Consider the following 57,671-nt stretch of genomic DNA (forward strand, 5'->3'; position numbering starts at 1 on the left):
CTCACACTGGCGCAAGTTTGCAACTTGTGCCAAAACCATCGTCTGAATTAGCCTAGATTTGGATAAAGGAAAGTATCTATCACTCACATTCCAGATCTTCTATCGGCTTGTCCCCTTCTTTGATCAGATAAAGCTCCACCTCGGCAAGCCCATCTTCAATGATATCAATTTTGCGGGCTGCCTTGCGGGAGAGGTCAATGATGCGATCTCCTGTAAATGGTCCCCGATTGTTAATGCGTACCTCTATGGTTTTATCTTTTTCGATATTCACGACGCGGACTACGGTATTGAATGGGAGACTTTTATGGGCCGCCGTAAGCGTTTCTGTATCATACTTTTCTCCACTTGCAGTCAGTTTACCATGGAAACGCTCTCCATACCAACTTGCAGTGCCAGCACCTATAAAACAGTCCTCCGGCAGCCCGTCACTTCCCGGAATAAAACGGGATGCAGCGACAAGACTTAAAAACAGTATAAAATAGATTGGGAGGTATAATGACTTACTAATCATAGATATTACTGGTATTGCTATAGTAGTACCTTTGTTTCATAAAAAACGAATAACTTTTCACCTGCCGCCCTAGATTATAAGGCCAACTCCTACCAAAACAGTCAAACAGATTAGTCTGGTCCAAGTTACAACCTTGAACCAGTCAGTTGTTGTGTGCAAAATTTACCTCACACTGGCGCAAGTTTGCAACTTGTGCCAAAAACCCCTTCATACTTTTGTTACAGGGCTAACTCTAAATTCAACAATCCCTGTAACCCTGCATAATTCTTGGCACTGCTGAATAACCAATCCTGCGGTCGTTTTACAAAACCTGCTTTTACCGGATTCATATGCAGATAGTCTAAACGCTGATTCATCATATTATTCGTAGAAAGCTCTATTGGATGGTTATGTTGTTGCCAAAGCTGATAATAGCTATTGTTTTTATTTTCCTGTCCGGCTTGTTCAAATATACGCAATAACCTTTCCTTTCTACTCTCTTTTGGATGTTCCTGTATGGTCTTAATGAGCTCTTTTGAAGTAAACTTTTTCATATCACGCATTATGCCGGAGAGCGATTTATCCTCAGATCTTATTATTAAATGGACATGATTAGTCATAATACACCATGCGTTGAGAATAAGACCTTTATGCTTGATACAATATGAAAAACTATCAGTTATTACTTCGAAATATATCCGCCGAGTAAACAGGTCAACCCAGCCCACAGTAGCCAAACTTACAAAATGTACTTTCTTATTATCATAAAATTTATATTTGCGACTCATAAACTATAATATTGATGAATTAGAAATCTGCTAAATAGCAGTAGAAATTACAAGTTATGATCGGTAGATCAGAAGGGAACATCACTAGTCCAAGTTACAAACTTGAACTAGTTGTTGTGTGGAAATGCCCATATGAGCCCTCCTTTCGGTAATCACCAGAATAGGTATTTGTTGTCAATCTAGTTTTGGATTTGAGAATAGGCTTATCTAATATTTCTGACAAAGACTAATAATAACTCAACGAAAGATTATGCGACATCAGAATTGGCAGTGTCCAAAGTGTAAAAACAGGGAGTTTGAAACGGGAGAGGTTTCCGGTACGGGTGGATTCTTTTCCAAATTCTTCAATATCCAAACCCAAACATTTACCACTATTACCTGTACAAAGTGTACCTATACGGAGATGTACAAAGGTGAAACCAGCATGCTGAGCAATATCCTCGATTTCTTTGGTAACTAAAGGAGATCCCATCGGACGGCTGAGTTTGCCGTCCTGTGGGTACTGCAGGGCAATCCATTTCACTCGTCCCACGGCACGCCCAGCCGCGGGACGAGGGTATCAACCAAAAATAGATTAGTCCCTCGTTCTAAAAATCAAGATCCTTTTTCGATTTATTGGTCACGGAATCTGAATCAAGATCTAACAGTGAATAGGCACATTCTTTATTAACCAATGTTCCTCTTCTCTTGCCCATATAGTCGGGAACGGATGAATAAGGCCAATCTGCCATCTCTCCTACCAATTGCGCACGAATGGGATTTTGGTGAATATAGAAAAATGTTGTTATGGCTTGTTTTTTAGAATCTATATGAATCGATTTGGTTTTTTGTTGAAATAATGATCCAGTTCGATCATATCTTTTATTTATGGATTGTGTATAGGAGCTAAATAATGTACCTATCTTCTGGTTTAAGGGATGCCTGCTGTTAGAGTCTTCAGTATCATTAACAAATAGTAACCAGTGAAAGTGATTAGGCATCAAACAATAAGCTAAAACTTCAGAACAATTTGTCAGATGTCGCCTCATCTTTTTTATGAAGAAGAGGTAATTTTCTCTTTCGTAAAATATGGGTTGCTGATTATTGCCCCGATTATAAACATGGTAAAGTTCATGTGATGTAAACTCCATAGCTCAACTCAATTTTATAAGTAAGATCCCCGGGACAGTAAACCCTTACATATTTTTCCTATCGTACCCCCCCCCCATCGGGCGGCTGGGCTTGCCGTCCGATGGATAGTATAGCCCTCTCCCACTCGCCCCACGGCAAACCCAGCCGCGGGACGAGGGTATCAGTTTTTTTATTAAGCAGGCAAAGATGGAATGGAATCAATAATGGCCAAATTCTCAAGCGCCATCCAGATTAAGAAAAGCAGATAAAGTATAATTAATACTACCGATTCTTTTCGCCCCAAGATCATATTGGTACGCATGAAGCTAAACAGAACAAGTGTTGCCAACGTAAGTGCTCCCATCAGCGGAGCTGCCATACTAAAATTGATGACTGTAGCCCCGGCTATGAGCACGCCCATCGGAATACAAACCAATAGATCGAAAATATTGCTACCCAGCACATTGGCCAGTGAGGTCACAGCATCTCCTTTACGAGCTTTCCGTACACTTATAAAGGCATCGGGGATACTGGTCCCGGCAGCAACAACCGAAATCCCCCAAAGGAATGAAGGGGTCCCCAGCAAATCCCCAAACTTAATAGCCGATTGCACCAGCAGTTCTACTCCTATTAAAATAACAACCAAACTGCCAACTAATCGTCCCCATTCTTTCCATGGATTGATATGCTCAATAGTAATTTCAGGTACAAAATCCATAGTATCCTGATATTGAACAAAAATATAGAAACCATAAAGCAACAGGGGCATTAGGGCCAGCGTACGATCCATTTCTCCCAAAATAGCTTGTCCCTCTGATGGAACTGGATTAAAAATAGCTGCAAAAGAAAAGGTAATAATTAGCACCGCTACAGAAATCATGTAGAACTGGGCTTCTTTGTAAACCAAATCCCGGTTGGCTTGCAGTGGATTTTTAGATACCAAACCGGCCGCCGCCGGTATAATTAAAATATTAAAGATAGCTGATCCCACAATTGCTGCAACTCCAAGCTCAAACTCTCCATGTAACAACGTAGAAATAACAACAGTTGAAAGCTCCGGGAAACTGGATCCTATTGCCACTACCAGTGCTCCTTGTACGATATCAGGAAGCTCATAATAGGTAGATAACCTTTCGCTGGCCCTTTCCAGCCAATCGCTACCTTTCCACAGAATAGCAGTAGAAACTAAGGCTACCAGAGTCCAAAGCAACAAAGAAAGTATCATAAGAGGCAGATATAATTAAGGGGAATCATCTCCAATAAATGAAGTTTATATCTTTGAACAAAGTTTGTTTATGACCACTAATTATAGAGTTTCCCAATTATTCAAAACCACATATAATAGTATTCCTTACCTACCAAAAATTGGGAGTGAGTGCTCATCTGGTTATTTTATGTGAACAAGCATTCAATTCTATCCAGATAAATAAACCAGTATGAAAGTAGAAATATGGTCTGATGTAATGTGTCCTTTCTGTTATATCGGGAAACATCGATTCGACCAAGCTCTTGAACAATTTGAATACAGCGATCGCATTGATATTGAGTGGCGCAGCTTCCTGCTCAACCCTGATATGGAAACTGATACAGAGGCAACAATCACAGAGCACCTGGCTGAATCAAAAGGCATTTCTGTGGCCAAAGCCAAACAGATGGGAGAAGGTGTAACAAAGATGGCGGCCGAAGAGGGATTGGAATTTAATATGGATACGATTGTAGTTGCCAACTCTTTTAATGCTCATCGTCTTGTCCAGTGGGCTAAAACACATGACCTTGGGCACGATGCAGAAGAACTGCTATTTAAGAACTACTTTACAGAAGGTGCGAATATTGATGATCTTGGTACCCTGGTTGAAATCGCCGGACAACTGGACCTCGACACCAATGAAGCCCGAAACATATTGGATGGCGACAAGTTTTCGAATATTGTAAAACATGACTACCAAACAGCGCAGGGTATGAATATTCAAGGTGTTCCTCTGTTCTTATTTGATCGAAAGTTTGTGGTTTCCGGTGCTCAGGAAACCTCCACCTTTTTAAGTGCCCTAAAACAAGGCTGGAACAACTGGCTCGAAAAACAGCAAGAAATTCAAGATGCTGATATTGAGGGAGTCATTTGTGGCCCCAATGGAAGTTGTTGACAGATAACTAACATCAAGCGTAGCACAAAACCTCATCCCACTTTTTCGTTAAAGTTTTTAAAACTGAAACCCTCTGCTTTTAATAGAGCAGAGGGTTTCAGTTATTGTCATGTAGTAAGATTGTTCCCGTTGAGGACATCTAATAGTATGTGCCTTGGGATTTCTAGAATAGGTTTTTACAGTTAAACGGAAAATTTTACTGTAGCTGCAGGTTTAAAACAGACGCAAAGTACAAAATCATCGCAACTACTTAACTCTTTGGCTATTATCCCGATAACTAATATATAACCAATATTAGAAACCGTTATACGTTATACAGATAGCAGATATCTTATGCAGACACTTTTAGCTTAACCGAAACCCGTAGCATTGGATCAGTTGTACATCTACAGAGATCGGTAGTGGCTCATAATAAAAAAAGAACTTTTAAACCGGGGTGCCCTATGAGACTCTCATCCAAACAGTCTTCATTACTAACAATTATACTCCTCATCTTTTTGTGGATCATATTGTTTGTCTTTAGTGCTGCGGCAGGTAACAACTACTCCACGAATACCGAAAACAGTAAGTTTGTTTCCCCTTATCATTCCCTTGAAGATCCGACTGAGGAAAAAGAGAGCCTTCAACCACTGATCGCTTTCCTCAAAAAAGAAGGATATGAAATAGAAGAACTACTGGCTGATTCTCGCTTTGAACTCTATGACGGAATCGCCGACCGTTTTCGTAAATCTGCTGAACGAAAATCGCATACCCTGGAATCATATAAACGAATACTCGGATTCGATGCCAAAGCCCGGGAGATTCGTAATTTTATTAACAAACATTCTGACCAACTCGATAAAGCTTCTCAAGAATATGGTATCTCAAAATATGTGATTTCCGCTATTATTGGTATCGAATCAGACTTCGGACAAAATATCGGCAGCTATAATCCCTTCAATGCATATGTTTCGATGTATGCCGAAAATTACCGCCGTGATTTTGCTAAAGCGCAGCTCAAAGAGCTCATGGAATTTGTAGCCCGCAATAATATTGATGTTTTTGAATTAAAGTCCAGCTATGCCGGGGCAATGACTTTTGCACAATTCATCCCCTACTCTTTAAATAAGTGGTTTGTGGGAAAAGATCTCTTTGATATGGACAATAATATCATGTCGGTGGCTAACTACCTGGCCTACTTCAAAAAAAGAACTAATAGTATTAGAACAGCCGTTCTGCGATACAATCCCAGCAGCCTGTATACCAAAGCCGTACTGGACTTGGCAGATACCGCTGAAAAACGTTATGGAACGCGCTAATCGTTCATAGAGAGCTTTGCAAAACCTTAGTGTCATCGCAAATGAAATACGGTGATCTTCTTTTGCAACTTCTAATAGGAGATCGCTTCAGTCGAAATGACAAGCTGAAAATTAGAGGTTTTACGAAGCTCTACCATATTAATGGTACGCTGAAATCGGGTGTTGATCATTTCCTAATTATGCAACCAATACCTCGAGTGGGATTTTTAACACCAGTTTATTAGGTTACTTTTTTATAACCTTTATTCGTAAAACTGTGCAACTGCGATCTGTTGGTACATTTGTTTTCTTTTTTCTGATAGGGCTGATCTACTTCCTCTATTTCAGTATCGGTCAACCCATTACACAGAACAACAGCACAGAAACAACCCTTCTAAAAACGGCTCCCTGTGAAGGAGTTCTCACCTATCGAATTGGGACTATTGACGACCAGTATGATATTAGTAAAAGTGAATTAACACAGGTAATGAAAAAGGTTGAATCGCTTTGGGAGAAATCCATTGATAAAAATTTACTCCAGTATAAAAAGGACGGCAGTATCACTATCCATCTTATATATGGCGAAGAACAACAGCGTTCGGAAAATGAACGACAGCTTTCACAACGGATACAGACGCTAAAAGACCGTACTGAAATGACGAGAAAAGCATTCAAACGCCTTTCAAAATCGTACAAAGAACGAGTAGAACAGATGGAAAAAGCTTTGTCTAAGTACAATGAAGCCGCATCAGAATTCAATAAAAAAATTAAAGAGTGGGAAAAAAATGGAGGCATTCCACGCAGTAAAAAATCGCAAATTGAAAAGATGCAGAGAGAGCTCAAGCAATTACAGCATAAAGCGAAAAGGATTAAGAGTAATACAGAATCGCTACGAAAACAGGCAAATGCTAAATCGCGACAACTTAATCGTTTAGTAGAACGACAAAACGAAATGATTGCGGAGTATAATAGCCGATTTAGTAAAGTAGAACGATTCGACCAGGGGCAGTACCGTGTTGTAGATAATGAAAAACGTATTAATATTTATCAATTTGGCAACAAGGCCGAACTGACAACCGTTTTAGCCCACGAAACGGGCCATGCCCTGGGGCTTGATCATGTCGATAATCCAAAGTCCATAATGCATGCCGTAATGGATAAACAGAATATCTTTGACCTAAGGCTTACCAAAGAAGATATAGCTGCACTGCAAAAAAACTGCCATAACTAATACTCTCTTCTCCCAATTTACTTTTTAAAAAACTATTTTTAACTATAGTCTGTAATAAAACTATTGCATCGAACTAATCTATTATGTCATGAGATACCTTAATAGTACCATCCTGATAACCATATTCTTATTGTGCTCTTTTCAGCTTAAAGCCCAAAAAGCGACCGAGGTAGATTCTTCCTTTCAATCAAAGATAGACGAAGCATGGGCTGAAATACGTGATAACAATTCTGACAGCCTTCAAAATAAATATGCTAATCAGTTTTATAACTATTACAAAGAGCATCCCCAAACAAAAACAGGCAAAGAAGCGATTAAAAGTGCCTTTATGATGTGGGGCAATACCGGAGCAGCTGTAAAAGCTGATCAAGCCTTGCAACATATCAGTTACGATTCAAAACTGTGGTCAGCTATTATCAATAGTGTCAGTAATGCCTATCATAGAAGTGATGAACGAGAATGGGAAACAGATTTTGTTGACCTGGCTCATAAGTTAATCAACAATATCCCAGATCCTAAGAGTAAATCAGCGATTTTAATGAAACTGGCTGATTTTCATCTATATAAAAAGCATCATGAAAAAGCGGAAAAGCTATATAAAAAAATTATAAATCTGGAAGGCAGTGAATTTTATGTCAACAACGCCAAAGGAAACCTACATGAAATTAACAACCTTGGCGTGGAAAAAAAAGCTCCAGATTTCACTGCTAGCACACTCAATGGTGATAAATTTACCCTTTCCGAAGAAACTGAGAAAGTGGTACTACTCGAGTTTTGGGCCACATGGTGTGGACCATGCAAACCCCAAATACCTCATCTTAAGAAATTACACAAAAAATATCCGGAAGAAGAGCTTCAAATTGTTGGTATTGCACTAAATAAAAACACAGATACGCTGCAAGAATTTATTGACAATGAAAGTATGAACTGGCCCCAGATTCAGCAAGAGAAAAAATGGAAAGGCAAAGTAGCTAAACTATACAATGCCAATCGCATTCCACGCACATTTATTATAGACGAGAATGGAAATATTGTAGCTAAAGATTTGCGTAGTGAAAAGCTCGAAGAAAAAATATCAGCTGTCATCAAAGCCAAATAGTATTTGCTGTAGAGTTGTACTGCCTAACGAAACGGGTCGGTTATACCCAGAAGTTTGCCCCTGTTAACACCCCAAAAATAGATAAATATATAACTGCCACTCAATCTAAATGTAATAAATGAATAACATAATAACGGAAAGTGACAGACTTAAAATCAGCGAGTTAAATATCGCAGACGCTAATTTTATTCTTCAACTAGTAAATGAACCGGCATTCCTGGAATATATTGGAGATAAGGAAATTCAAAGCCGCGAAGAGGCAAAAAAATTCATAGAACTTGGTCCTATTTCAAGTTATCGGGAAAATGGATTTGGGTTTTATCGGGTATCTCTAAAAGAAAATGATATTTCTGTTGGTATTTGTGGTCTAAAGCAACGCAAATCTCTGACCGTACCTGACCTGGGATATGCCTTCCTTAAAAATTACCGGGGCAAAGGATATGCTACAGAAGCTGGGCTTGCCGTATTACAATATGCCAAGAAAGACCTCGATATAGATACTTTGGCAGCTATTACCGCCACACATAATGAAGCTTCAATACATCTGTTACAAAAATTAGGATTCGATTTTGAAAAAAGAGTTCACTTGCCCGAATTTGATTCGGTAAGCAATCTCTATATGACAAATCTGTAAAGGAAATTTGTAGTTCTGCCCCAGTATTTTAATTTGTAAATACAAACTAACAAATATGGAGAGAACTTATGGCTCAAAAAAAGCTACAGCCCGGTGAAGTCGTTAATCTGTATTCTTTAAAAACGGGAATGCCCGAAGATGCTACCCTTGCCCTGATGAAAACCTCAGATATGGAAGCCATTCGTATGGTTCTTCCGAAAGGGAAAGAAATTACGGAGCACAGCGTAGATGGAGAAGTATCGGTACAGTGCCTGGAAGGAAAAACAGAATTTAGTATCGAGGGAGAAACTAACGTTTTAACCAGCGGCGACTGGTTATACCTGGCACGTAATCAACCCCATTCCCTGCACGTTCTTAGAGATACTATATTGCTGGTAACCATCCTTTTTGTGGGGCCCTCTTCTGAAGAAGAGTGAAAGTACGCTTTTAACAAGTGTTGCCTTAAAATATAAGTAGCATAAGTCTCTTTCGCCGGGAGTATTACAATTGCTATATTATCGGGCCATCAAATTTTGAATTATTTTAGCAACTATGGATCCCGTTACACACGGTTTGATAGGAGCCTCAGCTACCCAGTCAATAAGCTCCAAAAAAGAACATCGCTATGCAGCAATCTCGGGCCTTCTTGCCGCAATGCTGGCAGACCTCGATATTTTAATCAGTGACAGCAGTGATCCCTTATTGAATATTGAGTTGCACCGACAATTTTCACACTCTATTATTTTTATTCCCTTTGGTGCACTCATAACAGCGGGGCTACTATGGTGGTTTATGCGGGATAAACTTCCTTTCAAAAGATTATATCTTTTTAGCCTGCTCGGATACGCAACCAGCGGTATCACCGACTCGCTTACCAGTTATGGTACAAAGCTGCTGTGGCCTTTTCTGGATGAGCGGTTCTCATGGAACATTATATCGGTCTTTGATCCCCTGTTTTCTATTGGCGTTTTAACAGCTGTTGGTCTGGCCTTCTATTATCGAAATCGGAAATCAGCGCAATTAGCCTGGGCCTGGATTTTTATCTACCTGCTTTTTGGGATGCTACAACATGAGCGCGGGCAGAGTATAGCCCAAGAACTCTCATCCAAAAGAAATCACAAAATTGAACGGTTGGTTGTAAAGCCTACAATCGCAAATACCCTGCTGTGGAGTATTCGATATGAAGCTAATGATACGCTTTATGCAGACGGCGTTCATCTTATGCCCTTTACTAAAGCCACCATTTATGAAGGAAATGCTGCACCCATGTTAGATTGGCAAGAAAAATATGACTCGTATCGGGGAACGACCCTTTATAAAGATATTAAACGCTTTAACACCCTTTCTGATGGATATCTTATTCAACATCCCCGGCACTCAAATATCATCGGTGATGGACGTTATGCATTACTCCCTACGGCTATAAACCCGCTATGGGGTATTGAGGTTGATACCACCAACACCGCTGAACATACCCCCTTTAAAACATTTCGCAATCCAACCCCCAAAGTCCGCACCACTTTTATTGATATGCTGCTCGGGCGGTCCCTTTAAGAATCAAAAATAAACCCTCCGGGAAATTATTGGGGAATCAAATAAAAGGCCCTTATTTTAAAGGTTCATTTTTCACCTATCTATTTATTCCACTTTTTACATGTTCAAACTCGGTACCTACCAAACGCTCAACGTAGCTCGCATTACAGAATACGGCTACTTTCTTCAGAACACATCCAGTAAAACAGATGGTGAGGTTTTACTTCCCAACAAATTAGCCCTTCGGGAACTGCAAGAAGGAGAAAATGTGCGGGTATTTCTCTATAAAGATGGCGAAGAGCGTGTAACTGCTACCATGCAAGACCCTGATGTCACGCTAAACGAAGTAGCTTTTCTAAAGGTGAAAGATGCGAATGATTTTGGAGCCTACCTGGACTGGGGCCTTGACAAAGATCTTTTCGTACCTCACAGTGAACAAATCGACACAATGCGAGAAGGTCAGCAGTACCTGGTGTATATGTACCTCGATGAACAGACCAACAGGTTAGCTGCTACAACACGACTCGATCGTTTTATGGAGAGTGAGAATATAACAGTAGAAGAGGGCGAGAAAGTTGATCTCTGGATCTGGAAAGAAACCGATCTTGGTTATAAAGTTGTTATCAATAATACCCATGAAGGATTGGTTTATCATAATGAGTTTTTTGAAGATATCTTCTATGGAGATAAAACGGTGGGCTGGATCAAACAAGTACGAGACGATAACAAAATTGATGTCACCTTGCGCCCCATTGGATATGATAAAGTAGAACCTAATGCCCAACACATTTTGGAACGCCTGAGACACAAAGATGGCTACCTGGACCTACATGATAAAAGTGATCCTGAAAAAATTCATAACCGGTTAGAGATGAGCAAAAAAACGTTTAAAAAAGCCATTGGTCGACTCTATAAAAAAGAGATTATTCGAATTGAAGATGATGGTATCTATCTCCGATAATTGAGGTGATCTCAGCCTCGTCATGAATTCTTTTTTTAGCTCTTTGCCCTCCCCCATATCAGGAGCTAAAAAAGAATTCGCATTCAGTTGTATCTCCCCTCTGATTAGCTCCATTTCAACAGCTATAAATGTACCCTAACTAACACTCATTCATTGAGTATTTAAGAGTAAAAGTATGGGCCCTTTTGTTGGCTCAACTTTTTTTATAGAGAATTAATAATTAGCTCATAATTATATAAAAATTCCCCACCTATCAGCTATCAAAAAAAATGACTCTAATTGGGAACTTTGAGTATCAAACAGACTATAAACGAGCACACAAAAAACTTATTTTCGGAGGTACTCAAAATGATTCAACATTATATAAATCTCGCACTGGCCTATTTAGAAAAAGGAATTGAAATCGCAGGTTCCCAGTTGCTTACATACGAAGGTATGATTGGCTTATTCTTTGGTCTTTTCCTGGTAGGATTAGTCTCAAAAATTCGATCACATTAAGCGGTATTTTTACGGCAAACTCATTCTCATATTCTATCATTTCCCTCGCGTCCAGCCTCCTCTGTACTAGGTATGTAAGACGTATATTGAGTTCATCTAGAACCGGCGGACCCTGAAAATCATATCGTCTATCGTTTCAACTCAACTAAAATAGGCATTATCTAGAACTACTATTAATACAACAACTATAAACCACTGCGCCTCTTATAATTACTTGCCTTTACCTAAAAAAATGGTCAGCGTGCTATTTCACTACTACCTTATTCTTATATCCAATAAAATCAATGACTTATGTAAATTTAACCGAATCGGCTCATTTCTCAATATTACTGGCGCTTCTTTAACAACTTATCTTCCCCTGCACTCCTGCCCTGTGAATGAAATTGCCCTTTGCTGCAAGGATGAATCCGATGGCAGTAAACTCTCCCAACAGAACAAAAATGAATACAAATATGCGCTCCAACAAACCGATAACTCTCCCCGTACTATATTCATCATCATCTACCTGTTTTGTATCATCACCCAGAAATTTGACGCCCAGCAATTTTAGCCAATAACGGAGTAGAATATTCATCTCATTGAGCACCAGAAGAAAGCCTAAAAGAACCCCCTGAACAACCACCCATTCCGTAGTTGCGAGACGCCCCTCTGCCAACAAAACCTGATCCATAAAAGCCCCAACATTTCCCGCCAAATTATTTGCTTCCAAAGAAGTAATCGGACTACAAATAAGGGCTGCAAAAATAATCTAAAATACCAACAACGGACCACGATTCTGTTGGAGTATCCAGACCTCTTTTTCTAGCCCTTTCAACAAAAACAACATTCCAATAAGATAAGCTGCCAGCAAAAACCATCCCGCATTAAACTGCAAAAATGGGAGCACTAAAAATGGTAGCGATCCAACCTTAAAGACCTCTTTCCATTCCAAGGGTTCATCTTGCAAAACAAAATATAATCGGCCCAGCACTGTGAGGTTAAGTACACACAGTAATATCTCAATAATAGCTCTTCAATTGATGGTTAATAATACCTGCCATATTCTCGCTTAATTCCCTGACCACATCCAGGGAAGCTGCTTTTTTATTTTTATAAAATGCTGTTTTTGATATATCCAGCTCTTCAGTAATTGCCTTATAGTCAGCACCTTCTTTCAGCATGTATAAAATTCGCAATCTATTTTTGTTCCATCCACGCACCTGTTTAGATAATAATTGTAAACTATTGTTTATAAGGTCAATCACCGGCAGATCCTGACCTGCAACACCGAGGTAAAACAAGAACCCACTCTCCTTAAGCACCTCAATCCCCTTTCGGGCAGCATGAAAAGCCGGTCCATCCATCCCAATAGCCTGTTCTTTATTTATGGGCGTATTTATCTCCCCTACCCCTACAGAAAAACGAACCCTGACCGGATACAATCCAGCTAGGATCTTGAGAATATCTGTGCATATTCCCTCTGCACTTTTAAACACTGCTTGGAATTCATCTCCAAGCGTGATGGTATAAGGAGATACTATCGTCCTACTTTCATTATTTAATGCTTCTAATAAAATGCTAAGATCATTCTGAAGTTTTTCTCGCTCCTTATTCGATAACTTCTTAGAATCCTCTATATCCGCTATAAGTACAATTAATTTATTCATAAAGATGTACTTCGCTAAGAATGGCTATAAAGAAGATAAATTGATAACAACCATGGGACTATGGATAAAAACAAACAACCCATTGACCTTTGTACCCATTTATATTTTTTATTCGCAATTTCAGCATTCCGATGACACTGAGCCAATAAATCGTCAAGATATTCCTCATCACTCAACGCCTTAAATTCTTCAGTATACTGATCAGCTTGCTTTTTTGCTATCGCTCCAAAATAGATAAAAGAACCTGGACCTTCAGTCTCAGGTAAGATTGCAATTGCTGAAATAGCTACTGTAGTTAACAATAAAGCAAGAGTAACAATACCCAACCCCAAACCCCAACAATCAACTGAATCAGCAGTTTTTAGTAGAACAATCACAACCCCTATCATAGCTGTAGATATACTGAATATAATTGAAATTCGAGATTCTGATGCTCTTACCCACTCCAACATTCTTGACAGACTTAGTTCCGCTTTTTCTATCTTTTCCATATCAATTTTTTTGGTGAATATTTGTATGTACGATACAAAAACTATCACAAAACTTGCGAATTACAGGGTTTATATTTTTGCGGTCTTATTTTGTTATACTTTTTTCTCTGTAATGCTTAATATTTTTTGTTTCTTCTGGTATTGATGCAGTCCATAATTCATCCATTTATAACTCTATTTACTGCTTATGAGTAATTCTACCCGCTCAAATAGACTTTTCAAGATTATTCTACCTCTATTGATAATCCTTGGTGTTTTAGGGTTGTTTTCTGACTGGATTATCGAATGGCTCTGGCTAGATAACCTGGGCTACGACCAAGTATTCTGGACGATAAAACTTACCCAGGGACTCTTACTCTTTGGCGCTCTCTTTGTTGCTCTCTTGTATGTAATCCCAAATATGAAAGTGCTGGGTAAACGATTTAGCACCATGAGTTTTGGTCAGTCTCCCCTGGCCCAACTCAATCTACATCAAATCAGCAGTAAAAAGATAAAGCGAACTTTTTACGGCCTGGGAGCTATCATCAGCGGCTTTTTCTCCCTGGCCTTTTTTATGCGATGGGATACCTACTTCCGGTTTCACTGGAACGAAACGTTTGGGCAGGTCGATCCGATATTCGGCCATGACATCGGCTTTTATCTGTTTAGACTTCCTTTTTTCGAGCTGATCCAGAACAGCCTGAGCTCTCTGGTATTTTTTGTAACAGCTATCACTATTGTACTCTACGTGTATTCCGGAGCACTTAGTTTTGGATCATCCAAAAACATTCTGGCTTCAGCCGGCATTAAAAAACATATCAGTATCAACCTAGGCATCTGGCTATTACTACTCTCCTGGGGATACTACCTGCAACGCTATGCCCTGCTAAATAACTCCGGCGGTGCAGTCTACGGAGCTGGATATATCGATCTTAACGTACGACTACCCATTATATGGATACTATGTGTACTCTCTTTAATTTTGGCAGGATTTGCCTTTTTCCAGATCTATAAAAGTAAATTTAAATGGTTAATTATTGGCGGTGTTGCCACCATTTTGATAGGTGGAATTGGCAATGGACTGCTACCCGGCCTGGTACAGCAATTCATCGTAGAACCAAGCGAACTGCAACTCGAAAAACCATATATCAAACATAGTATTCAACAGACACGCGAGGCCTATGCACTGGATGAGATGGAAACCCAGCCCTACAGTGCCCAACCAGCCGAGCAGATGGATTGGACTACCATTGAAGAGAATGAACAGACCATTGAGAATATACGCCTCTGGGATCCAAGATTACTGATACAAACCTATCGCCAGCTGCAAGAAATCCGCCTGTACTACCAGTTTTACAATGTTGACGTGGACCGCTACCAAACCGATGAAGGTTATATGCAGATGATGGTTTCTGCCCGCGAACTTTCAGAGGAACTTCCCGAACAAGCCGATACCTGGGTGAACCGCCGCTTACAATATACCCATGGTTACGGCTTGGTAATGAGTCCCGTAGCACAAGAAGGCTCTCAGGGAGATCCCCGACTGACCATCAAGGATATTCCACCTGTCTCTGAGATGGGACTCGAAGTCGATCAGCCGGCCATCTACTACGGCGAACACAACTCCGACTATAAAATTGTGAATACTAACGTTCGTGAGCTCGACTACCCCAGAGGAGATAAAAATGTTTATAACAATTACCAAGGCAGTAGTGGGGTTAACATTGGTAATTTCTTTTCAAAACTGTTGTTTGCCTGGAACTTCGGGGATATGAATATTCTGCTGACTGATTATATCAATGAGGACAGTAAAATTATCTTCTGGAAAAGGACTCAAGAACGGGTTAAGAAAATTGCTCCTTTCCTACGTCTGGAAGATAACCCCTACATGGTACTCAATGAAGGCAAACTTTACTGGATTCAGGATGCCTACACTACTTCTCCCGACTATCCTTACTCAGAACCATATAACGGGCAGTACAATTACATTCGAAATTCTGTTAAGGTAGTTGTAGATGCTTATAATGGTTCTGTAGATTTCTATGTCTCAGACGAAAAAGACCCGGTGCTCAATATATATCGGGATATCTTTCCAGATATGTTTAAGCCAATAGATGAAATGCCGGGAACGCTCCGTAATCACGTGCGTTACCCTATCCATTACTTCAAGGCACAAATTGAAAAGTTCAATGAGTACCACATGACGGATCCCCAGGTATTTTATAATAATGAAGACTTGTGGACGCGTCCCAACGAAAAGTATGGCGGCCAATCGATCAAGATGGAGCCATACTACGTACTCACTAAGCTTCCCGGGCAAGAAGAGCTACAATATCTGCTTATCAGTCCCCTTACCCCCAACAACAGGGATAATATGATCGGCTGGATGGCTGCCAATTCCGACTATCCCAATTATGGAGAAGTCTCCGTGTATCAACTGCCGAAAGAACGGCTGATACTGGGGCCTGCCCAAATCGAAGCACGTATAGATCAGGATACTGAAATATCGCGGCAGCTGGCACTTTGGGATCAGCGCGGCTCCCGGGTTATCCGAGGCAACCTTATGGTGATCCCCATAGAAGATTCTTTTATATACGTAGAACCGGTCTTCCTTATAGCTGAAGGCGTAGATATCCCGCAGCTGCAACGTGTTATTGCCACCTCTGGTGACAAAATTGCCATGCAGCCCACCCTTTGGGAGTCCATAGAAGCACTTTACGGCAAAAAGGGGCAGCGAATTGCATCTACAAAAATCGATACGGGAGCCGTACAACCACCGGCCCAACAGGTGAGTCGTGCCACATCGTCGGCAGAATTAAACAAGGCCCGGAGCCTTTGGAAAGAAGCAAGCCAAGCCTTAAAAAAGGGCGACTGGGAAACCTTTGGTAACAAGATGACGGAGATAGAAAGACTACTCAATAAAAACCAGTAGATCCCCGGTTATTTTTTCAGTTTAAATTGGAGGGTGAATTCAGTGCCCTCTCCAGTGCGGTTAAACTCTGATTCACCTTCAAGTTGGGTTGAAAGAGTGTGTATTAACTTAATGCCCAACGACTGGGGATTATCCAGGCTTACTTCCTCAGAAATACCGATACCATTATCTTTTACCGTCATATATATCTGCCCATCTTTATTAGATATATTGATATTAATTTTTCCTTTCTCTTGATTGACAAATGCGTGTTTATAGGCATTTGTTATCAGCTCATTCAGGATAAGCCCACAGGGGATAGCCTGGCTTATCGTAAAGTCAATAGGGTCCGCATCAATAGATATTGAAACATCAGTCTCTTCAGATTTCATTGAAGAAACAATAACATCGGTAAGCTCTTGTAGGTATGTATCGAAGGAAATTTCGGATAAATTCTTATTCTGATAAAGCTTCTCATGGATCAGTGCTATAGAATTAATTCGCATCTGGCTGGCGGTGAGCACCTCCGTAGCCTCTTCCGAAGTGGTATTAAAGGCCTGCAGCTCTAATAGGCCCGTAATTACTGCCAGATTATTTTTTACACGGTGATGAATTTCGGCCAGTAACACTTCTTTCTCCTTCAGTGACTTTTTCACCTTCTCTTCCGCCTTTTTGCGATCGGTGATATCTACAAAGATGCCAAATATAGCCACTGTCTTTTCTCCCACGTTAACAGGCACCCCATATATCAATACATCCACCAGGCTCCCGTCTTTGCATACTCTTTTACCGGTATGAAAAGCAGTTTCGCCACTAAATATTTTATTTGATACCTTTCTTGCCGCTTCCCTTTCGTCTTCGGGCACCAAGAAATTATCAATATTTAACCCTCGCACCTCATCCGTTTGGTAACCGAATGTATTATCAAACGAATCATTAACCTTTCTTACTTCTTGGCGTTTATCTAACAAAGCAATAGGTACCGGAGCGTTTTGGAAGAGCTGACGGAACATCTCTTCATTTTTTCGGAGTTCTTCTTCTGCCTTATAGCGTTCCGTGATATCTCGCGCGATCGTAATAACAGCATCTTCCCCGAAATAAGTACCGGGATTGACAACCACTTCCTTCGGAAAGACCTCTCCATTTTTCCGTTTTCCCCACCATTCAAAGCTCTGCGGGGTACCGTTTATGGCCTTTTGTACTTTTTTCTTTGTTTCTTCCAAATCCACCTTTCCCGGGGCTGCTAATACTTCCGGAGTTTGCCCGATAAAGAAAGACTCATCATAACCGTACATATCAACCGCGCCCTGGTTCACCTCAAGAAAACGCCCATCTTTATCCTGGATATATATCGCATCAGATATCGAATCGAACAGATCCTGAAAGGTATTCAGGCTGGCCTCGTACTTGCGTACGGTTTCCTTATTCTCAGTAATATCTAGCAGGGTACCTACTACCGCAGGCCGCCCCATATACGTTATCCTGGCTCCATAAACACTTACATCAATAACATCGTCAGTCTTTGTTGTGCAACGAAACTCATATTCAATAGAATCTTCCTCTCCCTCAATTCGTCTGCGCAGATTCTCCTTTACCAAATCTACATCCTCGGGATGTGTAAGGTCAAACGGCGACATCATCCCAATAATATCCTCCCTTTCATAGCCAAAAATATTCGAAAATCGAGGATTAACGTATTTAAAGACCCCATCTTGAATAAGGTAGACACCAACGAGAGACTCCTCGGAAAGGGCTCTAAACAGATTCTCGGACTGTCGTTGATCACTAACATCCACGATCAGCGAATGGATATATTTGAGGTCTCCCTGCTTATTATACCGTAATGAATTGTACCATTTACAGATCAGGGATTCACCTTTCCTTGTTTTAACCTTGGTTTCGAAACTAAAATGTGATTCTTTACTCTCAATCACTTCGTGAAGATTACTCTGGATGAGATGCGCCTCCTCAATAAGGAAATCATTTATATTCATCTCCATATTTTTGATCTCCTTCTCAGACCAACCAAAAAGCTCACTAGATTGTCTAGACCAACTATCAATCTCCAGATCACTTCCCCACCTAATCTCAGCAAAAGGGAAATTTGATTTAGCCCCTACAATGTCCGGGAAACTCAACCGTCGCTTTTCTTCCTCAATTTGATAGCTCACATCATGGGCAACCACCAGCTTCGCATCCATCTCATTACAATTGAATGAATGAGAAGTAAACTTTACAAATCGATCTTTGCCTTGCTTTGTCTTATGAACATGAAGTTTATCCTCGGTTGTCGACCCTTTGGAAGAGATACCCAATATTTCTGCCCGGTTTTTTTCGGTCCCCAAATCGTCTATATTCATTGAGGTGAACTCTCCATGTGAATACCCATAACATTCCTCAGCTGAATCATTCACATCAAGAATATCACCCGAACATTGATCTAGTATAAATACAGGTTGCTCATCAAAAAAAGTTATGCTATTACTATTCATCCCGATACAATCCCGTTAAAGCCATAATTAGTTATAACCGCATTTAAACTAAAATTCTAAATGTATTTGTAAAACAATAATTCATTTTTTTTAATAAAATCCCTAAATGAGTCTGTCCCTCTTTTTTTATTTTTATATCTTTAGAGGCTAAAATTACAGTCTTAATCATATATAACCGCAGAATAGGTACTGAATGGCTGAACAAATAACCATTACATTTCCCGATGGAACTGAAAAAAAATATCCAAAAGGAACAACAGGACGTGAAATTGCCGCATCAATAGCCAAAGGATTAGCGCGCGAAGCACTAAGCATAACACTGGATGATGAAATCCTGGGTTTAGATCGCCCCATCGAAGAAGACGGTACCATAACTATTAATACCTGGGATAGTGAAGATGGGAAATATACCTTTTGGCACTCCTCTGCGCACGTTCTGGCAGAAGCTATTCAGCAGCTATACCCCAATGCCAAGTTCGGGATTGGACCACCTATAGAAAACGGTTTTTATTACGATATTGACTTTGGTGATCAAACGGTCGGCCATGATGATCTGGAAAAGATCGAAGATAAAATGATTGAGATGGCCCGAAAGAAGTCTGAATTTGACCGTGTACCGGTCTCCAAAGATAAAGCTCTCGACCATTACAAAGAAGTGGGTAATGAATACAAGGTCGACCTTATCAAGGATCTTGAAGATGGAAACATCACTTTCTATAAGCAGGGTGACTTTACGGATTTATGCCGTGGTCCCCATATCCCCCACACAGGACGTATAAAGGCAGTAAAACTAACCAGCCTGGCTGGAGCTTATTGGCGCGGCAACGAGGAAAATGAGCAACTTACCCGTATTTACGGCATCTCGTTCCCCAAAAAGAAGTTGTTAGACCAATACATTGAACGCGTTGAAGAAGCAAAAAAACGCGATCACAAAAAGTTGGGGAAAGAGCTCGGCATTTACATGATTGACCAGATGGTGGGCCAGGGGCTTCCTGTTTGGCTACCCAATGGTACTGTTCTACGCAGAACACTTGAAGCATTTCTGCGAGAAGAACAGAAAAAGCGGGGCTATAAAGAGGTAATAACTCCCCATATCGGGAACCTCGAATTATACCGAACCTCGGGACACTACCCTTACTATCGCGAATCTCAGTATAACCCTATTGATATGGAGGGTGGAGAAGATGGATATCTTCTAAAACCGATGAACTGCCCGCACCATCATCGCATCTACTCGAACGAGTTGCGCAGTTATCGCGACCTTCCGTTGCGCCTGGCAGAATTCGGTAGCGTGTACCGCTATGAACAATCCGGCGAACTCAACGGACTTTCACGGGTACGGGGCTTCACCCAGGATGATGCTCACATCTACTGTACGCACGACCAGCTGAAAGATGAAATTAAAAACTGTATCGATCTTACCGAACTTGTATTCGGCACTTTCGATATGCCGGTAGATATCCGTCTGTCTTTCCGTGATGACAATGAAGACAAATATGGCGGTGAGGCCGAGTTCTGGGATCGAGCCGAACAAGAGATTAAAGAAGTGGCCGACGAAATGGAGTTGGACTATACCATTGGTCGTGGAGAAGCCAGCTTTTACGGCCCTAAGATTGACTTTATTATCCGTGATGCCATCGGCCGAAAGTGGCAGTTGGGTACAGTACAGGTCGATTATGTGATGCCTGAACGATTTGACCTAACCTATGTAGGGTCAGACAACAGCAAGCATCGTCCTGTCATTATCCACCGCGCACCCTTTGGATCTATGGAGCGGTTTACCAGTATCCTGATTGAGCATTTTGCAGGGGATTTCCCAGTCTGGCTATCTCCAAAGCAGGTGCAAATTATCCCGGTATCCGACGACTTTAACGATTACGCTTTTAAGTGTGCTACTGCACTGAAAGAAGAAGATGTGCGTGTAGAAGTTGACACTCGGAGCGAACCTATTGGTGGAAAAATACGAGATGCGGAAACGAGCAAGATTCCTTATATGTTAATAGTAGGTGGCGACGAAGAATCAGAGGGAACAGTCTCAGTTCGCCGCCATAAAGAAGGTGATATTGGAACTTTTGATTTTTCTGAATTTATTTCTAATCTCACTGATGAGATTGATAATAAAGAAGTTCCCGAACACTAGAATTTTATCAACAGTTTTAATTTCTAATAAAAAACAATAGAGGTTACTTATCGGAAGAACCAGAAGACGACGACCACGGGGCAATGATGATCGCCCTAATGCTAATGAAGAGATCAGAGCATCAAAAGTGAGAGTCATTCACCCTGAAGATGTAGAAAAAGAGCACGAAGTCGTACCTATCGACCGTGCACTAGAGATCGCAGAACGTTACGGACTTGATCTCGTCGAGGTAGCACCCAACGCCAAACCACCCGTTTGTAAGGTGCTGGACTTCGGCAAGTATATGTACAAAAAGAAGAAGAAAGAGAAAGAAGCGAAAAAGAAGCAGCATACCGTACAGGTTAAAGAACTTCGCTTCCGCCCTAACACTGATGATCATGACCTTGAATTTAAGACACGTCATGCTCGTGAGTTTCTCGAAGGCGGCGATAAAGTAAAAGCCACAGTCCAATTTCGCGGACGTGACATGCTTTATACCGACCGGGGCAAAGAACTACTTCACGACCTTGCCGAAGAGTTGGAGGATATCAGCGAGATTGAAACCAAACCGAATATGGAAGGCCGCCGCATGATTATGATGCTAGCTCCTTCCGGGAAAGGCGGTTCATAGCTTCTCTCTTACATTTTATGATCAGTGATACCATCTATACTTATGGGTGGTATCACTTCTAAAAATTATTATTCGTGTTTAAGTTTAATATTCGAACTTAAATGCTTATCTTCGTAGCCATAATTTCCAAGAAATTTTAAATAGGTGTTTCGTTATGCCAAAGATGAAGACACATAGTGGGGCCAGTAAACGCTTCAAAAAAACCGGTACCGGTAAATACAAGCGTAAAAAAGCTGGAAAAGGACATATCCTCACCAAGAAAACCAGTAGAAAGAAGCGCAAACTCGGTAAAGCTACGACGGTCGATAAGACCCAAGAGAAAGATGTCGAACAAATGCTTCCTTACAAATAACTAATTATTAACTCTTAAACATTAGACAAAATGCCACGTTCAAGAAATAAGGTGGCTTCCCGTCGCCGTCGCCGTAAAATTTTAAAACAGGCGAAAGGTTACTGGGGCAAGCGAAAGAATGTTTATAAGTTTGCGAAGAATACGGTCGAAAAAGGGATGCTGTATCAGTATCGCGACCGCAAGGTTCGTAAACGTGAATTCAGAAAGCTCTGGATCACACGCATTAATGCTGCTGCCCGTCAAAATGGTACAACCTACTCGCGACTGATGGGAGCCTTAGGAAAACAAGATATTGAGATCAATCGTAAGGTTTTAGCTGACCTTGCCGTCAATGATCCGGAAACGTTCACCGCTATAGTTAACGAAGCAACCAACTAATAGCGAAGTGAAGATATTACAAACCGATCTTCCCGCTTGTTGGGAGGATCGGTTTTTTATTTTCATTGAAGGATTAGTCCTAATTAGCTAGATTCCACTCATCATTACGCCATACCCAATTCTGGATATGGTACTTTTCATAAATAGCCGATAATTACGATCGATTAATTCTCATGCTCGACGATATAGAAGCGTTAAAAAAAGAAATAGAAAATTATACTATCTCCACTGAAGAGGAACTGGAAGCGTTTCGTCTTGAATTTCTCTCGCGAAAAGGCAAAATCCAATCTATGTTTTCTCGGATGAGCGAAGTGCCTAATGAACAAAAGGCACAGGTTGGCAAGGCCATGAATGAAGTTAAAAACTTTGCCCAAGAAACCTTTGATGCTGCTCAAAAGAAATTAGAGCGCGAAGAAACAGCAGATCTCAAAGCAACCGATGATATATCGCTTCCTGCCCCACCCTATGCTCCGGGTTCTTTTCACCCGTTGACACAAACCATGGAAGAGATGAAAAACATTTTCTATCGTCTCGGCTTTTCCATTGCTGACGGACCGGAAGTGGAAGATGACTTCCATAATTTTACGGCACTGAACTTTCCGCCTAACCACCCGGCCCGTGATGAACAAGATACGTTCTTTGTTCGCAAAGATGATGACCCTGACGTTGATGACCTGGTGATGCGTACGCACACATCCCCGGTACAAATTCGGTTAATGCAAAAGCAGGAGCCACCAATTCGCACAATTATGCCGGGTCGAGTCTATCGAAACGAAGCTGTTTCACCAAAATCGTACTTCCTGTTTCACCAGGTAGAAGCACTCTATATTGATACCGATGTCAGCATTGCCGAACTCAAAGAAACACTGATCAGCTTTGTAAAACTCATGTTTGGCAAAGATGTCAAATACCGTCTGCGCCCCGGATTTTTCCCCTTTACCGAACCCAGCCTTGAAATGGATATCTGGTGGGAGCCCGCGCACAAAAAAGAAGGCAAATGGCTCGAAATTCTGGGCTCCGGCATGGTAGATCCCAATGTATTAAAAGCCGTAGATATCGACCCTGAAAAATATACCGGCTTTGCATGGGGAATGGGCGTTGAACGTATTGCTATGCTGCGTCATCAAATTGATGATATCCGTGTATTTTATGAAAATGATGTCCGCTTTCTTAAACAATTTAATTAATCGCATTCATTAGTCTGTCAGCTCGATCCGGAAAATTGGTATTAATTAAATAAACACTGCCCGGCTCTCGAGTCCGACAACCGTAAAAAAATAGTTTTATTTAAATGAATATTTCATACAACTGGCTTAAGGAATTAATAGACCTGGAGTTATCACCGCAGGAGACCGCGGAAAAGCTTACCCTTATAGGATTGGAAGTCGAAGAAGTCACCTCGCATGGTAATAAGCTCGAAGGAGTGGTTGTGGGCGAAGTACTCGATGTAAATGAACACTCCAATGCCGACCGTCTGGTGGTCTGTCAGGTAGATATCGGCACTGAAGAGGTCCAAATCGTATGTGGGGCCGACAATGTCGCTGCCGGACAGAAAGTCCCTGTGGCAACAGTAGGCTCTGCCCTGCCTCCGAAGAATGAAGGCGACGATCCATTTACCATCCGTGAAGCCAAACTCCGCGGAGAAGAATCAAAAGGGATGATTTGTGCTGAAGATGAACTTCAGCTGGGTGATGACCACAGCGGTATTATGGTGCTTGATGAGGAACTTAAAGCCGGCACCCCTCTGTACGAAGCCATTGATCTCTACCAGGATTCTATTATTGAGATTGAAATCACACCTAACCGTCCTGATGCTACCTGCCATCTAGGTGTTGCCCGGGATTTAGCAGCAGCCTTGGACCTTGAGCTCAACAAACCATTTTCTACAGAATTTGACGATCAAGCTCCCCTAAATGAGATCGATATTGAAATTAAGGCTCCTGAAAAATGTCATCGCTATGTGGGTAAGATGGTTAAGGATGTAACTATTGAAGAATCCCCTGCCTGGCTCAAAAACAAGCTGGAAGCGATCGGTGTACGTCCCGTTAATAATGTAGTGGATATCACTAACTACGTAATGTTTGAGCTGGGTCAACCCCTTCACGCCTTTGATGCCGACACCATTAAAGGCAATAAAATTGCAGTCAAAGATTTTGAAGAAGAGATTACCTTTGAAACGCTCGACCATGTGGAGCGCAAATGCTCAGCGGGTACCCTATTCATTTGTGATGCGGAAGAGCCTGTTGCTATTGCGGGTGTAATGGGCGGTGTTGATTCTGAAGTAAGTGATAGTACTACCAATGTACTGATCGAAAGTGCCTACTTTAATCCCGGAGACATCCGTAAAACAGCCAAAGAGCAGGTCCTGCAAAGCGACTCCTCCTATCGTTTTGAGCGGGGTATAGATCCTCAACTACAGCGTATTGCAGCCGAACGTGCAGCTGAACTTATTGCTAACGTTGCCAATGGCCAGATCGTTGATGCATGCACGGATGTCCATCCCCAAAAAACAGAGGCTACAGAACTACCCCTCCGTAAATCGTACGTTAATAAGCTACTGGGCACCGATTTCACTACCGATGAAATCAACAGCATTTTAAATGGTCTGGAGTTTGAGTTACTTAACCAGGATGATGATGTATTGACGTATAAAATTCCCACTTTTCGTCCCGACCTGGAGCGCGAAGTGGATCTTATCGAAGAGGTGGGACGACTGTTTGATTACAACAACATCCCCACCCCGGAACATGGAAAGTTTATTTCACCGGAACCACTAACTGACTGGGAACAACTGGTATCGCAGGCTAAAGAGGTCGCAAAAGGAATGCGATTCCGTGAGATCTACTCCAACTCCCTAATGCCTGATAAAGATGCCAAACTGCTGGGTGAGTTGGATAATATGATCCACACCCTCAACCCCATCTCTACGGATATGACAACCTTACGGCCCTCCCTGCTGTATGGCTTCCTTACTTCGGTGGCCTACAATTTTAACAGGAAAGTCAACCAAGTTCGATTTTTTGAAATTGGTAATGTATTTGAACGATCTGAGAGTGGCACCTATCATAAAGGCATCAAGGAAGAAACCAACATCCTTTTTGGACTTGCCGGTTTCAAAACCATTGAACATTGGAAAACCGAGGCCGAACACTATGATGTTTTTGATCTAAAAGCACCGGTACGCAGTTTTTTACAACAACTGGGGGTATACCAGGCTATTACTGCCTCTGCAAACAGCAATAACAGATTGTGCTATACCTATGACGGCACAGAATTAGGCCATCTTTATGAAGTGGATGAAGAGATGCGGGAAAAATATGACTTTGAACTCCCCGCTTTTGTTGCAGAATTTTCACTCACGAAAATTCATAAAGCAAGACAGAAAATAACCCAAAAAGGTTATGAGGCCGTATCCAAATTTCCTTCTTTTGAATTTGATTTTGCTGTTATTGTAGATCGATCAGTCAAAGCAGGTACCTTGCTCAAGTCCATTGAAGAAACAGCGGGCGAATCACTTAAAGAGTTAGATGTATTTGATGTTTTTGAAGGAGAGTCACTTGGTGAAAACAAAAAGAGTATTGCCTTTCGCCTCTCCTTCTTGGATAAAAATAAAACTTTGACTATCAAGGATGTAGAACCTATAATTAATAAAGTTCTAAAGGTTCTCGAAAAAGAATATTCAGCTAAATTACGGTCGTAGAGATAACTAGTGCTTTCAAATCAAAGCCCATATCACGAGCAGTTTCATAACTTACTGGACCAGGTCCGGGAAGAGGTAGATTCTCTGAAAGGAGAAATAAAGAAGCTTAAAAAAGAAAACAGTAAGCTGCGTTCCAAGCTGAAAGAAATTCAGGATGGGCAAGAAGATATCTATTCTGCTATTTCTGAATCTGAACGTCTTTCTATGCGCCACCAGGTTTTAGGACTGATTTCTAAAATTGATGAGCATCTCGAGGATAACGAATGAAATCGATAAAAGTAACCATACTGGGTAAACAGTATCCGCTGAAAGTTGAGGATTCGGAAGAAGAAGCCATGAGGCGCATTGCGCAGTATGTGGATGACAAATTCCGACAGTATAAAAAGGAGCTCAACAAACAACCGGATACGACGGTAATGACTCTCGCCGCTTTAAGTATAGCCGAAGAGCTCTTTGAGGAGAGAAAACGCAACAGAGAGCTTGACAAGCAGGGCGATGAAGTATTACAGAACGTCAATAAATCTCTGGAAGAGTTTATTGAGGAGATTAAAAGCTAGCCCTAAATTCCTGTTCTGAGAAACCCCTTATTTTCTTTACCTTTAGAGCTTCAATCCAGAAGCTATTTTTGTTTAAATCCAACTGAAGCATGTCAAAGAATCTGCTCAATATTCTATTTATTGGTGATATTGTCGGGGAGCCGGGCCTAAGCTTACTTGATACTTTCCTCCCAAGCCTAATTGATAAACATGAGGCCGACTTCGTTATTGCTAACGGGGAAAATTCTCACAAAGGAAAAGGTATTAACCGTTCTATTATCAAGCGCCTGTACGACTTAGGCGTCCACGTTATTACCGGCGGCAACCACTCTTTTGCCAAGTGGAAAGTCTTTGATTATATGAAGGAAGACGGCAATGTGCTGCGGCCAATGAATTATCCCAAAGGAAATCCGGGCTATGGTTTTGGCATTTATGATATTCCTGATTTCGACCAGAAGATTGGCGTCCTCAACCTACAGGGACGTACTTTTATGCAGCCCATTGATGATCCCTTTACTACCGCCGACTGGGTTATTGAGCGGATGAAAGAAGAAACGGATATCATTTTTGTGGATTTCCACGCTGAGGCTACGGCCGAAAAACTGGCCATGGCCTGGCACTTGGATGGAGATATCTCTGTCTTTGTAGGGACCCATACCCACGTTCCTACTCATGATGCCCGGCTCTTCCCCAACGGGATGGGGTATATCAGTGATGTTGGAATGACCGGCTCTTTTGATTCGGTCTTGGGCATGGATAAAAATACTTCAATGAATCGATTTAAGCTGGGCACCCCTCACCGCTATCGGCTGGCCAACGGTAATAATCACCTCTGTGGATTGCTGACTAAAGTAAATCTGGAATCTGCAAAATGTGAACATATTGAACCGATTATTTATCCCTCCTTTAATTCAAGCAATCTTGGAGACTAGTCTTATATGTCTACTATTTTAGAAGGACAGCATATTACCAAACAGTTTGCCAGTGAAGGCAATAATGGTCCCCTTACGGTACTTGACAATACTTCCATTACCATTGAAAAAGGATCTGTTGTTACCGTATCAGGAGTCAGTGGCTGTGGCAAGAGCACGCTCCTGCATATTTTAGGAGGATTGGATGAACCGGACTCGGGTTCGGTATTATGGAATGGGAAATCCATCTACAAAATGGGCCAAGAAGAGTTGGCACAGTTTCGCAATACAAACCTTGGTTTTGTATTCCAGTTTCATCACCTGCTTCCTGAGTTTACGGCCCTGGAAAACATCATGATGCCCGCACTCATTAAAGGAGAAAGCCCGCAACAAGTTGAAGAACGGGCTATGTCACTTTTAGAAGAGTTTGGTATTCCCGGACGGGCCGAACATCGCCCTACCCAACTCTCGGGCGGCGAACAGCAACGTGTGGCCATGGCTCGAGCCTTAGTAAATGATCCTGACCTTATCTTAGCTGATGAACCAACAGGAAACCTTGATGAGAAGAACAGTGATATTCTGCTGTCACTCTTATTTGATCTGCGAGAAAAGGAAGATGTCAGTATTTTATTGATCACCCATGAAAAAGATATTGCTAAACAGTCTGATATGATCTATGAACTATCAAAAGGCAAACTACACGAAGTTTAAATTTTGCTATCAAGCAAAACAATGATATTTTCACCCACTTCAAGAAACCAAGATTAATACGTTTTCAACCATGAGTAAGAAACAAGTAAAAGAGGAATTAGAGCAAGACATTCTGCTAGAAACATTTTCTAAAGCGCAGAATTTATACGATAACAATAAATCGGCCCTTATAGGAGCAGCTATTGCGCTTATCGTTTTAATCGGCGGCTCGGTTGGATATTACTATTATTCAACTGCTCAAGAAAATGAGGCCCAACAGCTTATGGCCAAAGCAACACAGGCCTATTTGAACCAAGACTATCAAACTGCATTGACGGGCTCTGATACCCAATTTACGGTAGGCTTTGAACAGATTGTTAATAATTTCCCTTTGACAGATGCTGCAAACTTGGCCAGCTACTATGCTTCTGTTTGTGAGTTTAACCTTGGTAACACACAGGAAGCACTCAATTATATCACTGAATATGAAGTACCAGAAGGCATTTTAGGGGTTGCCCCGATCGCTTTTCATGGGGTTATACACACGGAACTGGGTAACCATGAAAAGGCAGCCGATATTTATATTAAAGCAGCCGAATGGGACAAAAATGAATCCACTACCCCTTACAATTATCTTGAGGCAGCACGAGCATACCAAGATGCAGGAAATACTGATAAAGCACGTGAATATGCTCAAAAGGTTGTAGATGAACACGACCAGAGTTCACATGTTACAACAGCAGAAAAGCTGTTAGGCACACTTGCTGTTGCACAATAAGTTTTTTGATTCTCTTTATAGGAAAAAGCGATCAGTTCTGCTGATCGCTTTTTTTATTTTGGACACCTTTCTAAGCTTAAACACTCTATGGAATAAAGAACATATCTCACAAACTATGAATCTTCACATGTGGATCGAGATGGCATCTCGATCTTCTCTTAATAGGCATCGATAGGAATCATCCTCATCGTGCAAGTGTCTCGTTTATCATATTCTAATTTAAGCCTTCTTTTAGCTAGATACGATGCTGTAGATCGATATAGGACCTCGATCTTTAAAAACCAATTCATTTAATTAAAGACAATAAAACCTAGTAGTTCAGTAGTCTTATGGATTGAGATAGCATCTCGATCTACAAGACCTTTTTCCCAATTCAGTATGCCATCAAATATGTAGGGACACAGTGCACTGTGTCCCTACTATCTGAAAAACCGTTATACTGCCCGGATATTTTCTGTACTAACTGAAATAAATCCAGAGGAAAGCGATGATACCAAGCAAGCCAATGGTTAACCAAATTGATCGCCTGGTAACCTCTGTATCCTCAATGGTTTTGTGATAAATCACGTCTTTGATCTGCTCTTCATCCGGCTTCTCAGTAAATAGACTCACTGTAATCAATATCACAGTACAGATCACAAACATCAGCAATGCGAAGTGTAAGAAATTGATCGTAGCTATATCGTGCCAGAAACCGGAAAGTGAACTTTTATACAACTCAAGAAAGAAGCGAGCAAAACCAAGTACAAATCCTGATATAAGCGATGCAAAGGCCCCGGTACTGTTGAGCCTTTTATAGAATAGTCCCACTAAAAATACTGCAGTGATGGGAGGTGCAATATAGGCCTGCACGCTTTGTAGATACAAGAACAACTGGTTTGAGAAGTACTCCATGAATGGAATCCACAACAGCCCAAGAATAACCAATATTACGGTAGACACCTGTCCTACAATCACCAGCTCATGCTCGGTTGTATCCTCTTTGAACTTCTTATAGAAATCAAGAGTAATAAGTGTTGAACAAGAGTTAAAAACGGATGACAACGAACTCATAAGAGCGGCAAATAATCCGGCTATAACCAATCCACGCAGCCCTACCGGCAATACTGCCTGTGCAAGTACCGGCAGGGTATCATTGGGTTCTGTAATATTAAGTGCTCCCTGCTGGACCAAAGCATAAGCTACAATACCGGGCAGTACAAAAATAAACAGCGGCAACATCTTTAAATAGCCGGCAAAAATTGTTCCCTTTCGGGCATTCTCTTCATCTCGGGCCGAAAGTACCCGCTGAACGATGAACTGATCGGTACACCAGTACCAAATACCCAATATGGGAGCTCCAAATAAGATACCTGTCCATGGATAGTTGGTGTGTTCGGCAGAACGCCACAGACTAAAAAATTCGGGGTCCACTACTTTGGTCATTTCTCCCCATCCGCCGAGCTCTTGCAGTCCGAAGAAGGTAACCGCTAGCGCTCCACCTAAAAGCACAAACATCTGCACAAGATCAGTATAGACCACAGCTTTGAGTCCACCGAAAATAGTATAAATACCGGTGACAACAACTAGAATAAAGGCCCCAACCCAAAAATCCACACCAATAGCTTCAAAAACGATACCTCCGGCATAGATCGTTACCGAAATTTTAGTAAGCACATAACCGATAATAGAAACCACCGAAAGATACATACGAGATTTAGTATCGTAGCGTCTCTCCAAAAACTCCGGCATGGTAGAGACGTTGCTTTTTAGGTAAAATGGCACAAAAATCCATCCCAACATTAACAGGGCAATTCCGGCCAGAATCTCATATTGTGCCACAGGAACTCCTTCGGCAAACCCGCTGCCGGCCAGGCCAATTAAATGCTCGGAACCAATATTTGAGGCAAATAATGAGGCTCCAACTACAAACCATCCGACATCGCGACCCGCCAGGAAGTAATCGGTAGATTCGTTTTGTGACCGCTCACGATGTGAGGCCCACCAAGCGATAGCAAAAACGATCAGGAAGTAAACTCCAATTGTGACTATATCCAGCAGGCTAAGATCTACTGCAATAATTTCAGATCCACTCATATAGTTTAAATATGGTTAATAGTATAATTCAGAGATATAATAAAAGAGTATCTTAAGAAGGAGGAGCATACTGCATGTCTACCCATTTACGCTCTTTACCACTTTCAATTGCTTTGTGAATAAAATGCACGCCAACAGCCCCATCCTGAACAGTCGGAAAGTCATAGCTCGAAATATCAATTTCTTCGCCCCGGAGACGATCCGCTACAGCTTCGGATACATTGGAGTAGATATTGGCAAATGCTTCAATAAATCCTTCGGGATGTCCCGGTGGAATGCGACTTGCCTTGTTTGCTGCTTCTGATAAATAAGGATTTCCTCGTTTGTATATCTCTTCAGGCTTATCCGGATATTTAATATTCAGGGTATTGGGTGTTTCCTGGTGCCACTCTAATGCAGCTTTATCTCCGTAAATTCGGATATTAAAATCGTTTTCTTCGCCAATAGATATCTGCGAAGCATAAAGGATACCACGCACACCATCCTGGTAATGCACTAACATATTGGCATCATCTTCAAGAGCCCGGTCATCCACAAAAGTATGAATATCAGCATAGAGCTCTTTGAGTCGAAGTCCGGTAATATACTCTACTAAATTCTCGGCGTGCGAGCCGATATCGGCAACCACGGAGGATACCCCGGCCCGGGCAGGATCGGTCCGCCAAACGGCCTGTTTGGCCCCTTCTTCTTCCAGAGGTTCCGACAGCCACCCCTGGGGATATTCTACAACAATCTTACGCAGCTTTCCCAGCTTTCCATCTTGTACCATCTGCCGGGCTTCTTTAACCATGGGATAGCCTGTATAGTTATGAGTAAGAGCAAAAATAACATCGTGTTCTTTCACAAGTCGGCAAAGCTCCTCTGCATTTTCCACCGTGTTGGTCATCGGCTTATCACACACCACATTAATACCGGCTTCAATAAAAGTCTTACATACATCAAAATGTAAGTGATTGGGTGTGACGACAGACACAAAATCTATACGCTGCTCTTCAGGTAATTCGGCTTCCATTTGCGCCATCTGCTGGTAAGAATCATAAACCCGATTGTTATCCAGATTCAACTGTTTTCCCATCTCGGCCGATTTCTGCGGATCAGAAGAAAATGCCCCGCCAATCAGTTCAATTTTACCATCAAGAGCTGCAGCCTTGCGATGAACCTCACCAATAAAAGCTCCCGGGCCACCGCCTACCATCCCATATCTAATTTTTCTATTCAATTTCACAAATTTTTGTTTTGATAAACTCACATTTCGATGCTCTTTAATAAGAAATATTCAAAACTAAATTGCAAGCAGTTTTCTGCTATATACCTTTCATTTTCCTGCAACTCAAAAGCATTTGCAAGTATCTTTCTTCTGATCTATAATGGTTATTTCATTCAAAGAAAAGGATTTAAAAGAATATGGTTGACAAACCCTTCAACATCCAATCAGAAACAAATGAATATGATGCGATTGTGGTGGGCACCGGCATCAGCGGCGGATGGGCGGCAAAAGAGCTCACAGAAAACGGACTACAAACGTTAGTGCTTGAACGCGGGCGCATGGTCGAGCATATTGAAGACTATCCCACCATGCATATGGATCCCTGGGATTTTGAAAACAATGGTCAACCTACCCGGGAAGAAAAAAAGCGACAGCACAAGCAAGCCCGTACCGGTTACACTACACATAGAGCTCATAACCACTTTTTTGTGGATGATCTCAAACATCCCTACAACGAAGACAAGCGATTCGATTGGATGCGTGGATACCAGGTTGGGGGACGTTCCATTGTGTGGGGACGTCAGAGTTATCGCCTGAGTGATTATGATTTTGAAGCAAATGCCAAAGATGGCATTGCCGTAGACTGGCCTATTCGGTATAAGGATCTTAAACCATGGTATGATTACGTAGAAGAATACATAGGCGTAAGCGGAGAAAACCTCGGACTTCCACAGTTGCCGGACGGAAAGTTTTTAAAACCGATGGAACTGAATTGTGTCGAAGAGCATCTACAACAACACCTTTCTGATAATTATTATGACCGACTGTTAACTATTGGTCGGGCAGCCCATATTACTGAAGGTACTAAAGAGGGGGCAGGACGCGTCAGCTGTAAATATCGCAACCGGTGTATGCGGGGTTGTCCCTATGGGGCTTATTTCAGCAGTAATTCCTCTACCCTGCCCGCTGCGGAACAAACCGGTAATATGACGTTGATGCCGAATTCTATCGTACATGAGATACTCTATGATCCGGAAACTCAGCGGGCCACCGGCGTTCGCGTTATCGACCGGGAATCGAAGAAGACCTATGTCTATAAGGCAAAGGTTATCTTTCTATGTGCTTCGGCCATTGGGTCAGCCAGTATTCTTATGCAATCCACATCTAAGCGTTTTCCCAATGGGCTGGGAAATGATTCCGGAGAACTCGGACATAATATCATGGATCACCACTTCCGAGTTGGCGCTTCAGGAAAATATGATGGATTTCACAATAAATACTACACCGGCCGACGCCCGAATGGTATTTATATTCCACGTTTCCGTAATTTAGGCGGAAATACAGATCATGAAGATTTTCTCAGAGGATATGGTTATCAGGGGGGTGCCAGCCGAAGCGACTGGTCAGAGAATGTACGTGAATTAAAATATGGAGCCGATCTAAAAGAAGAGATTCTCAAACCCGGGGGCTGGTCTATGGGCTTAACCGGCTTTGGAGAAACCCTGCCCTATCATGAGAACCATATGTACCTGGATTACGATAATAAAGATGAGTGGGGACTGCCAACTATCACTTTTGATGTTGAGTTTAAAGAAAATGAAATGGCCATGCGTAAAGATATGGCTAACCAGGCAGCCCAAATGCTGGAAGATGCCGGATTTAAAGATGTCAGTACCTATGACTCTATTGGTGCACCTGGCCTTGGCATCCATGAAATGGGGACGGCACGAATGGGTCGCAACCCGAAAACATCCGTATTAAATGAGCACAATCAGATCCACAGTGTACCCAACGTATACGTGACAGATGGTGCTGCCATGACTTCCTCGGCCTGCCAGAATCCCTCACTCACCTATATGGCCCTTACAGCAAGAGCAACCAACCATGCCGTTGAAGAGCTCAAAAAGATGAACTTATAACGTTGACACTATGGACAGACGAGAAGCGCTTAAAAAAATAGGACTTTCATTTGGGATTTTAATTGGAGCCCCGACCGCAGTAAGCGTGTTACAGGGATGCGGTAGAGGCAATACAGGTTTCTCTAACCCACATTTTTTTAACCAGCCTGAAGCCGAGGTTATCACAAAAATCGTGGATATTATCCTTCCTCCTACTAAGGATACGCCCGGAGCTTCCGATGTGGGCGTGCCACAATTTATTGATCAATATTTGGAAGAAGTTGTACCCCTGGATGAACGAGCCAGAACCAAAGAATATCTAAATAACTTCATTGAACAGATTCAGAGAGAAACAGGAAAACAGAAGGTCTCGGAGTTTACCAAATCAGATATTGAACCATTTGTGGCAAAGAGCCTCAATAAAAGCCAAGCGGAAGAGGATGCCATTTATGAACAGATCGATAACTATGTTCAGGCAAAGCAAAACGGTGATGATCCGGAGCTTATTGAAGAAGTTGCTGCCTTTGCGCTGCTCACAAATCTTCGAAGCATGGCTATCTGGAGCTACAAAACCAGTCAAAAAATTGGTGAAAAGGTTTTAGCATATGATCCCGTTCCGGGTCGCCAGCAGGGCTGTGTTAACTTACAAGATGAAACCGGCGGCAAAGCCTGGTCTCTATAATTAAATACTGATATTGTGGATAGAAGAGATTTTATAAAAAATACGCTACTCTCTACTACCTTTGCTACCTTGGGCAGCTTTTCAGTCTTTTCAGATCTTTCAGCCCCAAACTCGTCATCCCAAAGATTTACCCTCAATTATGCTCCTCACTTCGGGATGTTTGAAAAACATGCTGGCAAAGATCCTATTAAACAACTGCAATTTATGGCTGATACAGGTTTCAAGGCCCTCGAAGACAACTCCATGCGCGATCGTTCAATTAAGGAACAAAAGCATATTGCTAAAGAAATGAAAAGACTGAATATGGATATGGGCGTGTTTGTAGCCCACTCTATCGGGTGGGAGGAACCTAACCTCACAACTGATGATAAAGATGCTCACAAGAAGTTTCTGGAGGAAATACGGGCATCTGTGGATGTAGCAAAACGTGTTAATGCAACCTGGATGACTGTGGTACCTGGACGGTTACATCCACGGCTGGAGCTCCCCTACCAAACTGCCAATGTTATTGAGGTGTTGAAAAAGGCAGCTAAAATCCTGGAGCCTCATGGCCTTGTTATGGTCCTGGAGCCACTAAATCCCCTGCGCGACCACCCCGGGCAGTTCCTGACCAAGACTTCCCAGGCCTATGAGATCTGTAAAGCTGTTGGCAGCCCCTCTTGCAAAATTCTCTATGATGTCTATCACCAACAGATTACAGAAGGCAACTTAATACCAAATATCGAATATGCGTGGGATGAAATTGCTTATATACAAGTGGGTGATAATCCCGGCAGAAATGAACCTACTACAGGAGAGATTAACTATAGAAATCTTTTTAAGTTTTTAGCTAAAAAGGGATATGAGGGCATCATCGGGATGGAGCACGGCAATTCAATGGCCGGCAAGAAAGGAGAACAGGCCGTGATTGAAGCTTACCGAGCGTGTGATCCGGGTTAATTTCAGACATCGGAAGTTTTCAAAACTTCCGATGTCTATACGCTTTATAGATTCGTCGGAGGACAACCCCAGCACCCGACGAGAGATAAAAACCGAGATCCCGAAACAAGTTCGGGATGACAAGCAAGTTGTAATATGATTTTTAAACTCGGAGAGCTGAACGTCCCCTTGCCCAGCATTAGGATTGTGAGGGCTTGGGGGGATACTGTCTGAGGCTCTTGCGGAGGAGACTTTTTCCTGTCCCTTCAATGGCGGGCATGGCTTTTAACAAGAACGGGAATCATCCCGATCCGGCGGACAGGGTGACATGGTAGGTGAATAACATAGGGGACTATGTACTATTGTAAAAGATTTACGGTTTACTAACAGGGGGTTTGGGGGAATTGCGGGAACATCTATCGTAAAAGCAATAAGCGCCACAAAGCAGTATATTCCTTTACGGTTATAATAAGTTCAAGATCTACAATTCCCACCAATACTTTTTTGGTTCGTTTTTTGGTAACAAAAAATGAACAGCACACTCCGATCATATTGACCATCATTGCAGTGAGATAAAAACCGAGATCCCGAAACAAGTTCGGGATGACAAGCAAGTTGTAATATGATTTTTAAACTCGGAGAGCTGAACTTCCCATTACCCATCATTAGGATTGTGAGGGCTTGGGGGAATACTGTCTGAGGCTCCGCAGAGAAGACTTTTCCCTGTCCCTCCAATGTAGTGGGCATGGCTTTTANTGACAAGCAAGTTGTAATATGATTTTTAAACTCGGAGAGCTGAACTTCCCATTACCCATCATTAGGATTGTGAGGGCTTGGGGGAATACTGTCTGAGGCTCCGCAGAGAAGACTTTTCCCTGTCCCTCCAATGTAGTGGGCATGGCTTTTAACAAAAGACGTCTGTCATCTGGATCCATCGGCCGGCGAACAGGGTGACATGGCTTTTGCTGAGTAAAGAAGGTTCTCTTTATTGATAAGAGAGTTAAACAGCTTTAAGTGACTAATCGAAATGTGAGTATCGTATGGTCGCACTGAAGTACGGCCTACCTATTTTTCCAGCTTGAGCGTAAATAATCCGTCATCAGTCACCAATCTTACTTCTTTGCCGTTTTGTCACTTAGTTCTCTAACCTATAGCCTTATCCCCACCCATTTAGAAAAACAAAGTATATAAAAAAGAAAAGGTTGCCCTTCCCTATATCAGGGAGAACAACCTTCCAAAATATAATCCGACGAAGAAGAATTAACTCTTCTTATCGGTTAGACCAATATGCTCCAGAGCTTCATGCGAACATCCTTGCCAATCGTTCGGCTGGTTGCCCTGGTAACCGATATCTTCGATCCCCATTTTGCTGGACCAAAAGCCCGAGGCCACTAAGTCTCTGAACTGATTAAAGAAGTTAACCCCCTGCTGCATCTCCGGTTTAGCTTCGTCGGGATAGGCAATTTCATCCAGCATCTCTTTCTTTTGAGAATCTGAACAATCAATAAATTTGGCATTAAACCGCTTTTGGCACTGCACATCCAGCCATTTTAACCCGCCCCGGATTGGCGTCTGGTAATAAGGGCGATCCAGCATCGTAAAATCGATAAACTGGGGCACACCCGCATCTTCGGCATTGCCCGAGCGTTCATCGGCCGGGATAATCATATTACCCAGCTGACGAACCGTCTCGAACTCGTGATCTGTAAAGAATTGAGAATTCCACTTCTCCAGATCCTCTTCAGTTACATGCTTCCAGAATTCATGCTGCTCGGCAGCCTTTTGGGGAGCTGTCTGGCATCCTGTCATCGCAAATCCGGCAGCTAATGTACCAAGTGAAAGTGTTTTTAAAGCTTCTCTTCTATCCATATTATTTTTGCAGTCAATAGTTAAAAAGAACAGGCCCGGTTAAATATTTCTTTTTTTCATTTGATCGGTGATATACTCCGATGCTCTCATCGAGAGGGCCAAAATAGTCCATGTCGGGTTTTTGTGAGGCTGCGATACAAAAGAACCTCCATCTACCACAAACAGATTGTCGACGTCATGAGCCTGGCAATATTTATTGAGTACTGAGCTCTTCGGATCATCTCCCATGCGGGTAGTACCAACTTCATGGATAATCTGTCCCGGCTCGGTGATACCATAGCCATCCTCTTTTCCGGGCATATCACCCAGCGTTTCTCCACCCATTTCGTCAATAATCTCGCGAAATGTTTCCTGCATATGTTTTACCTGCTTATATTCCTGGTCGCTCCACTCATAATTGAATCGAAGTACCGGAATACCCCACTCATCAACCATATTGGGATCAATTTCACAGTAATTATCTTCGTAAGCAATACTTTCGCCACGTCCCGATAAACCAACCACCGAACCGTAATAACGGCGGTAATCTTCTTTAAGACTCTTTCCATAGCCTCCTCTTCCATTGGGCTTATCCTGGAAGATATCATTATAATTTTGGATACCGCCCATAAAACCATAACTGGGCATTCCGCGGCCGCCCCACAGTTCTACGTGATATCCACGTGCAAAGTCCAGTTTACTATTATCTTTCCACCACGGAATGTACAAGTGGCCTCCGCCGACCCCATCTTCATTATGAGTGGGCATATTCATCAATTCCGGGATCAAGCCGGCAACGGAAGTTCCCGTAGAATCCATCAGGTATTTGCCCACGACGCCACTTGAATTTGCAAGTCCGTTAGGAAAATCCTTTGATTTAGAATTAAGCAGCAAACGTGCCGACTCACAGGCACTGGCAGCGAGCACCACAACTCTCGACTTCACTTTATACTCCTTGCCATCCTTTTTATCTACATACGAAACTCCGGTAGCCTTACCATCACTATAGGTAACTTCCCGAACCATCGCATTATTGATGATTTTTAGATTCCCGGTCTTTCGTGCCGGTGGCAATAGCACCGAGGGAGAAGAAAAGTTAGAATGTGTAGCACAACTTCTATTGCACTGCCCACAATAGTGACAGGGAGCACGATCGTTAATAGATTCCGTGATTATTGATAGGCGTGAGGGTATCATGGGGATTCCCATATCATCACAAGCATTTTTTATAAGATGCTCATAACAACGCGGCTCCGGGGGATCCATAAAGATACCGCCCGGCTCATTAGGAATTCCTTCGTTAGTGCCAAAAACTCCAACAAGACGATCTACTTTATCATAATAGGGAGAAATCTCTTCGTAGCTAATAGGCCAGTCATCCCCGCGCCCATCAACACTTTTAGCCCTAAAATCATCCGGACCGAAGCGCAGAGAAATACGCCCCCAGTGGTTGGTACGTCCCCCAAGCATACGACCCCGAAACCAGCTGAAATTGGTACCGTCAGTAGTTGTGTAGGGTTCCCCCTCTATATCCCAACCACCAAAGCAAGCATCAAACTCACCAAAAGGTTGCTTATCTGTTGGGCCACCGCGCCTGGGAGTCTCATAGGGCCAGGTAAACATGGCGAATTCCTCAGAATCAAACCACCCACCTGCTTCAAGAATTAATACATTAAGACCGGCCTTAGTAAGTTCATGGGCGGCCATTCCCCCGCCAGCACCGGAGCCGACGATACAAACATCATACTTTTCTGAACTTTCAATAATCTGCATATGCGAAATACCTGTTTAATGATTTTAGACTATAGGATATTGAGGTTGAACAATCAGTTCGTCATATCTTTAACTTTAATATTTCGGAACCATACATCATTACCGTGATCCTGCAGGCCAATATGTCCTTCTTTGGCAACATCCACGAAACCTTCAAAATCATCGAACTTGCTATTAGCTACCATCTCCTTCCAGTCATCAGTCCACAGGTGATACTCAAGAACCTTTTCCCCATTCTGGAAATGAACAACGGTGCCTTGGTATACCAAAATGCGCACTTCATTCCATTCGCCATGCGGATTAGCATTTTGAGGCTCAGCAGGTATCATATCATATAGTGCTCCGGCTTGGCGATTCCCATTTTCACCTAAGCGGGCATCAGGATGATTTTCATTATCCAGGATCTGCATCTCCGGAGCTGATTTCCAGATTGGCTCGCCGTTTTCTCCACACTGTTCTTCAGCTAAGTAGAAAATGCCACTATTACCACCTTTGGTCACTTTCCATTCCAGCTTTAGCTCAAAATCACTGTATTTTTTCTTACTGATAATATCTCCACCGCCCCCAGCTTCACCGGCACCAGAGCCAATAACTTTAATAGCACCGTTTTCTACCGTCCATCCTTTTTCAGGAAATCCATCTTTACAATATCCACGCCAGTGTTCCCCTGGATTTTCGCCATCGAACAGTAACGTCCAGCCATCATCTTTTTCCGCATCACTTAACGTATTAGGCGGGATATCAGCTTCTACAGTTTCATTCTCTTTATCGTTATCCTTTTTTTCTGATGACTGACATCCTACGATGAGTAAGCCCATCCCAATAATGGCCAGTAATATTACTCTGCTTGTATTCATAATAATTAGTATTTAAAGTTATTAACTGTCTGTTTTTAAAATTCTATTCATTTGAACGGGTGAAGTTGTGTTATCCTGTCAAAACCGTTCTGCCACCAATAAAAAACAATACTCCGAAAGAAATGAAGTTTTAAATCACTTGCAACCTCTGCATTGAAATAACAACATTATCTTTGCAGTCGCAACATGTTAGCCGGCATCCAGTTGCGCCCGGATATCAAGTAGTAGTTTTTTAGTTGCTTTAATACCTTCAAATTCGCTGAGTGCATCCCCTTCGTATTCTATTCCAATGTAACCGTTATACCCTGCCTCGTGGATGATCTGGATCATCTTTTTAAAATCGATCGTTGTTTCCTGTCCCCGCTTATCAAAGGCATAGCTTTTTGCGCTAACTCCTTTTGCAAAAGGCATCATTTCTTTAACTCCCTGGTAGCGGTCATATTCCTCGACACATTCCCCCTCCCACCGGGCTCCGCCTTCTCTTTTGATGCAGAAATTACCAAAGTCTGGCAGGGTACCGCAATTGTCCATTGCCACTTGTCTCATCACTTCACCAAGCCATTGTGCGTCAGAAGAGTAACCTCCGTGGTTTTCGACAATTATATTTATTCCATAATCTTTAGCAAACTCTGCAAGCCGGCCTAACCCATCTACTGCCGCCTGTTTCTGCTCATGAGGGCTACCGTCACCATAAGTATTTACCCGGATAGAATGACATCCCAGGTATTCTGCGGCTTCCACCCATTTATAATGGTTTTCAACGGCCTCTATTCGTTTTTGCTGATCGGTTACTGCTAAGTCTCCTTCACCATCGACCATGATGAGCAGCTGCTCAACTCCCAGATCATCGCATCGGCTATTCATCTCATCCAGATAAGAGGGGTCATTTACTTTATCTGTAAAAAACTGATTCACATACTCTACTGCAGTAATCCCAAACTCATTTTTAGTCGTTTCAGCAAACTCAAGGTGATCAATCTTACCGTCAAAGATATGTCGGTGTAAACTCCATTCTGCCAATGAAATATCAAACAATGACTTAGCACGAGGTTCGGATTGTAAAAGCATTGCTTTTACCAACCCCGGTGTACTTACAGATACAGATGCAAGCCCGGCAATTTTAAGAAAGTTCTTCCTTTCCATTAGCAGTCAACCTTATTTATTAAAAGTAACCCAACAAAATTTTTAAATAACAACCTTTTTTTTCTTGAATTAGTCAAGATATATAAGGCATTTTTAGTTTTTTTCACATTTATGGAAGCGGTTCCAATTTTTAAAAAATGGGATTGTTATTTGTCCCTTGACATCATTTACGATAAAATCATAGTGGATATAAATTGCTCAATTTAGTCTGATAAATATTATAACTTATCGTAATTTCATGGTAGCATATAAACAGACTATCTGGGCATAAATAAAATAGTAGTGCTTAGTACTAATATGTATAATCCTTTTTTTCTCTTTTAAAAAGGACCAAAGGTCCTATTTTTGTAGAACCTTCATTTCCCCAGGCTAATAACCGATGACTAACACAACAAAATGTAAAGTGTTAGAGTAAACTTAATTATTAACGAAAACGACGTAGCAGTGAAAGTTACACTCAAAGATATTGCTGAAGATACCGGCTATTCTATTTCTACTATATCTCGTGCCTTAAATGGTCTTGATAAAACCAGTACCAAAGCTAAACGCGAAATCTTAAAAAGTGCCCGAAAACTCAACTATCCTCTGCACAACAAAATTGATAGTGCAACGGCCACGGGAGATTTAAATGTAATGCTTATTACCGGGGTTGAAATAGGAGAATTTTACGCTTCGTTTTTTAACGGTATCAATAATGCTGCTTCTCGTGAAAAGGTGCGCTTGAGCTTAACAAGCCTGGAAAATGAGATCCCGGACCTGCAGGAAATTGCTAATAATATTGAAGAGCAATCCTACAATGGCCTCATTATCAATACCCCTCGTTTTAGCACGGCCCAATATCGTAAGCTCAAAGAAGCTCTGCCCGATGACTTCCCTGTTATCTCTAACGAGGTGCTTGATAACCAGATTTTTGACACCGTTGGTTTCGATAATTACAGTGCCGGCAATTTAGTTGCCAAACATTTTGAAGATCGGGGCTATACAACATGCGGTATTATTCGGGGCCCTTCTGAAAAGACGGCTGCACGCCTTCGAGGACATGGATTTACGGATTATATTAACGGTGTAGAAGACATGGAAATTTTACTGGAAGCCGAAGGGAACTACTCTTTTGATTCAGGAGTTCAGGCATTCCAGGCTTTCGAGCAGCTAGAAGAAAAACCCAGTGCTATCTTTTCTGCTAATGACAATATGTGCAAAGCTTTTATGAAAGAAGCGATGTTAGAGGGGTACACTTTCCCGGATGATATTGCTATTGTTGGTTTTGATGACCTGCCGATGTGCCGAAATCACCGCCCTACCATTTCATCTGTTCATACAGACTATGAACTGCTGGGGAAAGTATCCATCCAGAAGATGAAAGAGATGCTTGCTAATCCTGAAGATCCTAAGACACTGCTAAGCTTGGTGCCGGTGGAACTTAATGTTCGGGAATCTTCATAATCAAAGATCTTTAATATCAGAAGATAGTAACCAACTTTACTCCTCAGGAGCCAACTCTTTACTAAACATCCACTCATATAAATGAGGATTACGATAAGCCTGTACCCAGGCTCCAACGTGTCCTTCATCAGGGTACTCAGTAAAGCCGGGCGAACCACCTGCAAGCTGAATAGCATCTACCATAGTACGAGAGTACTCCGGTTTTACTGTTTTATCTTTGCTTCCGTGAAAGACCCACAAAGGTATATCCGTTAGTATAAATGCACGGCTCACATCCCCTCCCCCGCATACCGGTGCAGCGGCAGCAAATTTTCGGGGATAGCGCTGGATAATATCAAACGTTCCAAATCCTCCCATTGAGATACCTGTCACATAGAGCCGGTTTTTGTCCACGGTGTACTTCTTCTGTAGCTTTTCAAGTAGCTCAATCGTAAGCCTCATCGGCTCACTAGGATGCTCCAGCATGGGTTGTGTAAAAGTAGTCGTATCACGCAATGCCTTGAGTGAAGACCAATACTCTCCTTTGGGAACCTGTGGAGCCAACACAAAAGCAGGGTACTTCTTACGCATCGTGGGATCTGCAAAATGGGAAACGCCCCATTTTAACTGGCTGTAGTTATCACTGCCTCGTTCCCCTGCTCCATGCAAAAAGAGCACAAGAGGGTAACTTTTGGAACTATCATAATCCGCTGGTTTGAGCAGGCGGTATTGCAGTTCATTACCCAAGCTATCGCTATAGCTATGGGCTTTAAAATCTGTAATCTGGGCTGTTGCAAGCTGGCACATTACCAGCACCAAAAGCGGGGTAATAATTTCTTTTTTTAGCATGATCACCTTTTCTAAAAAGTTCAGAGATAACAATTATTTCATAAAACATAAATATATCAACCTTCTCGATCTACCTTCATTGGAGGCAAATTCTTTTCCTGACACATTAAAAAAGAGTTCCATAATGAGATCTCATGCACTTACCTCCCCCTCTTGAATTCGTAACCACTGGTGGTAAGAGAGATTTAGGGAGATTGATTCTTCGGTCTTACAGTACAAACCAATGGGGATCTGAAATCCCGTCATATCATCCTGAATTCAGTTTAGGATGACAAGGTAAGCGAATAGCATAGAGAGCAAGTGCTGTTATAGAGGATTTACGGTTTCCTTATAGGGGGTTTGGGGGAATTGCGGGAACGTCTATCATAAAAGCAATAAGAGCCACAAAGCAATATATTTCTTTACGGTTATAAAAAGTTCAAAATCTACAATTCCCACAATACTTTTTTGGTTCGTTTTTTGGTAACAAAAAATGAACAGCACACCCCAGTCATATCGACTATCATCGCAGTGAGATAAAAAAAAGATCTCGATCCCCCGACCGATTGACACGATAACATGGCTGCTTTTAATGTGGTTTTTCAATCAGGAATCTGTATTTCAATAAATAGATGAGCAGTATCATCCCCTCCTTCAGATAGCATCCCGTGTTTTTTCAGCAGAAAACTGCCCAAAGGGGGACTTTTCCTTGCTCCTTCAACGGTTGCATATGGGTTGTTTCGGATAGGGGTATTGCTTTATATAATTCGCCAGACGGCAACCCCAGCCGCCCGACGAGGGGTGGGAAATTCTCCAAGATGACGAGGCAGGGTTTTGTTCTGAAACCTGCATAAGCGAAGCTGCCATTGACGACAAACCGTTATTACAGCACATTATTCAGATGTCACTCCGAACATAGTGAGGAGTCCCAAGTTGTATAGCAGCATAGTATCCTTTCAGTAGCTGACTGCTGGTAATCTGAGTTGATACTACTCATCGTCGGGCTCCTCGGAGTGAAGAGGCCGTGGCATACCGCTCTTCTCCGAGGAGGAACTTATAACCATATTTTGAGCAATATATAAGTCTCTTGGAGCTATAACAGACTACCCATAGTACTGCGCGATCGGCTACTATCGGTAGAGAACTTTAATGTAAGATTCCGCTATTTAATACCTATTACAGTCCACCTAGCCGCCTTTATTGCGGCAGTTGACAACTCATTTACATATTGCGTCGATATTGCCCGCCTACTTCGTAAAGCGCCTGAGAAATCTGTCCCAATGAAGCAACTTTCACCGTCTCCATCAGCTCCTCAAACGTATTACCGTTATTTCGGGCAACCTCTTTCAGGCGTTCGATAGCTTCCTCGGCCTCAGGTTCATTACGCTTCCAAAACGCTTCCAGGCTCTCAATCTGCTGCTCTTTCTCCTGTTTGGTAGAACGGATAAGATCAACTTCTTTCTCCTCTTCCTCGCTGTCAACATCCTCATTCTGGAAGGTATTAACCCCAATAATCGGTTTCTCTCCACTATGCTTCTTGGATTCATAATGCAGACTTTCATCCTGTATTTTTCCACGTTGATACATGTTTTCCATAGCACCAAGTACGCCACCTCGTTCTGTGAGACGGTCAAATTCAGACAAGATTGCCTCCTCAACAAGGTCCGTCATCTCTTCGATGAAATACGAACCCTGATTGATATTTTCATTTTTGGCAGTCCCCATCTCTTTGTTGATAATCAGCTGTATCGCCAACGCGCGCCGTACCGACTCTTCGGTAGGCGTAGTAATGGCCTCATCATAAGCATTGGTATGCAAAGAGTTGCAGTTATCATAGATCGCCAACAGTGCCTGCAGGGTGGTTCGGATATCATTAAACTGGATTTCCTGGGCGTGCAATGATCGTCCACTGGTCTGGATATGATACTTAAGCTTTTGGGAGCGCTTGTTTGCCCCATACTTTTCACGCATAGCCACGGCCCAAATACGTCGGGCTACTCGTCCGATAACAGCATACTCCGGATCAAGCCCATTACTGAAAAAGAATGAGAGGTTATGAGCAAACTTGTCGATATCCATCCCTCGCGAGAGATAGTACTCTACATAGGTAAAACCATTAGCCAGCGTAAAAGCAGCTTGCGTAATAGGATTGGCCCCGGCCTCAGCAATATGATAACCTGAAATAGAAACCGAGTAATAGTTTCTTACTTCATGATTCGTAAAATACTGCTGGATATCCCCCATCATCTTAAGCGCAAACTCTGTTGAAAAGATACAGGTGTTTTGGGCCTGATCTTCTTTCAGGATATCGGCCTGTACGGTACCGCGTACCACGGAAAGTGTCTTCTCTTTAATCTCTTCATAGACGTCATCGTCAACCAGTTTATCGCCTGTTATACCTAACAGTCCCAATCCAAACTCATCATTAGTATCGGGCAGCTCACCGTTATATTGTGGCTCTTCTACATCTCGCTCATCAAAATAAGCTTTAATCTTCTTTTGAGCTTCTTCCCACTTACCATTCTCTTTGAGGTATCGCTCAATCTCCTGGTCAATAGCCGTATTCATAAACATCGCCAATATCATAGGCGCAGGACCGTTGATCGTCATCGATACCGATGTTTTTCGGGAAGTAAGCTCAAACCCCGAATACAGCTTCTTCATATCATCCAGCGTACAAATGCTGACTCCCGAATTCCCGACTTTCCCATAAATATCGGGACGATGATCCGGGTCCTCGCCATAGAGCGTCACCGAATCAAAAGCAGTAGACAATCGGGCCGCCGGCATACCTTCGCTGAGATAGTGGAACCGTTTATTTGTACGCTCGGGCGTCCCCTCTCCGGCAAACATACGAGTGGGATCTTCGCCTTCGCGTTTAAACTCAAAGACTCCTGCCGTAAATGGATAGTAGCCCGGCAGATTTTCTTTGAGTGCAAACTTCAGTTGTTCTCCTTTGTGATCAGTCTTTGGCAGGGCTACCCGCGGTATTTCAAGTCCGCTGAGCGATTCTCTAAACATCTTATTTTTGAATGTACGGTCGCGAACCTGTACCTCTACATAATCTTGTCGGTACTCTTCATAGAGCTTGTCCCAGCCTTCCAGGATCTTCTTACAGCGCAAATCCAGCTTACTCAACCAGTGCTCACGCATTGTCTCGAGGCGATCCTCGAAATCATTGGTTCCATCGGGATCCCAACGTTCGAGTTGTCCGAGCGTACCCTCCACTTCATCCAGTTTGCTGGCAATTTCGGACTGATTTTCTGCCCAGCTGTGATAGTCACGGATACTTTCGGAAATCTCTGATAAATATCGCTGCCGTTTACCGGGGATAATCGCTTGCGCCTGAATGTCTTCAGCAGGTTCAGGATTATTGTAGAGCTCGGTTTCCCAGTTCAGACTATAATGTGCATTAACCTTGTTTACTAGTGCCTTAAAAAGTCGATTTACGCCCTCATCATTAAATTGAGCCGCAATTGTTGGATATACCGGCATATCATCGGCATCCATATTCCAAGCACCGCGATTACGCTTGATCTGCTTACGAACATCGCGAAGGGCATCCAGTGATCCTTTCTTTTCAAATTTATTAAGTACAACCAGTTCGGCCAGATCAAGCATATTAATCTTCTCGAGTTGGGTAGCCGCACCGTACTCACTGGTCATTACATACATGGGGATATCAGAAATATTCACTATCTCTGTATCGCTCTGTCCAATACCGCTTGTTTCTACAATAACCAGATCAAAACCGGCGGTTTTGCACACTTCTATCGCTCCTTTTACCGAGAGGCTTGTTGCACGGTTGCTGGCCCGGGTCGCCAAACTGCGCATAAATACCCGGTCGGGCTCAATACTGTTCATGCGGATACGATCACCCAGCAAGGCACCGCCCGTACGCACCTTAGACGGATCAATAGAGATAACAGCCAAATTAATATCTTCAAACTCTGTTAAGAATCGTCGCACCAGCTCATCCGTCAGAGAACTTTTCCCGGCCCCACCGGTCCCTGTGATTCCGATTAATGGAATGGGGTGACCATTTTTCTGATCAGGGATGGGATTACCTTTGCCATCAAATAGTTTGTCATCTTCGAATTTTATAATCTCTTCATGGTCATTTTCCAAGGCAGAAATGCATCGCGCCAACGTTTTGGTATCACGGTCAGCAATTTTCTGAACATTCACCGGCTCCACTTCAGCGGTATCGTAATCACATTTTTCGAGCATGAAGTTAATCATCCCCTGCAGTCCCATCTCACTACCGTCTTCGACCGAAAAGATGCGGCAAACTCCGGCATCGTGCAGCTCCTCAATCTCATCTCCCACAATAACACCGCCGCCACCGCCAAATACGTGGATATGCCCGGCACCTCGTTCTTCCAACAGATCAACCATATATTTAAAATACTCCATATGGCCGCCCTGGTACGAACTGATGGCAATACCCTGCACATCTTCTTGTATAGCACAGTCAACAATTTCTTGCACCGAGCGGTTATGTCCCAAGTGAATGACTTCGGCACCGCTGCTCTGTAAAATACGACGCATAATATTTATGCTGGCGTCGTGGCCGTCAAACAAACTGGCAGCTGTTACAAAGCGTATCTTATGATCTGCATCATACACTTTCGGGCGTTCATCTGCAGTAGCAGAGGATTCCGCGGGAACAGCTGATTTATTCGTCTGTGAGGATGTTGCTGTATCTTTGGACATAGCAAAAGTTTCTTTAGAAGTGTCGGTTCTTAACCCTAGAATGTAATAAATTTGTGGGATTTTTTGCAGCTTTCTACAATCTTTAACGATTTGCGGCCACTGATCATTTATTTTGAATCTGGAGGGGTATTGCGTATAAAATGTGCATAACCGCTGGAAACAACATTGGTCAGGTGAGAAATAATACGTGGCAGCGCCCATCCACCGGGACAAACCAGGAACCGAGCCTCCCACTCGGGATTAAATTTACTCTTGTAGGTTCGTGCCCTTTTAAAACCGTAAAAATTCTCTCCGTAGGTATATACAAATTTGGCCAGTTTACTCCATCCGGGAGAATAATCGTGTTCATCCATCCCCGATAATGGAGCCATCCCTAAATTAAAATACTGATACCCATTTTCTTTTCCCCAAAACATAGTGCGGACTAAAATAAAGTCAATAATGCTAATCGGTATCCCCGGCTGATAGCGAAGTAGATCTACGGCCAGTTCTTCATTATTTGCACCGGAAAGTATATTTGCAAACCCCACTAATTCATCATCTTTTTTAACGATAGCAATGGGAAATTGCTGTATATATTTCTTACTGAACTGTCCCACAGAAAAACCGCGCTCTTCTCGGTCTTTATCATTCAAATATGCCTTTGATATGGTGCAAAAGTCATCATAGTTATTTTCCAGGTATCTTTTTCCTACCACCTCAAATTTATAACCGGCATATTCCATGCTTTCAACATTCTTTTGTACCGGTGGCTCAAGACGTTTATCCAGATCGAAATCAGCCAGGGGTATAAGCGCTTCTTCCCCGATTTTGAATAATGTGAGTCCCAGGTCAACATAATATTCCAGATAGTTACTACTTACCTTATAAAAGACCGGCCACTTATCATCATTGGTACAATCTTCGTGGAATTCCCAGATCATCTCTTCAATCTCTTGCTGTGGCCCTATGGGGTCTCCCAGGGCGATAATACTTCGCGATTCTCGGGTAAACATAATAAATCCGTTTTCCGGCTCATTAATCACCAACTCTTTATCACCGGACAGGGCTAAGTTTGCTATTGCATTGCCATGATTTTGAAGAACCTGCTGTGCAATTTCTAACTCTTCGAGGTCGGGCTTGCCAAAAGCTTGTCGTCGGGGGCGCAACAATTTAACCAGCCCCACTATAATGGCAAAGCCCAAGGCTGCAACAGTTGCCCGTAAATATCGGGGGGCATCGCCCATCAATGTAAACTCCCACCAAAGCTCTTTTTGATACTCTACATGGCGGTAAGAAAATACGCCCAACCACACCGCACTTGCCAGCACCATCAAAATGAGGGTAAACCAACGTCCCGAAAATGACTGGCTAAACAGGGGAGCTTTACGATGAAATTCCGTCTTACATGGAACCAGGGCCACCAGCATAATGGCTAATATGATGGCCTCCTCATAATCTGCCCCTTTTAGTATAGAGAATATTATGCCAAATGTGAGCAACCCGATGGTTGCATGATAGGCACCGTCAATGCGACGCTGCAACGCGCCTGCCAGTACCAGCAAGGCTGCTCCTACCAAAGAAGCAAAGAAATGCGACATCTCAATAACAGGAAGTGGAATAAAGTGTTGCAGCCACTGCATGCGGGGGACCTCCGACGGTAATGCCCCTGAAAACAGCAGTATAGCCCCACCAATAAAAATTGAGAAACTCATTACCTGCGGAACTACACGCGGTACCCAATCCAGGGCCTTGTCTTTAAGTGCGTGAACTTTTTTACGATTCACAACATACTCTTGGTATCCCAGTACAATCAAAGCCCCCAGCAGAGGAAGAATGTAATAGATGATACGATAGACTACCAGGATCCCCAGCACTTGTGAACCTTCCATAAAATTAGACAGGTAAAGCAACATCACCGACTCAAAAACCCCAAGTCCCCCGGGTACCTGGCTAAAAAGCCCTATAATCTGGGCTAATAAAAAGACCCCTACAAAGCTGAAAAAACTGACACCTACCTCCGGTAACAATACATACAATACTGAAGCCGCTAACAGCCAATCTACCGAAGCAATAATAACCTGCTTGAGTGCTAACGTAAGACTCGGAAATTTGAAAGACCATTTTTTAAAAGAGAGCTCTTTTTTTACTACCGCACTGCCCCATACGTAGGCCACGACCATCACCAATAAAATAAGACCCAACACCCGAAGAGATACAAAAGGCACTACCACATCAGCAGGCAAGTTGGGAGTTGCAAGAAGCAGCGCAAGCCCTGCCACAGCACAAAACCCTATCCAAAGCGTAAATGCACTAAAAGCCACAATCTGGGTTACCTGCATACCCGAAAATCCCCATGCCGAATAAATACGATACCGTATAGATCCCCCGGTAATAAGGGCCAGCCCAATATTATGGCTAAAAGCATATCCCACATAACCGGCACGTACAATCTTACCCGGGGCTAACTCTTCCCCTATATAATCTACCCCCAACGCATCATAACCGGTAAGCAGTAAATAGCTTAAAAATGATAATACTAAGGAAAGCCCCACATACAGGTTGGGGATTTCACTAAGTTGAGCGGTTATCTCAGAAAGCTGGTATTGTTGCAGCTTTTGATCTAAAAACCACAGAGCAACCCCAAAAAAGACAATGCTTATAAAAGGCGTTAATTTTTTAAGAACCTTCTTCATTAAGTAAAAAAACTATCAGTATGTGCTAAAATTAAAATATGATCATAAGTTCGCCCGTCATCGCTTTCTCAACGGGTACATCGCGCTGTATAAAGTAGGGCTCTGGTGCTTTAAAAGGATCAACGCGACCGAAATCCCAACTCTTGTTGCCATTTAAATCCTGGTATGCGATAACTGTATATGTTAACGGGGGTAACCGTTTTACCTCCACAGAATCAGAAAATACCGTATCACGGGAGATCTCGGATTCTTCATTTCTAATTTCCAGCCGTACGTCGCTTATTGTTGAGTCTTCTACCAAAGCATTTACGGCCCCCAACTGCGATGCGTGCCAAATCTCAGGACTGAACTTTCGGTAATCTTCTATAAGAGGATCCCATACCCGTACTTCGTACTTGAGCCCATCCTTCCACCGGTTGTTGGGCAATAGAGATAACTTATTGCTCTCGACCTTTATGTTGGGCCAATTCTCTAAAAGGGTATCTCCTTCAACAACTTTTAACGAATCGCTGAGTAAAGAACCTTCAATCGGTTTGGCATAGATAACGGTAATAGGGTCTTCCGGGTAATATCCCGACAGGTTATTTCGCTCAATGATACGCTGCCGGGTCGTATCTTCCTGGGCCGAGCCTGTGAATTTTTGTGTTATCTCAGCAAGCAAGTTACCAGCTTCATCAGTAACACCGTTTATATCAAGGCTATAGCTTTCTGCTTCACCTAATTCGTCTTCACTATCTGCAAACAAAACAAATCGCTCACCCGGTTGTATGTATAACGGATACGCATCCGACAAATAATTTCCGGTAGTATCGGTTATTGCGATACTTGCACTGTCAGAAAGCTCAATATTTTCGCTAAACCGCATTCGTAAGCGTTGAGAAGAAAAAAGACCTATCCCCTGCAGCGATGGCTTTGTGGTATCAACGGGAGTTTTGAAAATGGTGCCCAGGGTATCGGTACCGCCATCTTCAAGCTCTATAAATTCTTTGCCAAACGGCTGGGTACGTTCATTCTGGCGATCCCATTTTTTATTGCGGTTTCTGTCATCCACCCAAAAAGCTTTGTAAGTGCCCTCGCGGAGATACGAAAAGGTAAAGGCCCCTCCGGTATCCGTTTCGGCGATGTAATTTGCCTTTTGAGTAAGATCTACCGGTTCACGATATAACAGGATACGATCGCCCTCGTTACCTTCTCCCGTCTGGGCATTGCGGATATTCCCAATTAGCTTACCCTCATCAATTTCATCACCTGTGGAAACTGCTATTTTTTCCGGCGAAGCAAGCTTGTTGTTATTGGTATCTTTAAAATCAGTACCCACTGTAAGAATCAGCGTTGTAGAATCAGGTATAGGTTGGTCAAACTCAACTGCTACCGATTTACGTCCCCAATCCAGATTAACAGATAAGCCGATATCGGGTTCTACTACAATAGCTTGTTCAAGGGAAGCCCGATCTACAAATTCGGAAAAGTGTAGAATTATTTCCTGTTTACTAAAGTTAGTTGTCCCTGTCCGGGGTTCAGTTTTAACAATCTTGGGTCCCTCCTTGTCCGGCGGTCCCCCCGTAGGTGAAGATGGGGTAGCACAAGATACAAAAACATATAAAACCCCGATCACTGCTGCTGCATTTAACCAGCTAAAATACTTCACGAAATCTGTTTAACTGCGATTAATTTTTTACGCACAAAGATACTAAAATATCCTTGCCCATTATAGTAATCTAAGACACAATAATCGAACGGGTTATTCACACGCTGTGCCACTAAGAACCAAGGCAGCCTGCATTATAGCTTATGCCTTGTATTATGTATCTTATCCCTGCTTGGAATTCAAAACCATGAGCGAATTTTATTCTATGAACAGAGTGCAATCAACAAATCAATCTACCCTGCTAGCCCGGCCCGCCCTATATACCGACTATTACGAATTGACAATGGCACAGGGGTATTATTTAGCCGGACGTAAAGATGAACAAGCCTGTTTTGATTACTTTTTCCGCGATATCCCTTTTGAGGGCGGCTACGTTATATTTGCCGGACTCTCGAACCTGCTCAATACACTAGAACATTTTGAGTATCACGAAGATGAACTGGCATACCTTTCCAAAGAAGGATTCAGAGACGATTTTTTGGAGTATCTGCGAAACTTCAAGCTAGACGTAGATATCCATGCCGCCAAAGAAGGCGAAGTCATATTTCCGCGAACACCCATTCTTCGGGTTGAAGGATCTATTATTGAAACCCAGATTCTGGAAACCCTGTTGCTGAATATCCTTAACTTTGAATCGCTTATTGCCACAAAGGCTGCCCGCATGAAATATGCAGCGGGTGATCACAAAGTACTGGATTTTGGGCTTCGCCGTGCACAGGGGCTTGGCGGCATCCAGGCCAGTAAAGCAGCCATCATTGGCGGTGTAGAAGCCACTTCCAATGTCTACTCTTCTTTTGTTCACAACACCCCGGCCAGCGGAACGATGGCTCACTCATGGATACAATCATTTGATGATGAGCTCACAGCCTTTCGCAAATATGCTGAATATTATCCCGAAAACTGCATTCTCCTTGTCGATACCTATGATACCCTGGCCAGCGGCGTGCCCAATGCCATAACGGTTGCCAAAGAGCTTGAAGAGCAAGGTTATAAGATGAAAGGAATCAGGCTGGACAGCGGTGACCTCGCCTATTTCTCACGAAAAGCGCGCCGCCAGCTCGATGAAGCCGGCCTGGAATACGTAAAAATCGCAGTTTCCAATCAGCTGGATGAACGCCTAATTAAAAGTTTACTCAGTCAGAAAGCCCCTATTGATCTATTTGGAGTTGGCACACGACTGGTTACCGGGCACGAAAGCCCCGCTTTAGACGGCGTCTATAAACTTTCTGCCATTGAAGATGAACCCAAACTAAAAATCTCTGAAAACATCGAGAAAAACACCTTGCCCGGCCGTAAAAAGGTGCTGCGTTACTCTAGCAACGATGGTACTTTTTATGGGGATGGGATACTGCTCAAAAATGAACAGGATGCCGACACAATCTTTCATCCCTTTTATCCGGCCAAGCATGCCGATGTAACCACCTATAATGCAGAACCCCTGCTGCAGCCGGTAATGGAAAATGGGGATATCCAAATAGAACTCCCCTCCCCTTCTCAAAGTGCCGCATATGCTCAAAAACGTCTGGCAAAATTAAACCCTGAACACAAACGATTTGAGAATCCTCATATCTACAAAGTTGGTATCAGCCAAAAATTGATGGATCTGCGTGATGAATTAACTAAAAATATTAAATAAAAGCTGATTTCATTGTCATGAAAGCACTTTTAATTGTTGATGTACAAAATGACTTTTGCCCCGGCGGTGCTCTTGAAGTACCCAACGGAGATACTATTGTGCCTGTGATCAACAAACTTTCTAAACAGTTTGATGTAGTAATACAAACCCAGGATTGGCATCCTCAAGGCCACTCCTCTTTTGCCTCATCACATGAGGAGAAACAACCTTTTGAAACCACGAAAATGCCCTATGGAGAGCAGGTTTTATGGCCCGATCATTGCGTACAGGGCAGCAACGGGGCCAACTTCCACCCTGATCTTGACACCGACCGCAGCCAGCTCATCATTCGTAAAGGATTCCGCAAAGATATAGACTCCTATTCGGCTTTTTTCGAAAATGATGACGCTACAACAACCGGCTTAACCGGCTACCTTCGCGAACGTAATATTGATACCCTTTATACGGTAGGCTTGGCTACCGATTTCTGTGTAAAATGGTCGGTCATTGACGGACTCAAAGAAGGGTTCAACCTGTATGTGGTAGAAGATGCTGTTAAAGGAATCGACATCGAAGGATCGGTAGGGCAAGCTTGGTCCGAAATGACTGAAGCAGGCGCACAAAAGATTACATCCCAAGAACTACTAACCTAATCAATGAGCCAACAATTCGATTTCTGCATCCTCGGGGCGGGGCTGGCCGGACTTTCCATAGCCGACAGCCTGGCTGAACATGATTTTTCTACCGCTGTTATCGATAGAGAAGATATTGCCGCTGGTGCTTCCGGCACGCCCGGTGGATTGGTGAATCCCGCCACCGGCCGACGTGCTAAAAAAGTATGGAAAGCGGAACAGTGCTATACAACCACCTTACAGTGCCTTCAGAAAGTCCAGGAGACCACCGAAGATCATTTCTTTGCAAAAAATGGGGTACTGCGTCCGGCCCTGATGGAAAAGATGGCTCGCAAAATGAGGAATGAATACGAGCAAACAAGCTGGCCCAAGGATTGGTGCCAGTGGAAAAGTGAAGGTCAGATAAAAGAGATGCACCCCGGCATCACTTGTGTTAACGGGGGGCTTTGGCTGCCCGTTGGACTTACGGTTGACGTCGGACAGTACCTGCATGCTTATGCCGCCTATCTGGAACAAGAGGCAGGCACTACGTTCTTTCTGAATCAGGATCCCATAGAAAGATATGATGATGGCTACTGGCGGATAAAGCTTGAAAAAACAATGATCAGGGCTAAACATATCGTTTTTGCCACCGGCCGGGCTACGGCTACCTCTTACCATTGGGATTGGCTGCCTTTTAACCTCATCAAAGGACAAGTTGCCGAATTTAAAACAGCAAATAATGCACTCGGCTTTGATCATTCCATCTCCAGCCTGGGCTATATGGCACGCTTAGGCTACGATGGTACTTTTATTCAGGGTAGCACGTATGAGCACGACTATACGCACCTTGATCCCGATGACCAAGGCGAAGAATACCTGCGAAAACGTCTGCGCCGCACCCTGCCCCGGCTTGAAAAGGACGTTACCACCGTCAACCAGTGGGCAGGAGTTCGCACCTCTACCCCCGACTATATGCCTATATTAGGACAACACCCTACCGATAAAAACCTCCATCTTTTTTCAGGATTGGGTTCAAAGGGCTTACTTCACAGCAAATTCCTGGCCGATCATTATGTCGATCACCTTGTAAATGGCTCTGAACTTTATCCCGAAATTGACATTCGGCGATATTGCCTTACGAATACCTAATAAAAAATATTTTTAAATTAGGTATAACATTCCATTTCCTATAAAATAAGCATGCATGCAAAAGCCCAGACATTGAAGTGCCCGGGCCTTTAATATTATCAATAAAAGAGCTTTAACATTATCGGTCTGCTAAATCTGCGTGATTATTGGCAAATACCGTCGGTTATCGTTTTGCTGTACTCAACCGTAGATCCAGAAATGGTTATTGCTTTTTCATAGTCGTTATCTTTATACGTTGTTTTAAAAACATATCTTTTCCCTTGTTCGACACCCGAAATATCGAAGCTACCCCCGGTTAGCCGCTGCGTACTTTTATTATAATCCCATTGTAAGTTCGATGCCTGGCTCCAGTTTGTTCCCGGAGCTGCATTTTCTTTGCGATACAGTACCGAAGCCCCGGGGATATCGGTAATGCGAACAGCCTCGTTAGAATTCTTGCACTTTAGAGAAACATCTACCGTAGCATCTATCAAAGATGCAGGGGGATTGAGCGTAATATCGAGATCGCCACCTGAACAGAAGTTGTGTGAGCCCATAAGTTCCCCATAAGTAGTAGTAAGTACATAATTAAAATCCTGATCAGGAATAGTCGGAATGGTATAACTTGAGCTGCCATTACCCGATCCCAAATTAACAGCTGCACTTAAACCGGTTGTATAAACTCGACCGGTAATACTCCCATTATATCCATTTCTATTAAATGAAATATTTCCAGAGCAAGTCGTGCCGCCGATTAAGGGTGTGCCAACCACAAATGCTTGTGCATTATCAGCAAAGGCAGGTACCTTGATTGCCAACTCTCCTGCATTATTCGTGATAACCTGCTTTTGTGCGAGCGTAGTGAAGTTCCCATTTACGCCAAGGACAAATATTGTGAGTGTATCACCATCTTTTATTACCCTCCCGGTCATCGGATCAATATATCCGGATGGTAAGGTAAGAGTAACTGTGGCACCACTGCTGATAGCACTATTACCAGAAACAGATTTGGCGTTGGATGATGTTGAAGTTGCAATATTTCCGGATTCATCTCGCAATTGCAACGAAAAGATACCGGCAGAGCTAATGGGCTCATCATTTTTTGTTATTAAATCTCCCGGAAAAGTATCCAGGGCATCCGCTTCGTCGGGATCATAGTAAGAAATATCAGTCGTAAGTTGCCCCGATAAATTGTTCCCGCCTTTATCTTTTAAAACCGTACCGCTTGAGACCTGAAAAGACACTCCTGAACCTGGATTCTCATCAGA

At 42.7% G+C, this 57,671-nt stretch carries 49 protein-coding genes (1 of these 49 running past the window's edge); 29 read left to right on the top strand and 20 right to left on the bottom strand.

Annotated elements, in window-relative coordinates:
- Nucleotides 1-79: 79 nt before the first annotated feature.
- Together G3569_RS10785 and G3569_RS10790 are read right to left on the bottom strand one after the other, a co-directional pair.
- Nucleotides 80-511 carry a septal ring lytic transglycosylase RlpA family protein gene (locus G3569_RS10785; protein WP_165268995.1) on the bottom strand — a complete coding sequence of 144 codons (432 nt, stop codon included), beginning with the start codon at nt 509-511 and terminating at the stop codon, nt 80-82.
- A gap of 218 nt (nt 512-729) precedes the next feature.
- The gene (locus G3569_RS10790) at nt 730-1,278 is read right to left on the bottom strand and encodes an REP-associated tyrosine transposase (protein ID WP_165268997.1); all 549 of its coding nucleotides are present in this window, start codon (nt 1,276-1,278) and stop codon (nt 730-732) included.
- A gap of 250 nt (nt 1,279-1,528) precedes the next feature.
- Between G3569_RS10790 and G3569_RS10795 the strand changes: the two genes are divergently transcribed.
- A complete protein-coding gene (locus G3569_RS10795; RefSeq protein WP_165268999.1) occupies nt 1,529-1,738 on the top strand; it encodes a zinc ribbon domain-containing protein in 210 nt (69 codons plus the stop codon).
- Between the two features lie 127 nt (nt 1,739-1,865).
- Here G3569_RS10795 and G3569_RS10800 read toward each other — a convergent pair whose 3' ends face one another.
- Both G3569_RS10800 and G3569_RS10805 read right to left on the bottom strand, forming a co-directional pair.
- Nucleotides 1,866-2,258, bottom strand: coding sequence for a hypothetical protein (locus tag G3569_RS10800; RefSeq protein WP_240894688.1), 393 nt, complete (start codon nt 2,256-2,258; stop codon nt 1,866-1,868).
- Between the two features lie 323 nt (nt 2,259-2,581).
- Entirely contained in the window at nt 2,582-3,613 is a 1,032-nt protein-coding gene (locus G3569_RS10805; protein ID WP_165269003.1) for a sodium:calcium antiporter, read from the bottom strand.
- A 211-nt stretch (nt 3,614-3,824) separates the two neighbouring features.
- Between G3569_RS10805 and G3569_RS10810 the strand changes: the two genes are divergently transcribed.
- From G3569_RS10810 to G3569_RS18400, 9 genes are all read left to right on the top strand, one after another.
- Nucleotides 3,825-4,529, top strand: coding sequence for a DsbA family oxidoreductase (locus tag G3569_RS10810; RefSeq protein ID WP_165269005.1), 705 nt, complete (start codon nt 3,825-3,827; stop codon nt 4,527-4,529).
- A gap of 443 nt (nt 4,530-4,972) precedes the next feature.
- Nucleotides 4,973-5,827 (top strand): lytic murein transglycosylase, encoded by an 855-nt coding sequence (locus tag G3569_RS10815; RefSeq protein WP_165269007.1) that lies wholly within the window; start codon nt 4,973-4,975, stop codon nt 5,825-5,827.
- A gap of 256 nt (nt 5,828-6,083) precedes the next feature.
- Nucleotides 6,084-7,037 carry a matrixin family metalloprotease gene (locus tag G3569_RS10820; RefSeq protein WP_165269009.1) on the top strand — a complete coding sequence of 318 codons (954 nt, stop codon included), beginning with the start codon at nt 6,084-6,086 and terminating at the stop codon, nt 7,035-7,037.
- Between the two features lie 88 nt (nt 7,038-7,125).
- Nucleotides 7,126-8,136, top strand: a complete 1,011-nt coding sequence (locus G3569_RS10825; RefSeq protein ID WP_165269011.1) for a TlpA family protein disulfide reductase — start codon at nt 7,126-7,128, stop codon at nt 8,134-8,136.
- 118 nt (nt 8,137-8,254) lie between these two features.
- Nucleotides 8,255-8,770 (top strand): GNAT family N-acetyltransferase, encoded by a 516-nt coding sequence (locus tag G3569_RS10830; RefSeq protein WP_165269013.1) that lies wholly within the window; start codon nt 8,255-8,257, stop codon nt 8,768-8,770.
- Nucleotides 8,771-8,838: 68 nt separating this feature from the next.
- The gene (locus tag G3569_RS10835) at nt 8,839-9,186 is read left to right on the top strand and encodes a cupin domain-containing protein (RefSeq protein ID WP_165269015.1); all 348 of its coding nucleotides are present in this window, start codon (nt 8,839-8,841) and stop codon (nt 9,184-9,186) included.
- A 115-nt stretch (nt 9,187-9,301) separates the two neighbouring features.
- Complete coding sequence (locus tag G3569_RS10840; protein ID WP_165269017.1) at nt 9,302-10,303, top strand: metal-dependent hydrolase; 1,002 nt, start codon at nt 9,302-9,304, stop codon at nt 10,301-10,303.
- 100 nt (nt 10,304-10,403) lie between these two features.
- Nucleotides 10,404-11,243 (top strand): CvfB family protein, encoded by an 840-nt coding sequence (locus tag G3569_RS10845; RefSeq protein ID WP_165269019.1) that lies wholly within the window; start codon nt 10,404-10,406, stop codon nt 11,241-11,243.
- A gap of 288 nt (nt 11,244-11,531) precedes the next feature.
- Nucleotides 11,532-11,741 (top strand): hypothetical protein, encoded by a 210-nt coding sequence (locus G3569_RS18400; RefSeq protein ID WP_205720148.1) that lies wholly within the window; start codon nt 11,532-11,534, stop codon nt 11,739-11,741.
- Between the two features lie 340 nt (nt 11,742-12,081).
- Here G3569_RS18400 and G3569_RS18405 read toward each other — a convergent pair whose 3' ends face one another.
- The 4 genes from G3569_RS18405 to G3569_RS10865 are packed head-to-tail and all read right to left on the bottom strand — an operon-like array spanning nt 12,082 to nt 13,878.
- Nucleotides 12,082-12,450 carry a hypothetical protein gene (locus tag G3569_RS18405; RefSeq protein WP_205720149.1) on the bottom strand — a complete coding sequence of 123 codons (369 nt, stop codon included), beginning with the start codon at nt 12,448-12,450 and terminating at the stop codon, nt 12,082-12,084.
- Between the two features lie 39 nt (nt 12,451-12,489).
- Complete coding sequence (locus G3569_RS10855) at nt 12,490-12,687, bottom strand: hypothetical protein (protein WP_165269021.1); 198 nt, start codon at nt 12,685-12,687, stop codon at nt 12,490-12,492.
- Nucleotides 12,688-12,739: 52 nt separating this feature from the next.
- A complete protein-coding gene (locus tag G3569_RS10860; RefSeq protein WP_165269023.1) occupies nt 12,740-13,387 on the bottom strand; it encodes a SatD family protein in 648 nt (215 codons plus the stop codon).
- A 14-nt stretch (nt 13,388-13,401) separates the two neighbouring features.
- Nucleotides 13,402-13,878, bottom strand: a complete 477-nt coding sequence (locus G3569_RS10865) for a Pycsar system effector family protein (RefSeq protein WP_165269025.1) — start codon at nt 13,876-13,878, stop codon at nt 13,402-13,404.
- 187 nt (nt 13,879-14,065) lie between these two features.
- Between G3569_RS10865 and G3569_RS10870 the strand changes: the two genes are divergently transcribed.
- Entirely contained in the window at nt 14,066-16,789 is a 2,724-nt protein-coding gene (locus G3569_RS10870; RefSeq protein ID WP_165269027.1) for a UPF0182 family membrane protein, read from the top strand.
- Between the two features lie 8 nt (nt 16,790-16,797).
- Here G3569_RS10870 and G3569_RS10875 read toward each other — a convergent pair whose 3' ends face one another.
- Nucleotides 16,798-19,260, bottom strand: coding sequence for a PAS domain S-box protein (locus G3569_RS10875; protein WP_165269029.1), 2,463 nt, complete (start codon nt 19,258-19,260; stop codon nt 16,798-16,800).
- Between the two features lie 193 nt (nt 19,261-19,453).
- Here G3569_RS10875 and thrS point away from each other — a divergent pair, with 193 nt between their 5' ends.
- The 11 genes from thrS (at nt 19,454) to G3569_RS10930 (ending at nt 29,355) form a co-directional block, all read left to right on the top strand.
- On the top strand, nt 19,454-21,400 hold the full coding sequence (thrS, locus tag G3569_RS10880; protein ID WP_165269031.1) for a threonine--tRNA ligase: 1,947 nt from the start codon (nt 19,454-19,456) through the stop codon (nt 21,398-21,400).
- 49 nt (nt 21,401-21,449) lie between these two features.
- Nucleotides 21,450-22,010, top strand: a complete 561-nt coding sequence (gene infC, locus G3569_RS10885; RefSeq protein WP_165269169.1) for a translation initiation factor IF-3 — start codon at nt 21,450-21,452, stop codon at nt 22,008-22,010.
- Between the two features lie 154 nt (nt 22,011-22,164).
- The gene (rpmI, locus tag G3569_RS10890) at nt 22,165-22,362 is read left to right on the top strand and encodes a 50S ribosomal protein L35 (protein WP_165269033.1); all 198 of its coding nucleotides are present in this window, start codon (nt 22,165-22,167) and stop codon (nt 22,360-22,362) included.
- 30 nt (nt 22,363-22,392) lie between these two features.
- Nucleotides 22,393-22,740 (top strand): 50S ribosomal protein L20, encoded by a 348-nt coding sequence (gene rplT, locus G3569_RS10895; RefSeq protein WP_165269035.1) that lies wholly within the window; start codon nt 22,393-22,395, stop codon nt 22,738-22,740.
- Between the two features lie 173 nt (nt 22,741-22,913).
- Complete coding sequence (gene pheS, locus G3569_RS10900) at nt 22,914-23,927, top strand: phenylalanine--tRNA ligase subunit alpha (protein ID WP_165269037.1); 1,014 nt, start codon at nt 22,914-22,916, stop codon at nt 23,925-23,927.
- Nucleotides 23,928-24,031: 104 nt separating this feature from the next.
- Nucleotides 24,032-26,440, top strand: coding sequence for a phenylalanine--tRNA ligase subunit beta (gene pheT, locus G3569_RS10905; RefSeq protein ID WP_165269039.1), 2,409 nt, complete (start codon nt 24,032-24,034; stop codon nt 26,438-26,440).
- 9 nt (nt 26,441-26,449) lie between these two features.
- Nucleotides 26,450-26,707: a hypothetical protein gene (locus tag G3569_RS10910; RefSeq protein ID WP_165269041.1), complete on the top strand. Its 258-nt coding sequence runs from the start codon at nt 26,450-26,452 to the stop codon at nt 26,705-26,707.
- Nucleotides 26,704-26,997: a cell division protein ZapA gene (locus G3569_RS10915; protein ID WP_165269043.1), complete on the top strand. Its 294-nt coding sequence runs from the start codon at nt 26,704-26,706 to the stop codon at nt 26,995-26,997. Before G3569_RS10910 ends, G3569_RS10915 begins: the two co-directional genes overlap by 4 nt.
- A gap of 89 nt (nt 26,998-27,086) precedes the next feature.
- Nucleotides 27,087-27,908, top strand: a complete 822-nt coding sequence (locus G3569_RS10920) for a TIGR00282 family metallophosphoesterase (protein ID WP_165269045.1) — start codon at nt 27,087-27,089, stop codon at nt 27,906-27,908.
- Nucleotides 27,909-27,914: 6 nt separating this feature from the next.
- Nucleotides 27,915-28,598 carry an ABC transporter ATP-binding protein gene (locus G3569_RS10925; protein ID WP_165269047.1) on the top strand — a complete coding sequence of 228 codons (684 nt, stop codon included), beginning with the start codon at nt 27,915-27,917 and terminating at the stop codon, nt 28,596-28,598.
- Nucleotides 28,599-28,668: 70 nt separating this feature from the next.
- Nucleotides 28,669-29,355, top strand: a complete 687-nt coding sequence (locus tag G3569_RS10930) for a tetratricopeptide repeat protein (RefSeq protein WP_165269049.1) — start codon at nt 28,669-28,671, stop codon at nt 29,353-29,355.
- Between the two features lie 459 nt (nt 29,356-29,814).
- Here G3569_RS10930 and G3569_RS10935 read toward each other — a convergent pair whose 3' ends face one another.
- Complete coding sequence (locus G3569_RS10935; protein ID WP_165269051.1) at nt 29,815-31,431, bottom strand: sodium:solute symporter; 1,617 nt, start codon at nt 31,429-31,431, stop codon at nt 29,815-29,817.
- A 52-nt stretch (nt 31,432-31,483) separates the two neighbouring features.
- Nucleotides 31,484-32,656 (bottom strand): Gfo/Idh/MocA family protein, encoded by a 1,173-nt coding sequence (locus G3569_RS10940; protein ID WP_165269171.1) that lies wholly within the window; start codon nt 32,654-32,656, stop codon nt 31,484-31,486.
- Between the two features lie 179 nt (nt 32,657-32,835).
- Here G3569_RS10940 and G3569_RS10945 point away from each other — a divergent pair, with 179 nt between their 5' ends.
- Genes G3569_RS10945 through G3569_RS10955 form a run of 3 tightly spaced genes read left to right on the top strand, consistent with a single transcriptional unit; the run spans nt 32,836 to nt 36,157 of the window.
- A complete protein-coding gene (locus tag G3569_RS10945) occupies nt 32,836-34,557 on the top strand; it encodes a GMC oxidoreductase (RefSeq protein WP_165269053.1) in 1,722 nt (573 codons plus the stop codon).
- A 10-nt stretch (nt 34,558-34,567) separates the two neighbouring features.
- Nucleotides 34,568-35,218: a gluconate 2-dehydrogenase subunit 3 family protein gene (locus G3569_RS10950; RefSeq protein ID WP_165269055.1), complete on the top strand. Its 651-nt coding sequence runs from the start codon at nt 34,568-34,570 to the stop codon at nt 35,216-35,218.
- A gap of 15 nt (nt 35,219-35,233) precedes the next feature.
- Nucleotides 35,234-36,157, top strand: a complete 924-nt coding sequence (locus G3569_RS10955) for a hydroxypyruvate isomerase family protein (protein ID WP_165269057.1) — start codon at nt 35,234-35,236, stop codon at nt 36,155-36,157.
- A gap of 1,239 nt (nt 36,158-37,396) precedes the next feature.
- Here the strand turns inward: G3569_RS10955 and G3569_RS10960 are convergent.
- From G3569_RS10960 to G3569_RS10975, 4 genes are all read right to left on the bottom strand, one after another.
- Nucleotides 37,397-38,005, bottom strand: a complete 609-nt coding sequence (locus G3569_RS10960; protein ID WP_165269059.1) for a gluconate 2-dehydrogenase subunit 3 family protein — start codon at nt 38,003-38,005, stop codon at nt 37,397-37,399.
- Between the two features lie 39 nt (nt 38,006-38,044).
- Entirely contained in the window at nt 38,045-39,757 is a 1,713-nt protein-coding gene (locus G3569_RS10965) for a GMC family oxidoreductase (protein ID WP_165269061.1), read from the bottom strand.
- Nucleotides 39,758-39,810: 53 nt separating this feature from the next.
- Nucleotides 39,811-40,614: a 3-keto-disaccharide hydrolase gene (locus G3569_RS10970; protein WP_165269063.1), complete on the bottom strand. Its 804-nt coding sequence runs from the start codon at nt 40,612-40,614 to the stop codon at nt 39,811-39,813.
- Between the two features lie 189 nt (nt 40,615-40,803).
- Entirely contained in the window at nt 40,804-41,757 is a 954-nt protein-coding gene (locus G3569_RS10975) for a sugar phosphate isomerase/epimerase family protein (RefSeq protein ID WP_205720151.1), read from the bottom strand.
- A gap of 444 nt (nt 41,758-42,201) precedes the next feature.
- On the opposite strand from G3569_RS10975, the gene G3569_RS10980 reads away from it, so the two are divergent.
- Complete coding sequence (locus G3569_RS10980) at nt 42,202-43,200, top strand: LacI family DNA-binding transcriptional regulator (protein WP_165269065.1); 999 nt, start codon at nt 42,202-42,204, stop codon at nt 43,198-43,200.
- Nucleotides 43,201-43,236: 36 nt separating this feature from the next.
- On the opposite strand, the gene G3569_RS10985 is transcribed toward G3569_RS10980, so the two are convergent.
- The 4 genes from G3569_RS10985 to G3569_RS11000 all read right to left on the bottom strand — a co-directional run bounded on the left by G3569_RS10985 (nt 43,237) and on the right by G3569_RS11000 (nt 53,046).
- Nucleotides 43,237-44,028: a carboxylesterase family protein gene (locus tag G3569_RS10985; RefSeq protein ID WP_165269067.1), complete on the bottom strand. Its 792-nt coding sequence runs from the start codon at nt 44,026-44,028 to the stop codon at nt 43,237-43,239.
- Nucleotides 44,029-45,228: 1,200 nt separating this feature from the next.
- Entirely contained in the window at nt 45,229-48,723 is a 3,495-nt protein-coding gene (locus tag G3569_RS10990) for a methylmalonyl-CoA mutase family protein (protein ID WP_165269069.1), read from the bottom strand.
- Nucleotides 48,724-48,830: 107 nt separating this feature from the next.
- The gene (mprF, locus tag G3569_RS10995; RefSeq protein ID WP_165269071.1) at nt 48,831-51,398 is read right to left on the bottom strand and encodes a bifunctional lysylphosphatidylglycerol flippase/synthetase MprF; all 2,568 of its coding nucleotides are present in this window, start codon (nt 51,396-51,398) and stop codon (nt 48,831-48,833) included.
- 31 nt (nt 51,399-51,429) lie between these two features.
- Entirely contained in the window at nt 51,430-53,046 is a 1,617-nt protein-coding gene (locus G3569_RS11000; RefSeq protein ID WP_165269073.1) for an Ig-like domain-containing domain, read from the bottom strand.
- Between the two features lie 187 nt (nt 53,047-53,233).
- Here G3569_RS11000 and G3569_RS11005 point away from each other — a divergent pair, with 187 nt between their 5' ends.
- The 3 genes from G3569_RS11005 to G3569_RS11015 are packed head-to-tail and all read left to right on the top strand — an operon-like array spanning nt 53,234 to nt 56,424.
- Nucleotides 53,234-54,682, top strand: a complete 1,449-nt coding sequence (locus G3569_RS11005) for a nicotinate phosphoribosyltransferase (protein ID WP_240894689.1) — start codon at nt 53,234-53,236, stop codon at nt 54,680-54,682.
- Between the two features lie 17 nt (nt 54,683-54,699).
- The gene (gene pncA / locus G3569_RS11010) at nt 54,700-55,314 is read left to right on the top strand and encodes a bifunctional nicotinamidase/pyrazinamidase (RefSeq protein WP_165269075.1); all 615 of its coding nucleotides are present in this window, start codon (nt 54,700-54,702) and stop codon (nt 55,312-55,314) included.
- A gap of 3 nt (nt 55,315-55,317) precedes the next feature.
- On the top strand, nt 55,318-56,424 hold the full coding sequence (locus G3569_RS11015) for an NAD(P)/FAD-dependent oxidoreductase (RefSeq protein ID WP_165269077.1): 1,107 nt from the start codon (nt 55,318-55,320) through the stop codon (nt 56,422-56,424).
- 143 nt (nt 56,425-56,567) lie between these two features.
- Here G3569_RS11015 and G3569_RS11020 read toward each other — a convergent pair whose 3' ends face one another.
- Nucleotides 56,568-57,671 carry the 3' portion of a hypothetical protein gene (locus G3569_RS11020; RefSeq protein WP_165269079.1) on the bottom strand. It continues 546 nt past the right edge of the window, so the window shows 1,104 of its 1,650 coding nt (coding positions 547-1,650); its start codon lies off the right edge, out of view; its stop codon occupies nt 56,568-56,570.

Source organism: Fodinibius halophilus, assembly GCF_011059105.1.
Lineage (GTDB): Bacteria > Bacteroidota > Rhodothermia > Balneolales > Balneolaceae > Fodinibius > Fodinibius halophilus.

What these genes read in the sequence shown, in the direction of transcription:
- G3569_RS10785 (WP_165268995.1), bottom strand. Translation starts at nt 511, where the DNA reads ATGATTAGTAAGTCATTATACCTCCCAATCTATTTTATACTGTTTTTA.
- G3569_RS10790 (WP_165268997.1), bottom strand. Translation starts at nt 1,278, where the DNA reads ATGAGTCGCAAATATAAATTTTATGATAATAAGAAAGTACATTTTGTA.
- G3569_RS10795 (WP_165268999.1), top strand. Translation starts at nt 1,529, where the DNA reads ATGCGACATCAGAATTGGCAGTGTCCAAAGTGTAAAAACAGGGAGTTT.
- G3569_RS10800 (WP_240894688.1), bottom strand. Translation starts at nt 2,258, where the DNA reads ATGCCTAATCACTTTCACTGGTTACTATTTGTTAATGATACTGAAGAC.
- G3569_RS10805 (WP_165269003.1), bottom strand. Translation starts at nt 3,613, where the DNA reads ATGATACTTTCTTTGTTGCTTTGGACTCTGGTAGCCTTAGTTTCTACT.
- G3569_RS10810 (WP_165269005.1), top strand. Translation starts at nt 3,825, where the DNA reads ATGAAAGTAGAAATATGGTCTGATGTAATGTGTCCTTTCTGTTATATC.
- G3569_RS10815 (WP_165269007.1), top strand. Translation starts at nt 4,973, where the DNA reads ATGAGACTCTCATCCAAACAGTCTTCATTACTAACAATTATACTCCTC.
- G3569_RS10825 (WP_165269011.1), top strand. Translation starts at nt 7,126, where the DNA reads ATGAGATACCTTAATAGTACCATCCTGATAACCATATTCTTATTGTGC.
- G3569_RS10830 (WP_165269013.1), top strand. Translation starts at nt 8,255, where the DNA reads ATGAATAACATAATAACGGAAAGTGACAGACTTAAAATCAGCGAGTTA.
- G3569_RS10835 (WP_165269015.1), top strand. Translation starts at nt 8,839, where the DNA reads ATGGCTCAAAAAAAGCTACAGCCCGGTGAAGTCGTTAATCTGTATTCT.
- G3569_RS10840 (WP_165269017.1), top strand. Translation starts at nt 9,302, where the DNA reads ATGGATCCCGTTACACACGGTTTGATAGGAGCCTCAGCTACCCAGTCA.
- G3569_RS10845 (WP_165269019.1), top strand. Translation starts at nt 10,404, where the DNA reads ATGTTCAAACTCGGTACCTACCAAACGCTCAACGTAGCTCGCATTACA.
- G3569_RS10860 (WP_165269023.1), bottom strand. Translation starts at nt 13,387, where the DNA reads ATGAATAAATTAATTGTACTTATAGCGGATATAGAGGATTCTAAGAAG.
- G3569_RS10865 (WP_165269025.1), bottom strand. Translation starts at nt 13,878, where the DNA reads ATGGAAAAGATAGAAAAAGCGGAACTAAGTCTGTCAAGAATGTTGGAG.
- G3569_RS10870 (WP_165269027.1), top strand. Translation starts at nt 14,066, where the DNA reads ATGAGTAATTCTACCCGCTCAAATAGACTTTTCAAGATTATTCTACCT.
- G3569_RS10875 (WP_165269029.1), bottom strand. Translation starts at nt 19,260, where the DNA reads ATGAATAGTAATAGCATAACTTTTTTTGATGAGCAACCTGTATTTATA.
- thrS (WP_165269031.1), top strand. Translation starts at nt 19,454, where the DNA reads ATGGCTGAACAAATAACCATTACATTTCCCGATGGAACTGAAAAAAAA.
- rpmI (WP_165269033.1), top strand. Translation starts at nt 22,165, where the DNA reads ATGCCAAAGATGAAGACACATAGTGGGGCCAGTAAACGCTTCAAAAAA.
- rplT (WP_165269035.1), top strand. Translation starts at nt 22,393, where the DNA reads ATGCCACGTTCAAGAAATAAGGTGGCTTCCCGTCGCCGTCGCCGTAAA.
- pheS (WP_165269037.1), top strand. Translation starts at nt 22,914, where the DNA reads ATGCTCGACGATATAGAAGCGTTAAAAAAAGAAATAGAAAATTATACT.
- pheT (WP_165269039.1), top strand. Translation starts at nt 24,032, where the DNA reads ATGAATATTTCATACAACTGGCTTAAGGAATTAATAGACCTGGAGTTA.
- G3569_RS10915 (WP_165269043.1), top strand. Translation starts at nt 26,704, where the DNA reads ATGAAATCGATAAAAGTAACCATACTGGGTAAACAGTATCCGCTGAAA.
- G3569_RS10920 (WP_165269045.1), top strand. Translation starts at nt 27,087, where the DNA reads ATGTCAAAGAATCTGCTCAATATTCTATTTATTGGTGATATTGTCGGG.
- G3569_RS10925 (WP_165269047.1), top strand. Translation starts at nt 27,915, where the DNA reads ATGTCTACTATTTTAGAAGGACAGCATATTACCAAACAGTTTGCCAGT.
- G3569_RS10930 (WP_165269049.1), top strand. Translation starts at nt 28,669, where the DNA reads ATGAGTAAGAAACAAGTAAAAGAGGAATTAGAGCAAGACATTCTGCTA.
- G3569_RS10935 (WP_165269051.1), bottom strand. Translation starts at nt 31,431, where the DNA reads ATGAGTGGATCTGAAATTATTGCAGTAGATCTTAGCCTGCTGGATATA.
- G3569_RS10945 (WP_165269053.1), top strand. Translation starts at nt 32,836, where the DNA reads ATGGTTGACAAACCCTTCAACATCCAATCAGAAACAAATGAATATGAT.
- G3569_RS10950 (WP_165269055.1), top strand. Translation starts at nt 34,568, where the DNA reads ATGGACAGACGAGAAGCGCTTAAAAAAATAGGACTTTCATTTGGGATT.
- G3569_RS10960 (WP_165269059.1), bottom strand. Translation starts at nt 38,005, where the DNA reads ATGGATAGAAGAGAAGCTTTAAAAACACTTTCACTTGGTACATTAGCT.
- G3569_RS10965 (WP_165269061.1), bottom strand. Translation starts at nt 39,757, where the DNA reads ATGCAGATTATTGAAAGTTCAGAAAAGTATGATGTTTGTATCGTCGGC.
- G3569_RS10970 (WP_165269063.1), bottom strand. Translation starts at nt 40,614, where the DNA reads ATGAATACAAGCAGAGTAATATTACTGGCCATTATTGGGATGGGCTTA.
- G3569_RS10975 (WP_205720151.1), bottom strand. Translation starts at nt 41,757, where the DNA reads ATGGAAAGGAAGAACTTTCTTAAAATTGCCGGGCTTGCATCTGTATCT.
- G3569_RS10985 (WP_165269067.1), bottom strand. Translation starts at nt 44,028, where the DNA reads ATGCTAAAAAAAGAAATTATTACCCCGCTTTTGGTGCTGGTAATGTGC.
- G3569_RS10990 (WP_165269069.1), bottom strand. Translation starts at nt 48,723, where the DNA reads ATGTCCAAAGATACAGCAACATCCTCACAGACGAATAAATCAGCTGTT.
- mprF (WP_165269071.1), bottom strand. Translation starts at nt 51,398, where the DNA reads ATGAAGAAGGTTCTTAAAAAATTAACGCCTTTTATAAGCATTGTCTTT.
- G3569_RS11005 (WP_240894689.1), top strand. Translation starts at nt 53,234, where the DNA reads ATGAGCGAATTTTATTCTATGAACAGAGTGCAATCAACAAATCAATCT.
- pncA (WP_165269075.1), top strand. Translation starts at nt 54,700, where the DNA reads ATGAAAGCACTTTTAATTGTTGATGTACAAAATGACTTTTGCCCCGGC.
- G3569_RS11015 (WP_165269077.1), top strand. Translation starts at nt 55,318, where the DNA reads ATGAGCCAACAATTCGATTTCTGCATCCTCGGGGCGGGGCTGGCCGGA.